Source organism: Streptomyces sp. NPDC008139, assembly GCF_042957025.1.
Lineage (GTDB): Bacteria > Actinomycetota > Actinomycetes > Streptomycetales > Streptomycetaceae > Actinacidiphila.
This window is the reverse complement of record NZ_JBIBHM010000006.1, coordinates 316,823-374,493: the sequence shown is the minus strand read 5'-3', so window position 1 is coordinate 374,493 and position 57,671 is coordinate 316,823. Positions and strand designations below refer to the sequence as shown.

Below are 57,671 nucleotides of genomic sequence, written 5' to 3'. Positions count from 1 at the left end.
GAGCTGCCCGCCGTGCCCATGGCCAGCGGCACCGACTCCTCGGGCGTCATGCCGTTGAGCAGGTTCGTACGGTGCCGGGACAGGATGAACAGGCCGTAGTCGATGCCGCAGGAGAGTCCGAGCATCAGCGCGACGGTGGTGGAGGCCGAGGCGATGGTGACCACGGACGCGACGGCCGTGATGGCCATCAGCGTGGTGACGACGCCGATGATCGCGCCCAGGATCGGCATGCCCGCGGCGGCGAACGCCCCGAAAGTGATCATCAGGATGAAGAAGGCGACGATCAGGCCGATGAGTTCGGGCAGCTCGGAGACCACCTGTCGCCAGCCCGGATAGACGCTGCCGTTGTACTCGACCTGGACGCCGTCCGCCCGTACGGGCTTCATCGCGTCGTTGAACAGGTCGAGGTTGGCGTCCTTGACGTCGGTGGCCGCCGCCGACCACTGCACCTGGCCGAGCGCGATCTTGTCGTCCTGCGAGACGAGCTTGCCCTGGAACGGGTCGACGACGTTGGAGACCTGAGGGATCGTCCGCAGCTTGGTCATGGCCGACTCGATCACCTTCATGGTGGCCGGGTCGGTGACCTTCCTGCTGCCCTGGGTCGTCGCGAAGACGATCGTGCTCTGGCCGCCGCTGAAGGCGGGCAGCTTGGCGGACAGGACGTCGGACGCGTTCTGCGCCTCGGTGCCGGGGATCGTGAAGTTGTCGTTGGTCTTCCCGCCGCTGATCTGGGCGGCGGCGATGGCGACCACGGCCGCCACCAGCCACAACGCCAGGACCAGCCGTCGGCGCCGGAAGGCGAGCCGGGCGAGTCGGTACAAATAGCTTGACATGGGTACATATCTCCACGGCCGGTTCGGGTAGCGCACGCCGAGCCTGACGTTAAGCATTCACTAGCCGCAGGTCAAGTAAATCGCTTGCCAACGTATGGTGAGTCGCTGGACATCGGCAGGTGAGTCACTAGTCTTTGGCAGGCGAGTGACCGGGCCTCGGCCGGTGATCCGGCACACCCGCGACCAGCCCCCGGTCCGGTGAGACGGGCCGCCCGCGACCAGCGCTCGGCCGACGAGACGGGCCGCCCGCGACCGGCCCGCGAGGGGGCCGTGACCCGCCGGACGACCGGCTTCCGGGCCCCCGACGGCTTGTATGCTGCGGTGCGGTCCTCGCGGCCCACGAAGGAGGAGAAGAACCATGCCGACGCCTGCCAAGGGCATGTCCACCCGTGCGGCGCAGGCCGAGCAGACCAGGCAGCAGATCCTGGACACCGCCCAGCGGCTCTTCCTCGAACTCGGCTACAACGCCACCTCGCTCCAGATGATCGCCGACGAGCTGGGCCTGACGAAGGCCGCCGTCTACTACCACTTCCGCGCGAAGGGCGACATCCTGCACGCGGCGATGCAGCCCGGCATGCGCCGGATGGAGACGCTGCTGGACGACGCCGACGCGATGCGCGGCCGGCGGGCGCGCATCGAGCACGTGGTCAACGGCTTCGCCGAATTCCTCGTCACCAACCGGCACTACGCCGTGATGGCCTCCACCGATCCGGACGCGCGGCACACCACCAAGAACCACGAAGAGGTGGCCGCACTGCACCGGCGCGGCCTCACCCTCTTCTACGGCGAGCAGCCGACGCCCGCCGAACGCATCGCCTACAGCACCGCCCTCCTCGCCCCGGAGACCCTGCCGCTCCTCGCCGACCTCTCCGACGAGGAGCTGGGGGAAGCGCTACGGACGACGATGCTGCGGATTCTGCGGGTGCCGAGGGCGTAGCGCCCGCACGTGGGTCCACGCACGAGCCCACACCGACGCATCCCGCGCACCGCCCCCGCCGATGCCCCCACCCGAATCCCCCAATGTTGACTGACTAGCCACTCTCTTACATACTGGGACCATGCCCCGCCCCAGAAGTGACGACAAGCGCGCCGCGATCATGTCCGCCGCCGCGCGGGTCATCGCGACTCAGGGGCTGGGCGCGCCGACGGCGACCATCGCGAAGGAGGCGGGCGTCTCCAACGGGTCGCTGTTCACCTACTTCGACACCAAGGCCGATCTGTTCAACCACCTCTATCTGGACCTGAAGGCCGACATGGGCGCCGCGGCGCTCGGCGGCCTGCCCGACGACGGCGACGAGCACGCGCAGTTGCTGCACATGTGGTCCGGCTGGCTGCGCTGGGCGACCGCGTATCCGGAGAAGCGGCGCGCGCTCGCGCAGCTCGGGGTCTCGGACGAGATCACGGAGCCCACGCACCTGACGGCGAGCCTGTCGATGGCGGGCGTCGCGGGAATCCTGGAGCGCGGCCGCGCGAAGGGTCCGCTGCGGGACGCGCCCCTGGCCTTCGTGGTCACGCTGACCAACGCCCTGGCCGAGGCGACCATCGACTTCATCCTCCGCGACCCGGACCACGCGGACGCGCACGGCAGGGCGGGCTTCGACGCGCTCTGGCGCATGCTCGCCTGACCCTTCCCGGCAGGGACATCGACGCCGTTCCCGGCGGGAGCGTCGGCGACCCTGCACGCCCATAAATGACTGACTGGTCAGACAATCAAGGAGCCCCTCATGGCACCCACCGACGACAGCCCCTCCGCCGAGCGAACGCACGAGACGGCGCACGGGACGGCGCACGAGACGGCATACGAAAAGGCGTACGCGACGGCGCACGAGGAGGCGTACATCGTCACAGGCCCCACCTCCGGCATCGGCCTGCGCGCCGCCCTCGAACTGGCCCGGCACGCCACCGTCGTCCTCGTCGGCCGCGACCCCGGCAAGCTGGACGGCGTCCGCGAGACCGTCGAGGCGCGCGGCGGTACGGCGGTGACCGTCGTGTGCGACCTGGCGGAACCGGCGAGCGTACGTGCCGCCGCCGCGCGGATCGTCGAACTCGGCCTGCCGCTGGCGGGCCTGCTCAACAACGCGGGCGTGTTCCCGAACCGGGCGGGCGCCAACTCCCTCGGCTGGGACCTGGCGTTCGCGACCAACCACCTCGGGCCGTTCGCGCTGACCGAGGCGCTCGTACCGCACCTGCCCGACGGCGCGCACGTCGTCTTCGTCTGCTCCGGCGTCGAGGACCCCGAGCGCAGGCCCGCCGTGGTGGCCGGTTTCCGGGGCGCCCGGTACGTCTCGGCCGAGGCGAGCGCGCGCGGCGAGTGGCTGCCCGGCGGCTCCAAACTCCCCGGCGGGGACGCGTACGCCACGTCCAAGCAGTGCAATCTCGCGACCGTGCTGGCCTTCGCGCGCGAGGCACCACGCCTGCGTTTCACCGCCGTCGAGCCCGGCTTCAGTCCGGCCACCGACCTCGGCCGCGACAGCGGCATCGCCCTGCGCGCGCTGGGGAAGTACGTGCTCTCGCCGCTGGCGCCGCTCGTCAAGTACTGGAGCAATCCGAAGACGGCGGGCCGGGTGATCGCGTGCGTGCTGACGGACGGCTCCGTCCGTACCGGCGGCTACTACGACGAGAAGGGGCGGCCGATGGAGGGTTCCGCGCAGGTGCGCGAGCCGGAGTTCCAGGACCGTGTGGTCGCCGAGACCCGCGTCTTCCTGACCACGGTGCCCGCCTGACGGTCCGTCATCACAGCGCCGGCTTCAGGACGCCGTGCGCGCCACGTAGATCGTGTTGGTCGCCTCGCCGTCCTGGAGCGGGTTGGGGAAGGTGACGACGTGGGCCTCGGTCGTGGCGAAGGTGTCGCGCAGGGTGGCGGTGAAGGGGTCGTCCGGCGGGTCGTTGGACCAGAGGGCGAAGACACCGCCGGGGTGGAGGTGGGCGGCCAGTCGCCGCAGGCCGTCCGGGCGGTAGAGGGCGGCGTGCCGGGGGTGGAGGACGTGGGCGGGCGAGTGGTCGACGTCCAGGAGCACGGCGTGGAAGCGGCGGCCGGGCGTCTCGGGGTCGAGCCCGTCGGCGTCGGCGGCCAGGGCGAAGAAGTCACCGTGCACGAAGCGGCAGCGCGGGTCGGCGGTCAACTCCGCGCCCAGCGGCACCAGATGCTCCCGGTGCCAGCCGATCACCTCGGCGAGCGCGTCGATGACGACCAGCGACCGTACGCGCGTGTCCTCCAGCGCCGCGCGCGCGGTGTAGCCGAGGCCGAGCCCGCCGACGGCGACATCCGCGTACGAGTCCCCTCCATCGTCCCCGTCCCTGTCCCTGTCCGGGAGTTCGGCCAGGCCGAGCCGGGACAGCGCGATCTCACCGGCGGTGAACAGGCTCGACATCAGGAACTCGTCACCGAGTTTGACCTCGTGCACGTCCTCGCCGGTCGCCACGTCCCGCCGTCGCCGCAGGCTGATCTCGCCCATCGGCGTCGGACGCCAGTCGATCTCCTCGAAGCGACGGCTCACGTGCTTTTCCTCCGGCCCGACGGCAGCGTTGTACGGGCCAAGGTAGCGGCCCGCGCGGCCTCCGCCTCACCAGCCGTCAACCGCGAGGCCGACGGGGCGCCGCCCGGCGTCACCTCACCCGTCGATCAAGCGTTCCGCCGTGAACCCGAACAGCCGCCGCGCCGCCGCCGTGTCGACCGGTGCCGTACGGCCGGGCAGCGGACGCAGTACGCGGGTCGTCGGGTGGAAGCGGCGCATCAACTCCTCGGTGGGGAAGGGCACCAGGATCTCGGGCGCGCACACGTGCACGACATGCGCGCCGGGTTCCGTCACCCGCAGGGCCAGCAGCGCGGCCCGCGCCGCGTCGCCGACCTCCAGATAGGTCCACAAGTCCCGTGCGCCGTACGCCGGTTGCTCGGTGACGAGCGCCGCGTGCGCCCGCAGCCGCTCCTCGAAGCCGCCGACGTACGGGTAGCGCAGGCAGACCACGCTCATGGCGTGCCGACGCGCCATCATGGCGGCGGTCACCTCGTCCACCTGCTTGGACAGCCCGTACGGGTCCTCGACCTGGCCGGGCATGGCGGCGTCCACGGGGACGTACGGCGGGTGCGGGGCGGGGTCGCCGGTCCAGGGCAGTCCCGTGACCCCCCACGAACTGGCCAGTGCCACGTGCCGCACCCCGGCCCGCCCGGCCTCCTCCAGGACGGAGAAGGTGGCGAGGGTGTTGCCGCTGAACACCTCCTGCGGCGTGTTGCGTTCGGGCGTCGGGATCGCCGCCAGGTGGACGACCGCGTCGGCGCCGTCCAGGGACCTGCGGACGGTCTCCGGGTCGGCCGCGTCGCCGGTCACGACCAGCCGCGCGCCGAGCCGGCCCAGGTCGCCGGGGTCGTCGAGGACCAGCGCGTTCGCCTCGACGCCGCGCTCGGCGAGCAGCGCGAGGACCGCCCGCCCGATCCGCCCGGCCGCCCCGGTGACCAGCACCCTTGTGACCACCGCCAACTCCCTTACCTGTAGGCCCGTACGGCGACGACGTGCGCGGACGCGGCGCCGTTGGTCGCCTCGACGACGATCCGTACCGCGCGGGCGGTGACCGGCTCCTCCAGGACGTGGACCCGGCGGCGGCGCCGGTTGGCCGTCACGCGGTCCACCACTCGCCAGTCGGCCCCGGCCGCGTCGCGCACCTCCACCCGATAGTCCCGTACCAGCGTCGGGAGCGTGTCGAAGGGGGTCCTGTGGTGGTGCAGATTGATCAGGTCCTCGTTGACGTCGTCGTCCGCGACGACCTCGATCCGGCGCAGCGCGACCGGCTCGGGCCACGCCAACTCCAGCCATTCCCGGGCGCCTTCGCGCACCGGCTCCGAGACCCACAGGTGCGGGCCCGCGTACGGCCGCGCGTATCCGTCGACCGCCTTGGCGGGCGCGAACGCGGCCGTCTCCCCCGCCCGCAGGCAGAAGGTCCGCCGCAGCAGGCCGGAGTCCGTCCACTCGCGCAGCGGCTGCGGCGACTCGTCCTGCGGTCGCAGCGGCACCCGCGTGAAGCACAGCACGCCGGGCGTCGGCCGGTCGGCGACGCGCAGCGCGAGCGCCGGGTCGGCGCGGACGACGACGAAGGCGTTGCGCGGGGTGTCCGGCGCCCACTCCAGGCCGGTCTTGACCCACTGCCCGCGCCCGGCGGCGACCGGGACCGACACCGAGCCGACCAGGCGGCGCGGCACATAGTTCTGCCCCAGCTCCGGGTCGTACAGCTCGACGTTCAGTACGGTGTCGCGCTCGGCGTCCAGCAGCAGTTCGAGGCCGGTGAGCGCGGGGTCGGCCGGGAGGACGAGGCCCGCGTCGGCGGTCAGCGGCCAGGTGGCGTCGGAGGTCTCGACGGTCAGGTCCGCCAGGGTGCTGGACGCCGTCGCCGTCGCCCGCAGCGCCAGGTCGTCCGGGTCGTCGGAGGCCAGCCCGATCACCGAGGCGTCCTCGCGGAGCAACGCCCGGTGCAGCGACGCCACTTCCAGCTCGCGCGGGGAGATCCCGGCGTCCGCGCACAGCGCCGCCGCCGTGCCCGCCGCCTGCCCGATCGTCGCGCAGGTGGCCATCACCCGCGTCGAGCCGAACGCCACGTGGCTCGCGGAGATGTTCCGTCCGGCGAAGAGCAGATTGGTGGTGTTCACCGAGTACAGGCTGCGGTACGGAATGTGGTAAATGCCGTCCGCGTAGCGCTGTTTGGCGCCCGCCTCGGTGGCGTACATGCCCTGCGGCGGGTGCAGGTCGATGGACCAGCCGCCGAAGGCGACGCGGTCGGCGAATTCGGTCTGGCCGAGGATGTCGCCCTGATGGAGGACGTAGTCGCCGAGGAAGCGCCGGTATTCGCGCTTGCCGGGCAGCGAGCCGACCCACTCCAGCGTCATGGTCTCGGCGTCGAACTCGCCGGAGTTCTTGATGTGGTCCCAGATGCCGTAGATGACCGACCACAGCTCGTCGCGGATGCGCTCGTTGTCGTGGACGGTGTCCAGTTCACCGCCGAACTCGATCCACCAGTACGCGCATCCGTTGTCACCGGCCTTGATGATGCGGCGCTGGGGGATGGACGTCGTGGTGATGTCCTTGGCGAAGTCCGGCGGCACGTATTTGACGGGGCGGCCCGCGTCCTTGGTGTAGAACAGCAGCGTCGAGCCGAGCGTGATGTCGTCGGCGGTCTCGGGCGCCCACGGCTCGCCGTACTCCGCGCGGGCCTCGCGGCCGATGCGGTGCCTGGCCCCGGCCAGGTAGCCGATCAGGCCGTCGCCCGTGCAGTCGAGGAACACCTCGCTCTCGAAGCGGACGCGCCGCTCGGAGCCCATGGTCCAGCCGGTCAGCGCGGTGATCCGGCGCGCGTCGTCGGGACCTTCGGCGTCGACCTCGCGCACATCGGTGTTGAGGTACAGCGTGATGTTGGGCTCGGCGCGCACGGCGTCGAGCACGACGGTGTCCCAGTAGTACGGGTTCCCGTCCGGGTTGCGGTACTGGTTCTCGACGAACAGCTCGCCCATGATGCCGCCCTCGCGGGCGTGGTGGTTCTTGCCGTGCCCGGTGGCACCGCAGACCCACACGCGGACCTCGCTGCTCGAATTGCCGCCGAGCACCGGCCTGTTGTTGACCAGCGCCACGGTCCGGCCCAGCCGGGCGGCGGCGACGGCCGCGCAGACCCCGGCCAGGCCGCCGCCGACGACGGTGATGTCGTGCCGTGCGGTGTCGTTCCTCATGACGTCCTCATGACTCTTCTCGGCCCCTCATGACGTGCTTACTTCCAGTCGGGGTTGGCGGCGAGGCCGTAGTAGACGCGCGGCGCTCCGTCCAGGGTGAGCGTGACCTTCCCGCCGGCCGCGTTCAACGTCCGCTCCTCGCCGACGCAGTTGAGTTCCCGCACCGTCCCGGCCACGGTCCCGGAGTGCGCGACGACCTGCGTCTTCGTCGGCCACGGGTCGGTCCACGGCTCGGGCGAGGCGTACCAGGAGTCGGCGCCGTGGTCGGCGTTGAGGACGTAGCCGTCCTTGCGGGTCCACAGGATCGACACCGGGCCCGAGGGCGTCGTGAACAGCAGCCCCTTCACGTCCGCGTCGGCGAAGACCAACGGCCGTACGTACGTGGCCTGGTCGAGGACGCGCGCGGCCGTCGCGTACGCCAGCAGCGACGGCTTGGCGCTGGTGTCGCGGTGCATCATGCCGCAGTGGAACTCGACGTTGTCCGGGTCGGCCTCCTGCGGGTGGTGGATCGTCGAGTCGTGCAACTGGTACCAGTTGACGCCGCGTACTCCCTCGGACTTGGCCAGCGCCAGGCTCAGCAGCACGTTCTCGGCGGCGTGCCGGTAGGTGTCCTGCCACCAGGAGTTGGGCTTGGTCGGGGCGTACGCCTCGGACATCCACAGCTCCTTCGGCCCGTACTCGGCGATGATCTCCTTCGCCTTGCGCAGCGCGCCGAGGAAGTTCCAGTAGGTGCCGGTGGTGCCCTCCACCCAGTCGTCGGGCGAAGGGGCGTAGTCGGGGGTGAAGTTGCCGCGCCCCGGGTGGAAGGCGAAGGCGTCGATGAGGTCCCAGCCGCCCGCCTGCTGGAACTTCTCGGTCCACACGTAGTCCATGCCGCCGAGGCCCGCGTTCATGACCTTCATCGTGGAACCGGCCGCCGCCAGCCGGTCGGTGACCTGCTTCAGCCCGTCGCTGATGTACGCCTCGACGCCCCGGCCCTCCATCCACGGGGCGTTCACCTCGTTGCCGACCTCGAAGTACTCCGCGGCGGCGGCGGTCGCCTTGGCGGTGTTGGTGTCGGCCCAGGCGGCGATCTGGTCCGCGCTGCCGCCGATCGGGATGCCGCTCAGCTCCACGTTGTGGTGGATGCCGTGGGCGTCGAGGGTCGCGGTGTCGATGCCGGGCGCGCCCGCGTAGGCGATCCTGATCCGCTTCACACCGATCAGCTTCAGCAGCGCCAGCACGTCGGCCTGGCTCGGCTTGAGCAGCCAGGGGTAGTTGGCGAGGCCGAACATCGACTCGCCGCCCGCCTGGTAGGCGAAGTCGGGCAGCACGGACAGGTTGGTCCTGGCGAGCGCGGAGTCGGCGCCGCTCACGGCGCTGACCTCGGTGAAGACGATGCCGTGCGCGGGTGCGGTGACCGGGAAGGAGGCGTCCCAGGCGGTGCCCGCGGCGACGGTCTGCGAGACGGTGCCCCCGGCGATCTGCGTGCCCGCGAAGTCCCGCGCCCACCAGGTCACGGTGACCGGCTTGGCCGCCGAACCGCCGTTGACGACCTGTGCCTTGAGCGTCATCGTCTGCCCGGCGCTCTTGTAGAGGTTGAACGGCTGGTCGGTCCACACCTCCACGCCCAGCGGCCTGCCCGCCGCCAGCACCCCGGCGCCGCGCGGGCGCAGCCCGCCGAGGACGAAGTCCACCGTCGTGGCGGCGGTGTCCGTGCCCGTCGCGGCGCCGGGAGTGTGCAGCCATGTGGCTGTCGTGTAGGTAAAGTTGCTGGCGGCCAGGCAGAAGGAGCCCTGGGTGTCGGGCCAGGTCTCGGTGTACGCGGCGCCCGCGTTGACCTCGTACGGGATGCCGCCGCGCGGGTCCTTCGTCCAGGTGGTCAGCGCCTCGTACGACTCGGCCGCGCTCGGCGTCTGGACGGTGCGGGCGACCATGAAGCCGGTGGGGGTCAAGGTGGTGGAGCCGCCGACCTCCCAGGACATGTGGGCCTTGTGCGCGGTGACGTCGAAGGTGCCGCGCACCGTGACGCCGGACGCGCCGCTGCCCATGGTGTACGTGATCCGCACGGCGGGGCGGCCGTCGGGCAGCGTGACCTGCGTCGGCGTGCCGCCGTAGGTGCGCTGCTGGCCGAGGACGCTGTCCTTGATCATGAAGTGGCTGATCAGGACGCGGGCGGTGCCCGAGCCGTCGCTGATCAGGACGCTGCCGTCGCTCTGGCCGACGAGCGTGATGCCGTCGGCGGAGACGGTGACCGCGCCCGCGGCGTGCGCGGTCTGGGCGGAGACGGCCGGGAGCAGCGCGGCCCCGGTGGCGACGGCCGTGCCCTGGAGGAATTTACGGCGTGCGACTGGCATGGAGGTGCCTCTCTCTTGTCCCGAAGAGAAGGTGCGTGGATGAAGCGGGGGGTGCGGGCGTACTCAGCCCTTGACGCCGGTGAAGCCGAGCCCGGCGACGATGTACTTCTGGCCGACGGCGAAGAACAGGATCGGCGGCGCGACGGCGAGCACCATGGCCGCGATGAGCTGGTCCTGCGGTGCCTGGGTGGCGAGTTGGGCGAGGGCGACGCTGATCGGCTGCTTCTCCGGATCGGTGAGCGCGACCAGCGGCCAGATGAAGTCCTTCCAACTGTGCATGACCGCCAGGAGGCTGATCACGGCGAGCACCGGCCTGCTCATCGGCAGCACGATCCTGGTGAGCAGTTGCCAGGTGTTCGCCCCGTCGACCCGTGCCGCGTCGAAGAGTTCCTTCGGCAGCGCGTCGAAGAACTGCTTGGCGAGCAGCACCGTGAAGCCGTTGGTCCCGGCGGGCAGCCAGATCGCCCAGTACGTGTCGCCGAGGTTGAGGTGCAGCAGCGGCAGGTCGATGACGGTCATGAAGAGGCTGACCATGTTCACCGTGTACGGCACGAACATCGTGGCCAGGATCGCGCCGTAGACGGCCTTGCCGAAGCGCGGCTTGAGGACCGACAGCGCGAAGCCCGCCGTGGCGGAGACGAAGAGCTGCACGAACCACGATCCGCCGACCACCAGGAAGGTGTTCATCAGATAGCGGCCGACGCTCAGGTCGGTGTACGCGGTGGCGAAGTTGCCCAGCCGCGGCCGGTCGGGCCACAACGCCAGCGGGTGGTTGGTGAGTTCGGTGGGCGCGGACACCGCGCCCTTGACCATCCAGTACAGCGGTCCGATGCCGATGAGCAGCAGCAGGACCAGCGTCAGCGCCTGGATGGAGCGGACGGCCGCCCGTACGCCGGGCCGCCGCCGGTCGTGGGCGGAGACGAAGGTGGTGAGGGATTCGCTCAGCAGGGTCATGACGTGCTCCAGCCGCGGGTGGCGCGCAGATACACCCCGGACAGCAGGCCCAGCGCGAGCACCATCAGGAAGGAGAGCGCGGCGGCCTGGCCGTACTCGCCGTCCTGGAAGGCGTAGCGGAAGATCAGCAGCAGTACGGTCAGCGTCGCGTTGTCAGGGCCGCCGCCGGTGAAGACGTACGGCTCGGTGAAGACCTGCACGGTGTTGATGAGCTGAACCAGCAGCAACAGGCCGATGACCGAGCGCAGTTGGGGCAGCATGATGTGCCAGATCCGGCGCCAGATGCCCGCGCCGTCCACCTCGGCGGCCTCGTACAGCTCGCCGGGGATGCCGACCATCGCGGCCAGGTAGATCAGCACGGCGCCGCCCATCCCGGCCCAGGTGGCCTCCAGGACCAGCGAGAGCATCGCGGTGTCGGAGGACTCCAGCCACGTGTACGGGCCGAGGCCGACCTTGCCGAGCGCGGTGTTGAACAGGCCGCTGCCCGGGTCGTAGAACCACTTCCACAGCAGGATCGCGACCACGGGCGGGATGACGACCGGCAGATAGACCAGGAAGCGGTACACCCCCGCGCCGCGCCGTACCGTCGACATCACCGCGGCCAGGATCAGCGGCGCGGGGAACCCGATCAGCAGACCGAGGCCGACGAAGAACAGGGTGTTGCCGACGGCGGTGCCGAGCAGCGGATCGTCGAAGACCGCGCGGAAGTTGTCGAAGCCGACCCAGACGGCGGGATCGACGAGATTGGTCCGCTGGAAGCTCAGCAGCAGGCTGCGGACGATCGGCCACCAGGCGAACAGCCCGAAGACCAGCACGGCCGGGAGCAGGAACAGCCAGGCCGTGATCTGCTTGCGCGCGGCGGTCCCGCCGCGGCGGCGGCCCGCGCTCCCCTTGGCGGGGACGACGGGTGCGGGCGCGGCGCGCCGGGAGTGGGTGAGCAGGCTCATGAACGGCTACTTCTGGGTGGACTGGTCGGTGGCGAGCTTGGCGTTGACGTCCTTCTCCGCCTTCGCGAGCAGCGCGTCGACGTCCGCGCCGCGGTCGGTGAGCACCGCCTGCACGACCGGGTCGAGCGCGGTGTACAGCGTCTGCGCCTCGTACGGCGGCTCGGGCTTGAGGTCGAGCGTGCCCAGCCCCTGGGTGTACGGCGCGAAGTTGTCGAGCTTGACGTTCACGTACGGCTTGATCGCCGCGTTGATCTCCGTCTGCCGCGCGGTGTCGAAGACCGGCAACGTCGGTACGCCGACTGCCGACTTGGGGTCGGCCGCCAGCGCCTTGGCCTGGCCCGCGGCGGCTTCGGTGCTGTACTGCGGCTCGGCGTAGGCGAAGGTCAGCCACTTCACGGCGGCCGCCGCGTGCTTGGTGTCGGCGGACTTCGGCACCATGTAGATGTCGCCGCCGGTCAGGGTCGCGTTGCCGCCGGACTGCGGCATCGAGGCGACACCGAAGTCGTCGGTGTTCTCCATGCCGAACTGCGTCTTGGCCAGCCGGTAGGTGCCGGGGCTGCCCATGAACATCCCGACCTGTCCGGCCGCGAACTGCTTGATGACGTCGTTCTGGTTGTTCAGCAGATTCCGGCCGAGCGAATTGTCGCTCCAGCGCATGTCCTTGAGCAGGCCGAGCGCCTTCTTCGTGGCCTCGCCGGTGAGGGTCGCGGTGTACGTGTCGCCTTGCCGCTGTTCGAGGTCGCCGCCGAACGCGTAGGAGAGCATGGTGAGTTGCCAGCCGCCCTGGTTGTCCTTGGACTCCTGGACGAAGCCCGCCCTGCCGGTCTTCGCGGTGATCGCCTTGGCGTCGGCACGGACCTCGTCCCAGGTCGTCGGCGGCTTGTCGGGGTCGAGCCCGGCGGCCTTGAACAGCGCGCGGTTGTAGACCAGGCCCTGGGCGTAAGGATTCTGCGGGACGCCGTAGACCTGGCCCGCGCTGTCGCTCAGCGGCTTGAGGACCTGCGGGTTGAACTCCTTGAAGTGGTCCCAGGACTGGAGCTGGCCGCTGATCGACTGCACCTGCTTCTGCTGGATCAGCCGCTGCGGCTCGGTGAGCGGGACCTTGATGACGTCCTCGACGTTGCCGCCGGCGAGCTTGGCGGAGAAGGTCAGCGGGTCGAAGACGGTGGTGGAGCCCTTGACCTTGATGCCGGGGTTGGCCTTCTCGAAGTCGGCGACCTGCTGCTTGAAGAGGGTCAGCGCGGCCTTGTCGGTGGCGGGCGGCATGCCCTGGACGCGGAGGGTGAGGTCGCCGCCGCCGTCGCCGCCGCCCGACTTGCTCGGGGTGACGGCGGAACAGGCCGTGAGGGCCACGGACACGGCTATGGCGGTGCAGCCGAGCAGGGCCGCGTTACGGGATTGTCTGGACATTTCGTCTCCACGGAGGGCAGGGTGAGGTCGGTGCGGGGTGCCTTGCTGTGAATGGGGGGACGCGGTTCCCGGGGCGGGCCGCGCCGATGTGAGCCGTGGCGGCCGGTGGGCCGCGGGTACGGCGGGTGACTCAGCGGCCCGGCGCGGGCCCGGTGGAGGCGCGGGGGACCAGCCGGGAGCCGATCTCCACGAAGGGGGTGGCCCGCGGATCGGCGGGCGCGTCGGCACGCGCCGCGCCGTGGCCCGCGATCGTCTCCAGGAGCAGGTCGGCCGCCCGGGTGGCGACCTCCTCCGGGTCGATCCTGATGGTGGTGAGGCTGGGGGTGGATACGGACGCGAGCAGGGTGTCGTCGATGCCGATGACGCTGACGTCGCCGGGCACGCTCACGCCGAGGCTCGCCATCTGGTGCAGGACGCCGAGGGCGACCAGGTCGTTGTGGGCGAGCACGGCCGTCGCACCGTGCGCGGCGACCAGCGTGGCGGCCAGCACACCGGTCTCGAACCGCGGCTCGTAGGGCCCGAGTTCGACGAAGGAGACGTCCTGCGCCTCGAAGGACTCGTGGATGGACTTGCCGCGGCTCAGCTCGTCCCGTGAGGCGTTGATGAACACGCACCGGCGGTGGCCGTACGCGCGCAGGTGCTCCACCGCCTGCGCGATCCCGGCCGACAGCGAGATCCGTACCTCGGGGATGCCGGGCACATGGCGGTTGACGACCACCAGCGGCATCTGGTCCGCCAGTTCGCCCAGCCGGTCCTCGGTGAGCGTGGACGCCCACAGCACCAGGCCGTCGACCCGCTTGGAGACCGCCGCGATCGTCTCCAGTTCGTCGGCCTCGCGCTCATCGCTGTCGGCGACCAGCACGGTGTAGCCGAGCCGCCGGGCGCGGGCCTGCATCGCCTTGACGATCGGCGGGAAGAACGGGTTGGCGATGTCGGGGATGATCAGCCCGAGCGTGCCCGTGCCGCCGCCGCGCAGGCTGCGCGCCGCCGGGTTCGGCGCGTAACCCAGCTTGGCCGCGGCCTCCAGGATGCGCTGCCGGGTCTTCGGCTGCACCTGGTCGGGCGCCGTGAAGGCGCGGGAGACCGTCGACACCGATACGCCCGCGGCGCTCGCCACCTCCCGGATCGTGATTGCCACGGACCGCCTCCTCGCGTCGCTGCTGCCGGATGCCGTGGATCCTTGCGAACGTTCCCGGAGGTGTCAAGAGTGTTACCGCAATGAAAATCTCCAGTGCAGCAGGGTCTTGCGGATCAGGGCGGTCCTTGCGGATGATGCGTTCTCAGCAAGCATGATGAAGTTGCGGGAACGTTTTCATAGCGGCTCACCGGCCGCGGACGGCGCCGCGCACAGAGCCTCACTCGCGGGGGCCTCACTCACGGAGGAGCGGGATGAAGATCACCGGCCTGGAAGTGCTGACCCTCCCCGACCACGGCGACAGCATGATGCTGGTGGTGGTCGACACCGACGAGGGCATCCACGGCCTGGGCGAGGTCGGCATCAGATCCCGGCAGCGGGCGGTCGCGGGCGGCCTCGAACACCTCGCGGAGCTGATCGTCGGCGAGGACCCTCGGCGCATAGAGCACCTGTGGCAGGTGATGTTCCGCCGCGGTTTCTTCCCCGCCGACCGCATCATCGGCGCCGCCATCGCCGCCGTGGACGTCGCCCTGTGGGACATCCGCGGCAAGGCGCTCGGCGTGCCGGTGCACGACCTGCTCGGCGGACGCGTACGGGACTGGGTCCCGGCGTACGTGCACGTCGGCGACGACTACCACGACCGCGAGCGGTTCCTGGACCGCTGCCGGGAGTTGGTCGCCGAGGGCTGGCGGCACGTGCGCTTCTCCGCGCCGCACGACGTGGACGACATCCTCGACGCCCGGCGCTGCCTGCGCGATTCGGTGAGCCTGTTCCACGCGGTGCGGGACGCGCTCGGCGACGAGATCGAGCTGATCCTGGACGTGCACACCCGGCTCGACCCGCCCGAGGCGGTCACCCTGTGCCGCGAGATCGAGGCGGCCCGCCCGTACTTCGTCGAGGACCCGTTGCGCAGCGAGAACCCCGAGAGCTACCGGATGCTGCGCGCGCGGACCGGCGTACCGCTGGCGGCGGGCGAACAGTACGGCTCCAAATGGGAGTTCAGGACCCTGATCGAGGAGGAGCTGATCGACTACGCCCGCGTCGACATCGGGGTGGCGGCCGGGCTGACCGAGGCGAAGAAGATCGCCGCGATGGCGGAGACCCACCACATCAAGCTCGCGACCCACAATCCGCTGGGCCCGGTCACCGCCGCGTCCTCGCTCCAACTCAACCTGGCCTGCCCGAATGTGGCGATCCAGGAGCACCAGACGGACCCCGAGCCCGCCATCGCCGCGCTCTTCCCCACCCGCCCGGCCATCTCCCCCGGCCGCGTCACCCCGACCGACGCCCCGGGCCTCGGCGTCACCCTCGACCGCGACGCCGCCCGCGCCTACCGCGCCACGACGACCGAGCGGCCCCATCTGCGCACGCGGGACGGCGCCTTCACCAACTGGTAGACGGATCAGGCCACTTCGGGCGCGGCCCCGGCGGGCGCTATGCGACCGGGGACGGGACGACCGGGACGGCCGCGTTGGGGTCGTGGCCCGCGAAGGCCGGGCGACAGCCCGCTACGACGCGTAGAAATTCCGCTGCCAGCGGTGCTTGGCGAGGATCGCGAGCTGCTCGTCGGTCAGCGACGTCCCGTCGCTGACCGCGGTGTTGCGCTCGACATTGCGCACCGACCGCATGCCGGGGATGACGGTGGAGACGGCCGGCGCGCTGAGGACGTAGCGCAGGGCGGTCTCGGCGATGGCGTCGGGGGCGATGCCCAGGTCGTCCACGATGGCCCGGACGCGCTGCTCGACCTGGGCCGGGCGGTCGCCGCGGAAGTAGCGGTTGCGGAAGTCACCCTCGGGGAAGGTCGTACCGGCCGTGACCGCGCCGGTCAGACCGCCCTCGTCGAGCGCGACGCGGACGATCACACCGACGCCGTGCTCCTGGCAGGCGGGCAGCAGCGACTCGGCGGGCGTCTGCTCGAAGATGTTGTAGATGACCTGGACGGTGTCCACGACACCGCTGCGGACCAGCGCCAGCGAATTGTCCGTCTCATGGTCGTTGATCGAGACGCCGAACAGCCGGATCTTGCCCTGCTGCTTGAGGTCGGCGACGGTCTCCAGCCAGTCGCCGCTGCCGACCCACTCGTCCCGCCAGACGTGGAACTGGAGCACGTCGAAGTGGTCGAGGCCGCTGGCGCGCAGGCTGGTCTCCAGGCTGGCGCGGATGTGCTCGCCGGAGAAAGCCTCCTCGGCGGTCACCCCGGCGGGCGCGGGCCATCTGCCGTTGCCCGGCGGGACCTTGGTGGCGACCAGGATCTCGTCACCGGCCGCCGCCCGCTCGCGGACGACCCGGCCGACGATGCGCTCGCTCTCGCCGTAGCCGCGGGCGGTGTCGATGAGGTTCACGCCGAGGTCGACGGCCCGGTGCAGGGCGCGCACCGACTCGTCCTCGGTCGCGCCCACCCACGCCCCCTCGCCGATGCCCCAGGCGCCGTAGCCGATCTCCGACACGGACAGGCCGCTGCGGCCCAGTTCGCGGTAACGCACAGACTTCCTCTTCTCGGGTTGCGGAATGCGAAGGCGCGGGCGGACCGTCAGCCGGCGGCGCTGAGCCGGGTGATCTCGTCGGCGTCCAGGGTGAGTTCGGCGGCGGCGACCGAGTCGCGGATGGTCTCGGGGCGGCTGGAGCCGGGGATCGGGACGACGACCGGGGACAGCGCGAGCAGCCAGGCCAGGCAGACCTGCTGCGGGCTGACGCCGTGCGCGGCGGCGACCTTGGCGAACTCCCCGTAGGAGGAGCCGAGTTCACCGGCGTGGGCGATACCGCCGAGCGGGCTCCACGGCAGGAAGGCGATGCCCAGCTCGTCGCAGAGCGTCAACTCCGGCTCGCTGGAGCGATACGCGGGCGAGAACTGGTTCTGCACCGACACCAGGCGTCCGCCCAGGATCTCCTGGGACAGCCGGATACGGTCCGGGCTCGCGTTGGAGATGCCCGCCATCCGGATCTTGCCCGCGTCCAGCAGCTCGGCGAGTGCGCCGACCGACTCCTCGTACGGCACGGCGGGGTCGGGCCGGTGGAACTGGTAGAGGCCGATCGCCTCGACCCCGAGCCGCCGCAGCGACGCCTCGCAGGCCGCCTTGATGTGCTCGGGCCTGCCGTCCAGCGTCCACGAACCGTCGCCCGGCCGCAGGTGGCCGCCCTTGGTCGCGACCAGCACGCCGTCGCTGTCGCCGCCGTACGAGGCCAGCGCCTTCGCGATCAGCGACTCGTTGTGCCCGACCTCGTCGGCGTGCCAGTGGTACGCGTCCGCGGTGTCGATCAGGGTCACCCCGGCGTCGAGCGCCGCGTGGATCGTCGCGACGGAACGTGCCTCCTCCGGGCGCCCCTCGATCGACATGGGCATCCCGCCCAGTCCGATCGCGCTGACCTCGACGGCACCGATACGACGGCTCTGCATGGTTTCGCGCCTCTCTCATTCCACCTACGACGACAACGGACCTCCAGCTTCACCCGTGGGGCGGGCAGTCGTCCAATAGAAGAAAGCGAACGAATTAAGAAGGGCGGCCGTTCAATGAGTGCCGTGGCTCATTCCGCGAAGGTGAACCCGGCCAGCAGCGCGTCTCCGGTCAGTGTCCAGGTCAGCGTGTGCGGGCCGGGGCCCGGCGGGGCGGACAGCGGCGCGGTCAGCTCCGTCCAGGTGTGCCGGTCGGCGGTCGGCGGCGGGGTGAAGGCGGCCAGCGGCGCGCCGTCGCAGCGCAGCTCGATCCGGGACGGTACGGCGCAGGACCCGCCCTCGGCCGCCGGACGGCTGACCTCGACCGCGACCGTACGCGCCCCGGTCAGGTCGACGGCCCGGAAGACGGCGGTGGCGGGTTCCGGCGGCGCGCTCGGGCCGACCGCGTCACCGGAGACGGGGCCTGCGTCCAGCAGCCGCAGCCCCGTACAGGCGTCGAAGTCCACGGCCGCCACGCGCACTCCAACCGCCTGACGGGGAACGGGAGTCGGGCCGGTGACCTCCAGCCGGGCGGTCGCGGCGACGTCCTGGACCCCGCGCGCCACGAGGACGTCGTACGCGCCCGGGTCCACGGTGAAGGCGCCGGTCGCGACATCCCAGTGCGCGAGCGCGTCGGCGGGCACCTCGACGCTCACCTCGCGCCGCTCGCCCGGCGCGAGCCGCACCTTGCGGAAGGCGGCGAGCCGCAGCAGCGGCGCGTCGTAACGGGCCGCCACCGCACGGGTGTAGAGCTGCACGGTCTCGGTGCCCGCGCGCTCCCCGGTGTTGACGACGGTCACCGTCGCCGTCACCGGCTCGCCCGGCGCGATCCGCGCCGCCGACAGCCGCAGGTCCTCGTAGCCGAACGTGGTGTACGACAGGCCGTGCCCGAACCCGTAGAGCGCGGGCGCCCGGTGGTACTGGTACGTCCAGCCCGCCGTGATGATGTCGTAGTCCAGCGGCGGCGGGAGCGGGTCGTCGCCGCGGTACCAGGTCTGCGGCAGCCGCCCGGTCGGCTCGCTCGCGCCGAGCAGCACCGACGCCAGCGCCCGGCCGCTCTCCTGCCCGCCGTGCGCGGTCCACAGCACCGCGGGCACCCGCGCCTGCGCCCAGTCGAGCGCGTAGGGATAACTGCTGGTCACAGCCAGTACGGTGCGCGGCTGCGCGGCGGCGACCGCCCGCAGCAGCGCGTCCTGCGCGGGCGGCAGGGCGGTGTCGGCGCGGTCCTGCGTCTCACGGCCGTTGATCAGCGGGTCGTTACCGAGGACGACGACGGCGGTGTCGGCCGCCGCGGCGGCGGCCCGCGCCTGCGCGATCCCGTCGCGTACGACCGTACGGCGCCAACGCTCGGCCGCCGCGGGCGTGTCGGCGCTCACCGTCACGCGCCCGGTCGCCCCGTCCACCGCCGCGTACCGGCCGCTGTGCACATGCCGCAGCAGCTCCGTACCGTCCGCCCGCTCCTCAAAGCGGAAGGTCTCCTGGACGTCCCAGCCGTTGGGCAGCGTCTGATCCGCCGTCAGCACTCCTTGTCCGGAAGCGTTTTCGTCACCGCCGCTGAGAACACCTCCGTCGCGCGCGGTCAGATAGCGGCCGGTGCGGGCGCTGCGCAGGGTCAGCACACCGCCGCCCCAGTCGAAGACGTCGAAGCAGAGGTCGTCGGCCGGACCTTCGGCCGTCGGGGCCGCGAGCAGCAGCGGTCCCGCCGGGTCGGCGGCGGGCACCGACAGCGCGCCGTCCGACGAGGTGGCGTGCAGGGCGATCCGGTCGACGCCTTCGACCACGGCGGTCACCTCGTCGCCGCGCGCGGCCAGCGCGGCCGTCAGCCCGTCGGCGGCCGTGATCCGGTACGGCATCGTGCCGCTGTACCAGTCCTCGAAGAGGGTGTCCGCGAGCGGCCCGATCACCGCGACCTTGTGCGATGCCCCGGCGACCGGCTCCAGCGGCAGCGTCCCGTCGTTCTTCAGCAGCACCACCGCCTCCGTGGCCGCGCGCAGGGCGAGTTCGCGGTGCGCGGGCGAGTCGACGGCGTCCCAGCCGATGGCCGCGTACGGATCGTGCTCCGGGTCGAATTCGCCGAGCCGGAAGCGGATCGCGAGCTGCCGCCGTACCGCGCGCGTCACGTCCTCCTCGTCGATCAGCCCGCGCCGCAGCGCGTCCTGGAGGCGGCCGACGGTGACGGCGGAGTCCTCGCCGTGGTCGGTGAAGCTGTCGACCCCGGCGCGCAGCGCCGCCGCGTGCGACTCGGCGTGGTCGGTGAAGTAGTGCTCGGGGTCGACCAGATTGCTCGGCGCCTCGGCGTCGCTGACCACGAACAGCTCGTGCCCGGTGGGCGCGGCCCAGCGCCGAAGCTCCGACTCGATCAGCGGACTGACGTGGCAGGGACGGCCGTTGACCAGGTTGTACGCGAGCATCGCGCCGGTCGCGGCGCCCGAGGCGACGGCCGGGCGGAAGGCGGCGAGGTCGTACTCGTGCAGCACGCGCGGGCGCAGCCCCGAGGAGGTGACGCAGCGGTCGTCCTCGTTGTTGTAGGCGAGGAAGTGCTTGAGGATCGGCGCCGTGCGCAGGTGCTCGGGATCGTCGCCCGCCATGCCCCGGCAGTAGGCGTCGCCCAGACGCGCGGTGAGCAGCGGGTCCTCCGCGTAGCCCTCCTCGTTCCGCCCCCAGCGCGGGTCGCGGAGCAGATTCACCACCGGCGCCCACGCCTGGAGGCTGATCGGCCCGGCGCCGATGGGCGCGGCCCTGTGGTGGTGGAAGGCGCGCTGCTCGACGGAGACGGCCGTCGCGACCGCGTGCGTCAGCTCCTCGTCCCAGGTGGCGCCCAGGCCCACGGCCTGCGGAAAGGTGGTGGCGGTGCCGAGCCACGCGACGCCGTGCAGCGCCTCGGTGCCGGTGCGGAAGGCGGCGATGCCCAGCCGGGGCACGGCCGGGGCGTACTGGTGCAGCAGCGCCACGCGTTCGTCGAGGGTGAGCCTGCCGAGCAGGTCCTCGACCCGTTCGCGCAGCGGCAGTTCCGCGTCGCGGAAGGGCGGCCGGTCGTGCACGGGCGTCGTACTCACTGAGGCAAACCCCTTGGGCCGGTGACGTGGTGAAGCGCTTCGCCGAAGCTGACACGCCGCCGACGAGGGTGTCAACGGGTCGCGCACAACCTCCGCCCGGCGCACCGCTGTCGAATTCATCGAACGCCCTGACCAGGGCGGCGATGATGCCCGCAGGACCGTACGGGGCCGGAATCCGCCCACCGGACAGTCGCGTCAGAACTCTTGTCGGAACCGAAACACGTGGTTACTGTCGCCGACACATCGAAGCGCTTCGACAATCCTCTTCGACACTCTCCTCGGCGCCTCGCCCCCTCCACGCGGCACCGGCACGGCAAAACGGCACACACGGCACGCACCCTCGGCGTCCCCCCGGATCGGACCACCCCACACGGCGAAGGACCCACCATGACCAGCCAGTTGAACCGCAGAACCTTTGTGAGCGCGGCGGCGGCGACAGCCGGAGCCGCGGCCCTGTCCCCGCTGCTGACCGCCTGCGGAAGCGGGTCGAGCAGCAAGGGTGGCACCAGCAGCAAGAGCGGGCTGAAGGCGGCGCTGCCGCAGTTCACCGCGAGCCGCTCGGTCACGGCGGACATCCCGGCGGTGCCGGGCGCCGCGGGCACCGCCACCGACCCCGGCTTCCTGACCTACCCGGCGAGCCCGGTGAAGACGGTCGACGGCGTGCCGGGCAAGGGCGGCAGCTACACCGCCGTCACCCCGCTGTGGGGCACCATCCCCGAGCCGGGCAACTCCTTCTACCAGGCCATGAGCAAGGCCCTCGGCGTGACGCTGACGATGAAGCCCGCCGACGGCAACCACTACGACACCGCCATCCCCACCATGACCGCGGCCAAGAAGCTGCCGGACTGGATCCAGCTCCCCACCTGGTGGAACGCCAACTTCAACGTCGGCAAGCTGGCCGGCACCCAACTGGCCGACCTCACGCCGTACCTGGCGGGCGACGCGGTCAAGGACTACCCGAACCTCGCCGCGATCCCGACCGGCGCCTGGCAGGCCGGGGTGTGGGAGGACAAGCTCTACGGCATCCCGTCCTTCTCCAGCGGCTTCGTCGTCGCGGGCACCACCTACCACCGGGCCGACATCCTCCAGGCCAAGGGCATCAACCCGGACGAGATCTCCTCGGCCGCCGATCTCCTCGCGCTCGGCAAGGAGTTGACGAACGCCAAGGGCGGCGTGTGGGCCTTCGACGACCTGTGGACGTATCTCTCCCCGTTCTGGGGCGTGCCCAACAAGTGGACGGTCAAGGACGGCAAGCTGGTCCACAAGTACGAGGGCCAGGAGCTGCTGGAGGCGCTGGACTGGCACTACAAGCTCGCCAAGTCCGGTTACATGCACCCGGACGCGCTCGCGGGCAACACCAACGACGGCAAGAACCGCTTCTACGCGGGCAAGGTCGTCGTCACCGGTGACGGCACCGGCGCGTGGAACCTCGCCGACGCGCAGGCGGGCACGGCCGCCGATCCGAAGTACCGGCGCGGCGCGTTCAAGGTCTTCGCCGCCGACGGGACGTCGAAGCCCGGAATCTTCCTCGGCAACTCCACCAGCCTGATGAGCTATCTGAACATCAAGCTGTCGAAGGACCGGATCAAGGAGCTGCTGGCGGTCGCCAACTACCTGGCCGCGCCCTTCGGTTCCGCCGAGTACACGATGGTCAACTACGGCGCCGAGGGCGTCCACTACACGATGGACAACGGCACGCCGACCTTCACCGACGAGGGCAAGAAGGACGTCCAGCAGCAGACGTACCCGTTCCTGGCCACCTGCTCCGCGGTGATCAGCAACCCGGGCGCCCCGCAGGTGACCAAGGACTACGCGGCCTGGCAGGCGGCAGCGGCGGCGACCGCGTACAAGCCGGTGTTCTGGAACATGAACATCACCGTGCCGCAGCGCTTCGCGACCGCCGACGCGGGCCAGGCCGTCGAGGACACCATCAAGGACTGCTACCACGGCAAGAAGAAGGTCTCCGACGTGCAGGCCGCGATCTCCTCGTGGAAGAGCAGCGGCGGCACGCAGTTGACGACGTGGATGCAGACGAACGTGCTCGACAAGTACGGCTCGGGGCAGTAGGCGGTGGCCGCGATCATCACCGGGAAGGCGGACGGGACACCGGGGAAGCCGGCCGCCGCGGACGGGGACCCTGACAAGGGCTCGCGCGACGGCAGGAACAAGGGCTCACGCAAAGCCAAGAGCACGGCGCACGGCGGCCTGACCTGGCGCGTGCGGCTGCGCCGCGACAAGTCGCTGCTGCTGATGACCCTCCCGGCCGTCGCGCTGCTGCTGGTCTTCAACTACGCGCCGCTGTTCGGCCTGGTCACCGCCTTCGAGTACTACGACCCGCTGGTCGGCGTCCGCAACAGCGACTTCGCGGGCCTGGAGCAGTTCCGGCAGCTCTTCCACGACCCGCTGTTCTGGGGCGCGTTGCGCAACACGCTCTTCCTCAGCTCCGTCCAGATCGTCCTCTTCTTCCCGGTGCCGATCGCGCTCGCCCTGATGCTCAACACCGTGATCAGCGAACGGCTGCGGAATTTCGTGCAGTCCATCGTCTATCTGCCGCACTTCTTCTCCTGGGTGCTGACGATCACCGTCTTCCAGCAGATGCTCGGCGGCGCGGGCGTGCTCAACCAGTTCCTGCGCCGACATTCGATCGGCACCTGGGACGTGATGACCGACCCGCACACCTTCGCGCTGCTCATCACCTCGCAGGCGGTGTGGAAGGAGGCGGGCTGGGGCATCATCGTCTTCCTCGCGGCGCTCGCGGCCATCGACCAGAACCAGTACGAGGCCGCGGCCGTCGACGGCGCGGGCCGGTGGCGCCGGATGTGGCACATCACGCTGCCCGGTATGCGCGGGGTGATCGTGCTGATGCTCGTGCTGCGGCTCGGCAACGCGCTGACCGTCGGCTTCGAGCAGTTCCTGATCCAGCGCGGCGCGGTCGGCCACGACGCGGCCGACGTCCTGGACACCTTCTCCTTCTATTACGGCATCGCCACCAACAACTACAGCTACGGCGCCGCCGCCGGTCTGTTCAAGAGCGTCATCTCGCTGCTGCTGATCTGGGGCGCGAACCGGCTGGCGCACTCCTTCGGCGAGGACGGGTTGTACCGCAAATGACCGACACACTGACCGTGGGCGGCGACCGCGCCGGCCGTACGCGGAACCCCCGTGCGCGCAAGGGCCCGCAGCGCCCGTCGTGGGAGGAGGCGCCGGGCGTCGCCGGGCAGACCTTCAAGGGCGCCACCTTGGCCCTGGTCGTGGCGGCCGTCCTGGTGCCGCTGTGGATCGTGGCGCTGACCAGCGTCTCCACGCCGGGCGCGATCGGCCGCGCGGGCGGCCTGGTGATCTGGCCGGACGGGGTGACGCTCAACGCCTACCGGCTGATGCTGGAGAACGGCGCGGTCACCCGCGCCCTGCTGGTCAGCCTCGGCATCACCGGCGTCGGCACCGCGATCTCGATGGTGGTCTCGGTGCTGTGCGCGTACGGCCTGTCGCGCTCCGGGTCGCTCGGCCACCGGGCGATCCTGATGGTGCTGATCGTCACCATGTTCGTCAGCGGCGGCCTGATCCCGACGTACCTCGTCGTCACCGGCCTCGGCGGCTACGGCCAGTACTGGGCGCTGATCCTGCCCAGCGCGATCTCCGTGTTCAACATCCTCGTGCTGCGCGCCTTCTACTCCGGCACCTCCGCGGAACTCATCGACGCGGCGCGGATGGACGGCGCGAACGACTGGCGCATCCTGTGGTCGGTCGTGCTGCCCACCTCGCGGGCCGTGACCGCCGTCGTCACGCTCTTCTACGCGGTCGGATACTGGAACTCCTTCTTCAATGTCATGCTCTACATGCCCACGGACAGCCCCAAGTGGCCGTTGCAGTACGTGCTGCTGGAGTACGTCAACTACGGGATGAACATGCCGGGTTCGGTGAACAGCGGCTTCGGCACCGCGCACGCGCAGACCGCGCCGCTGTCGCTCCAGATGGCCGTCGTGGTGCTCACCCTCGTACCGATCCTGATGGTCTACCCCTTCATGCAGAAGCACTTCAAGACCGGCGTGCTGACCGGAGCGGTCAAGGGATGAGCGGTCAGGGCACGGACGGTCACGGGACGGACGGTCACGGGATGAGCGGTCACGGGACGGACGGTCACGGGATGAGCGGTCAGGGCACGGGTGAACGTACGCAGTGGACCGCGGGGCCGCCACCACGACAGGAGCAGCACAGCATGATGGGAAGCACCTCCGCCGTGACCATCGCCGAAGTGGCCAAGCACGCCGGGGTGTCGTCGAGCACGGTCAGCTATGTCATCAGCGGCAAGCGCTCGATCTCCGAGGCGACCAGGCGCCGGGTCGAGGCGGCCATCAGGGAGTTGGGCTACCACCCCAACGCGGGCGCGCGGGCGCTGGCGGGCAAGCGGTCGCACATCATCGCGCTGATGGTGCCGCTGCACACCGACGTCTACGTGCCGATCATGATGGAGATCGCCATCGCGGTGACCATGGCCGCGCGCAGCTTCGGCTACGACGTGCTGCTGATCACCAACGACGAGGGCCCGGACGGGGTGCGGCGGGTCGCGGCCAGCGGCCTGGCCGACGGCGTGATCCTGATGGACGTCGAGTTGGACGACGACCGCATCCCCGTCCTGCGGGCGCAGAACACGCACGCGGCGCTGATCGGGCTGCCCGCCGACGCCACCGGACTGTCGTGCGTGGACCACGACTTCGCGGCGGCGGGCGCGCTGTGCGCGGACCACCTGGCCGACCTCGGCCACCGCGACGTGGCCTTCATCGGCTACAGCCCGGCGGTCTACCGGCGGCACGCGGGTTACGCGGAGCGGACGCTGACCGGCTTCCGTACGAGGTCGGCCGAGCGCGGGCTGCGGATCGTGCACCGGCCGTGCGACGGGACGTACGAGAGCACGGCGGGCGCCTTCACCCGCATCCTCGCCGACCGGCCGGAGACCACCGGCTTCGTCGTACAGAACGAGGGCGCGATCGGGCCGCTGCTGAGCCTGCTGCGGGCGGCCGGGCGGATCGTGCCCGAGGACGCCTCGGTGGTGGCGCTGTGCCCCGAGCCGCTGGCCGACCAGTACTCGCCGCGGCTGACCGCCGTCACCGGACCCGCGCAGGACCTGGGGCGGCGCGCGGTGGAACTGGTCATGCGGCGGATCGAGGGCGCGGGCGCCGATGAAGTCGCCCTGCTCACACCGCTGTTGACCACACGCGAGAGCACGGGCCCGGCACCGCACTGAGCCCGCTTCCCCCCAGAGCGCCACCTCCCTACCCCCGCGCGCCCGTTTCCGCCCTCGTACAGACACGTCAGGAGAGCCACCGCATGGCAGAGCACTTCCGCATCCGCGAGCACGCCCTCGAATGGCGGGCCAGGGGTGAGACGTTGCGGGTCGAGGCGTGGGGCCCGGACGCGGTCCGGGTGCGGTCCGCGCCCGCCGGGGAGATCGTGGAGGATCTACCCGGCGCGCTGGACGCGCCGCCGCCCGGCGCCACGACCGCGATCACCGTGCACGGCGACTCGGCGACCCTCGTCAACGGCTCCCTGACCGTACGGATCGACGCCTGCGCCGAGGGCCGGCTGACCCCGGAACTGCCCGCCGCGGCGGGCCGGTTGACCTTTCTGCGCACCGACGACGGCGGAGAGCTGCTGGCCGAGGAGCCGCCGCACTTCTGGTGGCCGGGCCCGCGCCTCTACACGGCCACCGGCAACGGCTACCACCGCCTGGAGCAGCGCTTCCGCGCGTACGCGGACGAGCGCTGCTACGGCCTGGGCCAGCACGGGCACGGACTCTTCGACCAGAAGGGCGCGGTCCTCGACCTCGTGCAGCGCAACGGCGAGGTGACCGTGCCGCTGCTGATCTCCAGCCGCGGCTACGGCCTGCTGTGGAACTCCCCGGCGGTCGGCCGGGTCGAGCTGGGCGTCACCGGCACCCGCTGGGTCGCCGACAGCGCCCGGCAGATCGACTACTGGTTCACCGCGGGCGACCCCGGCGCGATCCTGCGCCGGTACGCCGACGCCACCGGCCACAGCCCCGAACTCCCCGACTGGGCCACGGGTTTCTGGCAGTGCAAGCTGCGCTACCGCACGCAGGAGGAGCTGCTGGAGGTCGCCCGCGAGTACCGCCGCCGCGAGCTGCCGCTGTCCGTCATCGTCTGCGACTTCTTCCACTGGACGCACCTGGGCGACTGGCGCTTCGACCCGGCGGAGTGGCCGGACCCGGCCGCGATGGTCCGCGAACTCGACGCCATGGGGGTGAAGTTGATGGTCTCGGTGTGGCCGTCGGTCAGCCCGGCCAGCGAGAACCACGCGCCGATGTGGGACCGCGGGCTGCTGATCGGCACCGAGTACGGCCCGCTCGCGCACGCCGACTGGCCGGACAAGGGCCTCGGCGCGTACGCGGCGCAGGTCGCCTTCTACGACGCCACGCACCCCGAGGCCCGCGCGTACGTGTGGGAGAAGCTGGCCGCCAACTACCTGGCGCACGGCGTCTCGGTGTTCTGGCTGGACGCCGACGAACCGGAGCTGAAGCCCAACTACCCCGCCAATCTGCGCTTCCACGCGGGGCCCGGACTCGAAGTCGCCAACCTCTACCCGCGCGAGCACGCCCGCATGGTGCACGACGGGCTGCGCGCGGCCGGGCACAGCGAGGTGCTGACCCTCAACCGCTCGTCGTGGGCGGGCGCCCAGCGCTACGGCGCCGCTCTGTGGTCCGGCGACATCGGCACCGACTTCGCGTCGCTGCGCGCCCAGATCACCGCCGGGCTCAATGTGATGCTCTCCGGCATCCCCTGGTGGACCACCGACATCGGCGGCTTCCACGGCGGCGACCCCGACGACCCCGCCTACCGCGAGGTGCTGATCCGCTGGTTCCAGTACGGCGCCTTCTGCCCGCTGTTCCGCCTGCACGGCTTCCGCGGCCCGGAACAGGTCCTGGAGCCGGGCATGACCGGCCTGCCCAACGAGGTCTGGTCCTACGGGGCGCAGGCGTACGCGGTCCTGGCGTCGTATCTGCGGCTGCGCGAGCGGCTGCGGCCGTACATCGCCGAGCAGATGCGGGTGACGGCCCGGAGCGGGGTGCCGCCGATGCGGCCGCTGCTGCTGGAGTTCCCCGACGACCAGGACGCGTGGGGAATCCGCGACGCCTTCCTGCTCGGGCCCGACCTGCTGGTGGCGCCGGTCACCGAGGCGGGCGCGGTCGCGCGGGAGGTCTACCTCCCGGCGGGCGCGCGGTGGACGGACGCGTGGACGGGCGAGGAGCACGACGGCGGCCGTACGGTGACGGCCGCGGCGCCGCTCGACCGCATTCCGCTGTTCCTGCGGGACGGCGCGCGGCTGCCGATCGCGGAGCCGAGGTGAGCCCTTCCATGGACGCCGTCCCCGACTCCCGCGCCGATCCGGCCGGTTGGCTGACCGCCCGGCTCGGGGGCCCCGCCTTCGGCGGCGACTACAACCCCGAGCAGTTCGCCGACGACCCGGCCGTACGGCGCGAGGACGAGGAGTTGATGCGGCGGGCCGGGGTGAATCTGGTGACGCTGAACGTCTTCGGCTGGGCGGAGCTCGAACCGGAGCCCGGGCGCTACGACTTCGCGCCGCTGGACGCCCGGCTGGAGCGGCTGCACGCCCGGGGCGTGGCGGTGGACCTCGCCACGCCCACCGCGCAGCCGCCTCCGTGGTTCGGCCTCGCGCACCCCGACGCGCTGCCCGTCACCCCCGACGGCACCCGGCTGACCCACGGCAGCCGCGACACGTACTGCCTGGCCGCGCCCGCCTACCGGCAGGCCGCCCGCGCCGTCGCCGAGGCGCTGGCGGCCCGGTACGGCGAACACCCGGCGGTCGCGCTGTGGCACGTGCACAACGAGTACGCGACCGTCTGCCACTGCGAGCACGCCGCCGATGCCTTCCGGCGCTGGCTGCGCGAGCGGTACGGCACTCTGGAGGCCGTCAACCGGGCCTGGGGCACGGCCTTTTGGAGCCAGCGCTACGGCGCGTGGGAGCAGATCCAGCCGCCGCGCGCCACGCAGTGGCGCCCCAACCCCGGCCAGGTGCTGGACTTCCGGCGCTTCTGGTCGGACCTCGCGCTGACCGCCTACCGCGAGCAGCGCGACGCGATCCGGGCGCACAGCCGGGTGCCGGTCACCACCAACGTGATGCTGCCCGGCTACCAGGTGCTCGACCTGTGGGCGTTCGGCCGCGAGGTCGACCTGGTGGGCGTGGACCACTACCCGGACGCGCCGGGCCTGGACGCCGCCGCCGACACCGCCTTCGGCGCGGACCGGGCGCGCTCCTTCGGCGGCGGCAGGCCGTGGCTGCTGATCGAGCAGGCCACCAGCACCGTCTACGCGGGCGACCTCGTCCTGCCCAAGGAGCCGGGCGACATCCTGCGGCACTCGCTGAGCCACATCGCGCGCGGCTCGGAGGGCGTGCTGTTCTTCCAGTGGCGGCAGTCACCGGCCGGGGCCGAGATCTGGCACTCCGCGATGGTCCCGCACGCGGGGCCGGACACCCGGATCTTCCGCGAGACCGTCGAAACCGGCCACGCCGTGGCCGCGCTGGCCGAGGTGACCGGCTCGACCGTACGGGCAGGGGCGGCCGTCCTGCACGACCCGGACGTGTGGTGGGCGCTGGACACCCCCGTCCTGCCCACGCCGGAACTCCCGTACCTGCCCGCCCTCAAGCGCGCCCACCGCGCCCTGTGGGACGCCGGGATCACCACCGACTTCGCGCACCCGTCCGCCGACCTGTCCGCGTACCGGCTCGTTCTCGCCCCCAGCCTGCACCTGGTCTCCGAGGAGTCCGCCGCCGCGCTCACCGCCTACGTCGAGGGCGGCGGCACCCTGCTGGTCGAGTGCTTCAGCGGCGCCGTCGACCCCCACTACCGCGCGTGGCCCGGCGGGGCGCCGGGCCCCCTGCGGCCGCTGCTCGGCCTGCGCGCCGAGGAGTTCCGCCCCCTGCCGTCCGGCGCCGCCGTCCCCCTGACCGACGGCGGCGCCGGCACCACCTGGACCGAGGCGCTGCTGCTGGAGGGCGCGACGGCCGAAATCCGTTACGCGGAAGGGCCGTTGACCGGCCGGGCCGCCGTCACCCGGCACGCCCACGGCCGGGGCACCGCCTGGTACGCCTCCACCCGGCTGTCCCCCGCCTCGTACACCGCGCTGATCGGCGGCTTGATACGGGCCTGCGGCGCGGCGCCCGAACTCACCGGTCTTCCGGCGGGCGTCGAGGCGGTCCGCCGCCACAGCGCCGACGGCCGCGCGTACCTCTTCCTCCTCAACCACTCCCCGGCCGAGGTCCGCGTCCCCCTGCGGGGCCACGATCTCCTGGCGTCCCGCCCCCTTCCTTCCGAGGGCGCCGTCCTGCCGCCCGCGAGCGCCGTGGTCGTCCGCGAGGAGGGCTGAGGGAACCGCCCCGGCGACTCGGGGGACGGGCACGGAATGTGACCCCGACATCACCCGGACGAGTGAACGCTTCTCGGTCATCTTGGGGTGGTCACGCAACCGGCTCTTCCCGAAGGGCGTCCACTACTGCGCAACAGGTGTGACGCTTGGGGTGGGAAGGGGGTCGGGCGTGGACACGGTGATTGTGCAGTTGCCCGAGGAATCCGACGCACGGTGGGGAGAGAAACCGGCCGGGCGGCGCCCGAGACTGCTGCGGCTCGGCCCCGGCGAGACGGCCGAGTTCGGGCGAGGGTCGCCCGGAAGCCCGGTGCCGGTGCGGCTGCGGGACCCCGGAGTCTCGCGGTGCGCGGGGCAGATCACGGCGGCCGAGGACTACTGGCGGCTGTCCAACTTCAGCCGCAGCGCGACCTATGTGGTGGAGAATCTGGAGGGCGCGGGCGAGCACATCAAGGTGGCGCCCGGACGGCTGGGCGCTCCGGTGCCGTTCGAGTTCTCGCTGGTGGTGCTGCCCTCGCGGGGCGCCGGGGCCAGCTTCAAGGTGTTCGCGCCGCAGCACGCGTACCAGGACGACCCGGACAGCGGGGCGGACGGCGGCGAGCGGACGACGATGCCCTTCGCGCTCGATCCGACCTCGAAGTATTTCCTGGTGCTGCTCGCGCTGTGCGAACCGAGGCTGCGCAACGCCTCGACCGGCGCGGTACCCGGCGTCGGCGACGTGCTCAAGCGGCTGCGCCCGCTGGCATCCTGCCGCGACCTGACCAGGTCCGCCGTCAACTACCACGTGGACTACCTGGCCTCGGTGAAGCTGCGGCTGCGCGACGACGCCGCCGAGACCGACACCGACACCCTCGCGGGCGGCAAACGCGACGAACTGGTGGCCTTCGCGCTCCGCTTCGACCTGGTCAGGGAGGAACACCTGGCCCTGCTGCCGCCCAGGACACGGCACGGCGCCGCCCCGGCCGCCACCGTCTCCCACGGAACCGGAAAGGTCTGAGCGTGACGCGCGAGCAGGGCGGCGGCCAGGCCAGGGCCAAGGCGCCGCTCGACGTACCGACCGGCTACCGGGTCGGCGACTGGACGGTCACCGGCCTGATCGGCAGCGGCGGTTGGGGCAGCGTCTACACCGCCGAAGGCGCGCCCGACAGCCCGCGCGCGGGACAGCGCGCCGCCCTGAAATTCCTCGGCACCGGACTGCTCGCCCCCGGCCAGCGCGTCGAGGTGGACGAACTCGTCACCAAGGAAGTGCGGTTCAGCCTGGCGGCCCGCCACCCGCACCTGATCCGTACGTACGAGGCGCTGCCGGTGACCGACCCGGGCCGGCCCGCGCTCGACGGCTCCATCGCGCTGGCCATGGACCGCGCCGAGCGCAGCGTCCAGGACCTGCTCGCCGACGCACACGGCACCGGCTCCGCGAAGGAGGCGGCGGCCGACGCCGGTTCCGCCGCCGACGCGGCGCCCGCCGCCCGCTCTTCCGCGGACACCGCGTCCGCGCCCGTCCCCGACGCCGTCCGCATCCTGCGCGGCGCCGCCTCGGGCCTCGCCCATCTGCACGGCGAGGGCTGGCTGCACGGGGACCTGAAACCGGCCAACATCCTGCTGGGCGCGGGCGGCGAGGTCTGGCTCGCGGACTTCGGCCTCACCACCGAACTGGACGGCACGCACGCCTACGTACCGCCCATGGGCACCCTGGACCACCTGCCGCCCGAGTGGTGGTCCGAGCGCACCGGCAGCCTCGGCACGGCGGTCCGCCCCACCGCCGACATCTGGGCCTTCGGCGTCGTCGCCCACCAGGTCCTCAGCGGCGGCCAGCACCCCTTCCCCGGCGCCGGCGCCCGGGCCCGCGCCCTGGCCGCCCAGGCGTACGCGCGCGGCCGGGCGCCGCTGCGGCTCGACCCCGCGCTCCCCGAGGGCTGGCGGCAGCTCATCGCCGACTGCCTCGCACCCGACCACGCCGCCCGGTCCGCCCTGACCGCGGCCAAGCTCGCCGAGCGGGTCGAGCAGTGCGCGGCCTCCGGCGACACGCGTCCCTCCGGCGCGTCCCGGCGCGGGCCGCGACTCTCCTTCCTGGTCACGGCACTTGTCGTCGTGCTGGCCGCCGCGGGGACCACCACGGGGCTGCTGCTCTCGGGCGGTGACGGCGCCGGGAAGGCCGGGGCCGAGGCCCCGGCGACCACCCCCGCTGTGACGGTCAGCGCCGTGAACGACGCGCTGCCCGCCTCCTCCGACGTACCGAAGAACCTGCGGACGTACATCGGTTCGGCCGCCCGGCTGTGCGTGCAGCCCGAGGTCACCCCGGCGCTGATCGCCGCGATGCTCAAGGCGGAGACCGGCTTCAACGAGAAGGCGCGCCGCCCGAGCACCGACGAGTACGGCATCGCCATGTGGACGCCGCGGGTCTTCAAGGCGTGGGCGGTGGACGGCGACCGCAACGGCACCAAGGACTACATGTCGGCGCCCGACGCCATCGCCACCATGGGCGCATATCTGTGCTGGGTGGACGAACAGCTCAAGAAGCACGGCCTGCACGACGACCTGCCGGGGCTGACGGCCGCCGCGTACCGTACGAGCACCCGCACGATCGAGGAGGCCGGTGGCGTACCGACGCGCGTGCGGCCGTACGTCGACAAGGTGCATCGCTACCTGGCCGACTACACCGTGCGGTAGCCACCGGCCCTGTCCCGCCGTCCCGGTCTCCCCCGTGCGGACCGGTCCGGCCGGACACCCACCACCGTAGGCACGGCCCGGCGGGCCCGCTCCTGACAGATGACAGGGACGGCGGAACGCACCCGCGCCGCACCGGGATCCGCGGGGGCCGCGGGCCGGACGCGCGTACACCCCGGCCGTCCGACGGGATCGCGCCAGTCCTTATCCGACCCGAGAACCGGCATATGACCTAAGCCCGTCGAAATCCCCGTCCGGTGGTTAAAGGTCCAGCTAAGGACGGCTGTTCGGCATTCCCAGCGTCCGGAAGTGGCGTGCACACTACAGCCGTCGCCCGCCAAAAGCGTGCAACACGCAGCTATCGCACCACGATCCAGGTCTCGTCCTTGTCCTGTTCCTGACCTCACGTTGGAGTCGTCATCAACGACATACAAAAACCCCGTGTCACACGGGCCCGCGCAGCAGTGGTCGCGGCGGCCTCGCTGGCCATGGTGTCCGGGTCCCTGATCCTCGCCATGCCCTCGCAGGCCAGCGGCCCCGCGCCCGCGGCCAAGACCATCGCGGAGAGCCACCCGGACTGGGCCACCGCCTCCGCCGATCAGGGCTCGGTCGCGGCGAACACCGAGATCACCGGCACCGTGTACCTGGCGGGCCAGGACGCCGCGGGCCTGACGAAGTACGCGACCGCCGTGTCCGACCCGAGTAACGCGAGCTACGGCGAGTTCCTGAGCCCGGCCGCGTACAAGGCGCGCTTCGGCGCCACCAAGGCGCAGGTCTCCGCGGTCCGGAAGTGGGCGGCCGACTCCGGTCTGAAGGTCGTGGGCACCTCCGACCACGCGATCACCGTCAAGGGCACCAACGCGGCGGTCACGAAGGCGTTCGGCACCGGCATCCACCAGTACCGCGTCTCGGGCACGCTGCGGCACGCCCCGGCTCGTGACGTCGTGGTCCCCGCGTCCGTCTCCTCCGCGATCCTCGGCGTGACGGGCTTCACCACGCCCGGCGCCAACGTCGCGAAGCCGAACTCGCACCGCGTCGACGACACCGCGGCCCGCTCCGCCGCGACCCCGGCCAGGAGCGGCAAGCCCGACGCCGGTCTGCCGACCACCGCGACCTGCTCCGACTACTGGGGCCAGAAGATCGCCAAGGGCGCACCGGCCGGATACACCACGTCCGACGTGCCGTTCGACCAGTGCTCGTTCTACCCCTCGCAGCTCCGCAAGGCGTACGGCATCACCGCCTCGGGACTGACCGGCAAGGGCGCGACGATCGCGATCGTGGACGCGTACGGCAGCTCCACCATGCTGGCGGACGCCAACCAGTACGCGACCGCGCACGGTGACAAGGCCTTCAAGGCAGGCCAGTACAGCGAGGTCGTCGACCCGTCGCAGTGGACCAACCAGGACCTGTGCGGCGGCCCCGAGGGCTGGGCGCCGGAAGAGGCGCTCGACGTCGAGATGGCGCACGGCCTCGCGCCCGACGCCAAGGTCGTCTACGTGGGCGCCAACTCCTGCGACGACAACGACCTGCTGGGCGCCATCAGCACCATCGTCGACAACCACCTGGCCGATGTCGTCTCCAACTCGTGGGGCGAGATCATGCACACCACGGACGACGCCGACGTCACCTCGTCGCTGATCGCCGCCTACGAGCAGGTCTTCAAGCAGGCCGCCGTCGAGGGCATCACCATCGGCTTCTCCGCGGGCGACTGCGGCGACAGCAGCCCACTGGCCGCCGCGACCGGCGTCAACTGCCAGCCCGACACCTCGCGCGCCCAGGCCAACTGGCCCGACTCCGACCCGTGGGTGACCTCGGTCGGCGGCACCGCGCTCGGGCTGAAGGACAAGAGCGGCTCGTACGGCTTCGAGACCGACATGGGCACGCTGCGCTCCAACCTGTCGGCCGACGGCAAGAGCTGGACCCCCGCTCCCCCGGCCCCGTTCTACTTCGGCGGTGGCGGCGGCACCAGCGAGGACTTCGCACAGCCCGCGTACCAGCGCGGTGTCGTGCCCGGCTCGCTGTCGCACACGCTGATGACCGGCGCGAAGAGCCGTACGGCCCAGCGCGTCACGCCGGACGTCTCGATGAACGGTGACCTGTACACCTCGGTCCTCGTCGGCATCTCCGACGGCGCCCCGTACAGCGAGGGCGGCTACGGCGGCACCAGCGTCTCGGCGCCGGAATTCGCCGCGGTCCAGGCCGACGCCATCCAGGCCAGGCACCACGCCATCGGCTTCGCCAACCCGGCGATCTACGCACGCGCCGGACTGTTCAAGGACGTCGTGGACCAGAACGCCGCCCACCACAACAAGGCCCCGCTGAGCAACATCGCCGACTTCGGCCTGGTCAACGGCACCCTCGCCGTGCGCCTCGCCGCCTTCGGCGAGGACACCTCGCTCAACGCGGTCCGCGGCTTCGACAACGCGACCGGTGTCGGCTCCCCGACCCTGTCCTACCTCCGCTCCTTCGGCCACCGCTGACCGATCTCCCGAAGGGCCCGGCGGAGCGACCCTCCGCCGGGCCCTTCGGCATTCCCCGCCGCCGCCGATTCCGCCGTATCGGCTGTGACAGGACGCCCCGAACGCGCGTCTGCATACACAGCAAGGCGATCGATACTGGCGCCGGAGATGTGCGGTGCCGGTGGGGAGCAAGGGGCGACGGTGAGATTAGCGACGATGCGGTCGTGGGTCAGGCAGCGGCCGAAGGCGGCGGTGGCGGGGGCGTCGGCGGTGGGCGCCGCGGGAGTGGCGGTCGCGCTGGTGGCGACGCTGACCGGCGGCGGCGCAGGCGGGGACGGCGGCGGCAAGGAGGACGACGCGGCGGCGCGGTCGCGGGCGACGCCGACCAGCCGCGCGCCGAGCCCGAGGACGGCACGGCCACCCACGGGGACGGCGACACCGACGCCGACCGTCACCGAGACGAAGGGGCCGATCGGCGACGGGTCCACCGCGTACACCGGGCCGCAGCCGCACCAGCCGAAGCCGGAGAAGCTCAAGCCTGGCGAGAAACCGCCGCAGTTCGTGGTGTTCTCCTGGGACGGCGCGCTGGAGAACGACGACCATCTGTTCTCGCGCTTCCGGGAGTTGGCCAAGGAGAACAACGCGAACATGACGTTCTTCCTGTCCGGCATCTACCTGGTCCCGGACGCGAAGCGGTCGCTCTACCACCCGCCCCGGCACGCGGCCGGGACGTCCGCGATCGACTTCCCTACCGACGCGCACATCAAGGAGACGCTGGAGCAACTGCGGCTGGCCTGGCAGGACGGGGACGAGATCGGGACGCACTTCAACGGGCACTTCTGCGCGCCCGACGCGGGCGGCGGCGGCACGTGGAGCACGGCGGACTGGCGCAAGGAGATCGCCCAGGCGTACTCGTTCGTGGAGCACTGGAAGACGAACACCGGCTTCACCGACCTCCCGCCGCTGCCCTTCGACTACGGCCGTGAGCTGGTCGGCGGGCGCGCGCCGTGCCTGGAGGGGCAGAAGAATCTGCTGCCCGCGGCCAAGGCGCTGGGCTGGCGGTACGACGCCAGTTCGCCCGGCGACTTCCAGCTCTGGCCCGCCAAGGCGGGCGGGGTGTGGAACTTCCCGCTGGAGCTGATGCCCTACCCCGGCAAGGACTTCCAGGTCCTGTCGATGGACTTCAACTTCCTCTACAACCAGTCGGGCGGCGAGGAGACCCAGGGGGACCCGGCGAAGTTCCCGGCCTGGGAGCGCGAGACCCGGCAGGGCTATCTGAACGGCTTCGAGCGCGTCTACAACGGCAACCGGGCGCCACTGTTCATCGGCAACCACTTCGAGACGTGGAACGGCGGCATCTACATGCAGGCCATCGAGGACGTGGTGAAGGACGTCTGCCACCGGGACGGGGTGCGCTGCGTGTCGTTCAAGGAGCTGTCCGACTGGCTGGACGTCCAGGACCCGGCGGTGCTGGCCAAATTGCGCGACCTCGACCCGAGCGAGTCGCCGGACTGGACGACGTTTCCCGCCAAGTAGCCGGGCCTCGCGCAGAGACCTGGGAAGCGGCGGCCGGGCCCCTTTGGTCCGGGGCCCGGCCCCGCTCAGCCGGCCGCCGCCACGTACCGCGTCCAGATGTCGACGGGATACGTGCTGCCGAACTCCTTCGTGGACTTCGACGGCCCGCCGGTCCCGGTCAGTGGCAGCAACTCCTGTGTCTTCGGGTCGAGTCGGAAGACGGCGACCGACGTCGCCACCGCCGCGGCCCGCGCCCCCTTCGGCGTGTAGCCGACGTACCAGGCCGACAGGTCACCGGCCGCCGTGCCCGTCTTGCCCGCCAGGTCCGTCCTGCCCGCGAGCCCGCCGCCTGCCCTCACCGCGCGGCGCGCGGTCCCGCCGGTCACCGCGTCCTTGAGCGCGTCGTCCACCTCGCCCGCGACCTTCGGCGTGAACGGGTGCGTGACAGCGGGCTGTTCGATGTCCACGCGCTGCCCGTCGCGGGTGACCTTGAGCACGGAGTACGGATCGGTGTGCGCGCCGGCGGCGGCGAAGGTGCCGTACGCGCTCGCGACCCGGATCGGGCTCGGGGTGACGCCGGTGCCGGTGGCGAAGGCGGGCACCTGCTCGCCGAAACCGCGCGGCAGCAGCCCGGCGTCGACGGACGCCTCCCGCACCCGGTCCAGGCCGACGTCCATGCCGAGTTGGGTGATCGGGCCGTTGACGGAGTCCGCCACCGCCTGCCGCAGGCTGATCCGCCCCCAGGACTTCCCGCCGTCGTTGCGGCTCTTCACGATCGAGCCGTCCCGGCTCCAGTACGGCCCCTCCGGCGTCCGTATCGGCACCTTGTCGTCGCCGTCGTAGACCGAGTCGGGGGTGACGGGCGTACGCGGCTTGCCGCGGGTGAGCAGCGCGCCGTCACGCAGTCCGGCGGCGTAGACGAACGGCGCGTAGGCCGTACCGACCGGCACGATCGCGATGTTGGCGTCGTCGAAGCCCTGCTCGATGTAGTCGGGGCCGCCGTAGAGCGCGACGATCCGGCCGTCGGTGGCGACGGACGCGGCGCCGACGCGTACGTTCCGGTCGGCGGTCCTCGCCTTCGGTGCGAGGCCCGCGGTCTCGTGCCGCACGGCCTCGGCCAGGGCGTTGACGCGCGGGCGCTCGAAGGTCGTGTAGATCTGGTAGCCGCCCAGGTCGAAGCGCGCGTCGGAGATGTCGCTGTGCGCGGACACGTACGCCCGCGCGGTGTCGACGAGATAGCCGGTCTGCCCGCTCAACCCCACCGGTTTCGGCGGCGCCTTGGGCTCGGGGAAGACGGTGTACGCGGCGCGCTCGGCGCGCGAGAGCTGACCGGTCTTCACCATCCGGTCCAGCACCCACTTCCAACGGGCCACCGCCCTGCGGTGGTTGGCCGGGCTGATCGCGGGGTCGTAGAGCGCGGCGCCCTTGAGCAGCGTGGCGAGGAAGGCCCCTTCGCCGGCGTTGAGCTGGGAGACGTCCTTGCCGTAGTACGCCTTCGCGGCGCGCTGCACGCCGTACGTACCGCGCCCGAACCAGGCGGTGTTGAGGTAGCCGTCGAGGATCTGCCTCTTGCTCATCTTCTGGTCCAGCTTCACCGAGATGAACATCTCGGTGATCTTGCGGGAGAGCGTCTGGTTCTGGTTGAGGTAGACGTTCTTCACGTACTGCTGGGTGATGGTGGAGCCGCCCTGGGTGTCGCCGCCGGTCACCATGGTGGTGACGGCCCGGCCGATGCCCTTCGGCGAGACGCCGTGGTCGGAGTAGAAGGAGGCGTTCTCGGCGGCCAGCACCGCCCACTGCACGCTCGTGGGTATCCGGTCCAGCGGCATCGCCTGCCGGTCCACCGGGCCCACCCGCGCCATCTCGGTGCCGTCGGCCCAGTAATAGACGTTGTCCTGCTGCGTGGCGAATTCATTGAGGTCGGCGGGTATCCGGGTCCGCGCGTACGCCACTCCCACCACGGTGGTCAGCGTCACCAGCACCCACAGCGCCAGCAGCGACGCCTGGCGCAGCGACGGAACCCAGCGCCGTATCCCGCGCCGCCCCGGCCGTGGATAGCGCGGACGCAGTACGCGGGCCACGCGTTTCGCACGGGGCACGCGTATCGCGCGTACCGCGCCTTGGCCCAACCGCCTTAACTTCAGCCACTTTTTCCCCAACACCCCCGGAAACTAAGGCCGGTTGTGGACCGCCCGAGGGCGGGACCGCCACAGTTCTGTAACAGCCGCAGGGCCCGGGGCCACCGGGTCAGGAGAGGAGGGCCGACGGCGCGCGCGGGGGTGGAGGCGCGCGGCGAGCACGGCGACGTCGTCCTCGGCGCGGGTGGCGTCCAGCCGGGTGAGGACTTCGTCCAGCACGGCCTGGATCGCGGCGCCCGGCGGGAGCCGCAGATCGGCCGCGCCCGCCCGCGCACGGTGAACGGACCGGGCCCGGGGCCCTACAGGGGCGAGCCGTCCTGGGCGGGGGCGGGGCCGTCGAGGAATTCGGCGAGCCGAAAGAGGGCGGGAAGGGCCGCGCGAACCGCCCGAAGGTCAGCATCGGGCAAAGCTTCAAGCGCGGCGTCCATCCGCCGCTCGTGCGCCAGCGTCCACGCGGCGAGCCGCTCCCGCCCGGCAGCGGTGAGCGTGACGACCGAGGCGCGCCGGTCGGCGGGATCGGTCTGCCGGGCGACGAGTCCGGCGGCGATCATGGGCCCGATGAGCCCGCTGACGGTACTGGCGGCGAGCCGTCGCCGGACGGCGAGATCACCGATGCGGGCGGGCGAGTACTCGCCGAGGACCTGCAACAATTCGACCTGGGCCATGGGCAGCGCCTCCCACGGGTCGTCGCCGCCGACGGACACCCGAAGGGCGCGGCGGAGCCGGGTGACGGCCTCGGTGAGCAGCCGGGCGTCGGCGGACTTGCTGAGCGGTCGCGGCGGGGAGACCGCGGGGTGGTGCGGGGACATGCCCTTGAGCGTAGGCCCTGGCATGTCACGGACCGCCTGTCCGCGGCCTCTCAGGAACGGGACGGGACCCCGTCGCGGCGGGCGGTGACTCGTCACTTCGGCGCCACCCGGACGACGGAAACTTCGGTGTCCGATGTAATCTCGTCCGAGTCCGCCGGCCACGGCCGGACCGTACGGCGAGAGCGAAAACCTTCATGCTGCTGGCGTATCCCCCGAGTCCCGCACAAGGTGCCCGGCACCCGGGACGGGTCCTGCCCGCAGCCGCGCCGGAGGGCGGCCGATGACGTCCCCGACGCGCAACGCGCCGCGTACGGACGGACCCCGTGCGGACGGACCCCGTGGCGACGAGCCGCGCACCGACATTCTCCGCAAGGACGCGGCCCCGGAGCCCGAGACCGCACCCGAGTCCGAGTCCGCACCCGAGTCCGGGCCCGCCGCGGCCCCCAAGAGCGGATTCCGCCGCCTCGGCCCGCTCCTGCCCGCCCGGCTGCGCCGCCTCGGCCGCCCGCACCTGCTGGTCGAGCTGGTCTTCAGCGTGGTGCTGTACAAGACGTACTCGCTGACCCGCCGCGCCGCGCCCGAGCACCACGAGGCCGCGCTGCACCGCGCCACGGACATCCTCAACGCCGAGCGCAAGCTGCACGTGAACATCGAGCTGACGATCAACCACGCGATCGACAAGATCGACTGGCTGATCGTCGGCATGAACTACTACTACGCGACGCTGCACTTCATCGTGACCCTCGGCGTCCTGATCTGGCTCTACGCCCGCCACCCCGCCAGCTACCGCAGCGCGCGCACCGCGCTGTACGCGGCGACCTTCGTGGCCCTGATCGGTTTCACCTTCTTCGCGCTGGCGCCGCCGCGACTGATGGAGGGCCAGGGCTTCATCGACACGGTGGTCACGCACCACACCTGGGGCTCGTGGGACAACGACGACGTGTCGTCGCTGTCGAACCAGTACGCGGCGATGCCGTCCGTCCACATCGTGTGGTCGGCCTGGAGCGGTCTGACGGTCGCGGCGCTGGCCCGCAGAACGTGGGTCAGGGTCCTGGGCTTCCTGTACCCCTTCTTCACCTTCACCGTCATCCTCGCCACCGGCAACCACTTCCTCGCCGACGCCGTGGCGGGCGCCCTCACCCTGGCAGTGGGCTTCCTCATCCAGCGCCTGCTGCTCGGCCGCCCCGCCTACCTCTACCCGGCCCCCGACCCGCTCCCGCCGGGCCCCTTGGGTCCGGTGGGCGCCCGCACGGGCACCAGGCAGTAGTCCGGGCGCCGACGACGAACGCACGCACCGGAGCCGCGAGGACCAACGCGGCCAGGACGCACGAGGGCCCGAGCCGTGTCGAACGGCTCGGGCCCTCGTCGTGCGTGTGGTGCCGGTCGTGCCGGTAGCGCGGCCCTGAGGGGTTACGCGGCGCCGCGCATCGGGGACGAGCGGCGGCGGGACTGCGACGTCGGACGGCCGCGGCGGGCGCGGGAGGACGGCGCGCCGGAGCGCTGCGGGCGGTCGGCGACCGGGTTGGTGATGGTGACCGGGATGCCGGACGGCGCCTGGGCACCGGTGATCCGGGTCAGCTCGGCCTCGCCCGACCGCACCTGGGCCACCTGCGGCGCGATCCCCGCGCTGGCCATCAGACGGGTCATCTCACGGCGCTGGCTGGGCACCACGAGCGTGACGACCCGGCCGGACTCGCCCGCCCGCGCGGTACGCCCGCCGCGGTGCAGGTAGTCCTTGTGGTCGCTCGGCGGGTCGACGTTCACGACGAGGTCCAGGTTGTCGACGTGGATACCGCGGGCCGCCACGTTCGTGGCGACCAGCACCGTCACGTGCCCGGTCTTGAACTGCGCGAGGGTACGGGTGCGCTGCGGCTGCGACTTGCCGCCGTGCAGCGCCGCCGCCCGTACACCGCTCTTGAGCAGGTGCTGGGTGAGCTTGTCGACGGCGTGCTTGGTGTCGAGGAACATCAGCACCCGGCCGTCGCGCGCCGCGATCTCGGTGACGGTCGCGTACTTGTCGGCGTCGTGGACGTGCAGCACGTGGTGCTCCATCGCGGTGACCGTGCCCGCCGACGGGTCGACGGAGTGGACCACCGGGTCGGAGAGGTAGCGCCGCACGAGCTGGTCGATGTTGCGGTCGAGCGTGGCGGAGAACAGCATCCGCTGGCCGCCGGGCCGCACCTGGTCGAGCAGCTCGGTGACCTGCGGCATGAAGCCCATGTCGGCCATCTGGTCGGCCTCGTCCAGCACGGTGATCGCGACCCGGTCCAGCCGGCACTCGCCGCGGTCGATGAGGTCCTTGAGCCGTCCGGGCGTCGCGACGACGATCTCCGCGCCGCCGCGCAGCGCGCTGGCCTGGCGGCCGATGGACATGCCGCCCACGACGGTGGCCAGCCGCAGCCGCAGCGTGCGGGCGTACGGGGTGAGGGCGTCGGTGACCTGCTGGGCGAGTTCCCTGGTCGGGACCAGGACCAGCGCGAGCGGCTGCCGGGACTCGGCGCGCTGCCCCGCGGTACGGGCCAGCATCGCCAGGCCGAAGGCCAGCGTCTTGCCGGAGCCGGTGCGCCCGCGACCCAACACGTCACGTCCCGCGAGGGTGTTGGGCAAGGTGGCGGCCTGGATCGGGAACGGTACGGTGACGCCCTGTACGGTCAGCGCGTTCAACACGGCGTCGGGCAGGTCGAGTTCGGCGAAGGACTCGACGGCGGGCAGCGGCGGGGTGACCGTCACCGGCAGGGCGAACTCGCCCTGCGGCGCGGAGGGCCGCCGTCCGTAGCCGCCGGAGCGGGAGCCGCCGCCGCTACGGGACTGGCCGCCGGAGCGGCCGGAGCCCGAGCCGGAGCCGCCCGTACGGGAGGAACCACCCGTTCGGGTGCGGCTGAAACGGTCGTTCGTGCGAGATGTGCGGTTCAAAGGAACCCTTCCTCGATGCGACACGTATCGAGGATTTCCCGGCGGCCGTGAGGCGGCGGGGACAATCGCAAGAACGAGCCGGATAAAAAGCGAAACGAAGCCGGTCGGGACATTTCCTCCCGTGGCTTCGACATTTCCGCGCCATGAAAAAGCCGTGGAAAACGGCGGAACGCGGTGGAAATCCGTACAACGCAACAAGCCGGGACCCGCACCCCAAGGCGCGGGCCCCAGCTATATCGCTGAACGTGTCAGGCGTATCAGACGCGTCAGGCGGGAACGATGTTCTCGGCCTGCGGGCCCTTCTGGCCCTGGGTGACGTCGAAGGTCACCTTCTGGCCTTCCTGGAGCTCACGGAAGCCCTGGGCGGCGATGTTCGAGTAGTGGGCGAAGACGTCGGCGCCGCCGCCGTCCTGCTCGATGAAGCCGAAGCCCTTTTCAGCGTTGAACCACTTCACGGTACCGGAAGCCATATTAATCTCCTTCAGGGGCAGTACATCGAAGTCCGCGGATTACGGACCCCGTGTCGCCGCAATGATTGCCCCGTTCAGGAAAGAACAGCGGAAATACAAAAGTGCACCTATCGGCACGTATGCCGATGAAGGAGCACTTGTAAGTCTTTGGGAACCACAACTGCAACTGAAAACAACGGTACCACGGAACCAGATTCTCGCCGGGTAAAACGCGTCACACCCCGTCCGGCGCGCCCCACGGGGCGTCGTCGGGGTGTCGTCGGGGTGTCGCCGGGGCGCGGGGGCGGCCGGCTGCTCGGTACGTCGTAGACCGTGGCGGTGGTGCGCCCCGCCCGGGCGCGGGGGCGGCCGGTCGCGCGCGCATCACGATCGCGCCCGTATCCCGGCCCCAGGGGCCGTTACGGCTGTCGCGGGCACAGGTTCATCGGCCATACTTCGCGCCGTGGAGCAGAAAACAGGTCCGAACACCCCGCCGATACCGCCCGCCGGAGTCGACCCGGCGTACATACCCGGCCTGACGCCCCCCGCGCGGTCCGCCGCCGAGGTGCCCGCGCCCGTGGTGGACGACGACGCCCCGCAGGACGCGCCCCTGGCCGCGCCCGAGGCCGAGCCGAAACCGGCGCCGGAGGCCGTGCCCGAAGCCGCCGTCGAGGCCGTGGCCGAGGACACGGACGCGGCGGACGACGAGGACGCGACGGAGGAGGACACCGGCCCGGTGTTCTCGGTCTCCGACCGCCGCGGCTCGATCACCGCCGACCGCACCGGCATCACCTTCAAACTGGACGGCGAGACCGCCGACTTCGGCTGGGACGAGATCGGCGCCGTCGAGATCGACACCCCGCGCTTCGGCCGCCGCTTCTCCGTCACCGTCTACACCTCGACCCGCCGCTGGTTCGACACCGACGTCGAGGCGCCCTCCAAGCCGCTGCTCAAGACCTGGGCGGCCGAGCTGGACGCGGTGCTGGACACGTACTTCGAGGACGACAAGCCGGACGCGGCCGACGCCACGGACGACGTCGAAGAGGTCGAGGAAGCCGACACGACAGACGCCACGGAGAAGGCCGACGAGAAGAAGGCCAAGGCCACCGAGGACGCCGAGGCGTAGCCGTACCGTCGTGGACGGCGCCGGTTCTCACCCTCCGGCGCCGGGCACCGGAAAGGTGAGGATCTCACCGGCGTCGTTGCCGGCGTGGACGAGCCCGTTCCGCACCACCGGGACCGTCTGCACGGGGCCGTCGGTGGGCACGCCCCCGAGCCGCTCTCCGGTGGCGGCGTCGAACACGTGCACAGTGGCGTCCATACCGCCGACGTACACGGCCCCGTACGCCACCGCGGGGGACGCGTTGAGCGGGGTGCCGACGGAGACGCGCCACCGTACGGTGCCGGTGGCCGTCTCGACCGCGTACAGATTGCCGACGGCGTCGCCCGCGTACACCAGCGGGCCCGCGACGACCGGGGAGCACCGCACCGGGCTGAGCGTGACGAAGTGCCAGCGCTCCTGTCCCGTGACGGCGTCGACGCAGTAGAGGTCGCCGTCCTTGCCGCCGGCGATGTGGAGGAAGAGCCCGTCCTCCGCCACGGCCCGTGCGGAGGACGAGGAGTCGCGCAGCGCGAGACGGAATCCCTTCTTGCCGGTGGCCGCGTCGGTCACGTACACATGACGGCCGCTGTTGCCGCACCACAGCTTGTCGCCGACCACCACCGCCCACCGCAGGTCCGAGACGCCGAAGGTGCGGCGCCACTTCTCGTGCCCGTCTGCGGCGTAGAAACAGCGCAGATTGATCCCGTTGACGGCGAACACCCACGGGGCGAGCGCGGCGACCGCCCCGACCGGTCTGGCCTGTCCCTCGTGCCGCCACGCGACCTCACCCGTCACGGCGTCGAGCGCGATCGTGGTGCCCCTGGCGGCGACGTACACCAGCCCGTTCAGCACGACCGGCGGATTCTGTACGGGGTGACCGGTGGTGTACCGCCACCGCCGCGCGCCCGAGGCGGCGTCGTACGCGCTCAGGTGACCGTCGGAGCCCGCGACGTACAGCGTGCCGTTCTCCACGACGAGCGGCGCGCACACGGCGCCGCCGATGGTGTCCTTCCAGGCGCCTTCGATGCTTTCGACACCTGCGCTGTCGGGCGCGACCGGAGCCGCGACCGCGTCCGGGACCGGAGCCGCGACCGCGTCCGGGACCGCGTCCGCCACGGTCTCCTCCGGCACCAAGGGCTCGTCCGGCGCCAACTCCTGTGCCACCGAGGGCTCGTCCGCCACCGCCACCGGCGGCTCCTCCGGCACCCGCGCCACTGGCAGGGCCCTGGTCGCGGCGGCCGAGACCATGCGGCTGTCGTCCGCGGCCAGCCGCTCCAACTCCTGGACGGCGCGGGCGCGGACGACGGGGTTGCCGATGCGGAGCAGGTGGGCGAGGGCGTCCACGGCGCCCAACCGGGCGCTGGTGATGGGGCTTTCGAGGGCGTCGCGGACGTGGGCGGGCAGCGTCCAGCGGACGTTGCGGGCGATGACGATCCGGCCCTCGACGTTGTCCTGCCGCTTCGGCCGCTGCTGCGGCATCTCGTCGACGACCTTGTCGTGGACGTACTCGTACAGCTCGTCGAGGGTGATGTCGCCGTCGCCGTCGAGGTCGGCGGTGCCCTCGCGCAGGCCGTTGACGAGGTGGTGCGTGAAGACCGAGCGCGCGGTGCCGCCGCGCAGGGCGCCGTCGCTCTCGAAGGAGAACTGGGTGGCGTCGGCGGCCGTGAGGACGGTGCGGCCCCGGCCGCGGAACCGCTCCAGGGCGTGCGTCTCGTCCTCGTCGGCCTTGGTGAGGCCGCCCGCGGGGAAGGCGCCGCCGTAGCAGCAGTCGAGGATCAGCACCTGCTGGCGGGAGACGCAGTCGGACAGGGCGCGGTCGACCAGGTCGGCGGGCAGTGAGGTGAAGGCGAGGTTGTCGCGGCGGGTGTCGACCGTCGCCAGGTGCAGCCGTCCGGCGTCGTCCTTGAGGCCGTGGCCGGTGAAGTACAGCAGGACGAGGTCTTCGCGGCGGCGGTCGCGGCAGAGTTCGCCGATGGCCCGGCCGACCACGTAATGCGGCTCGTTGACGAGTGTGGTGACCTCGAACCCCGCGATCTCCGCGTCGCGCAACGTGTCGCCGAGGGCTTCCGCGTCGTGCCCCGGCGCGGTCAACTGCCGCAGCCCCGCGTCCTCGTGCTCGTACGTAGCGATCAGCAGAGCAAGTCGCCGCCCCACGCCTCATCGCCTCCCCCGGGTACCGCTTTTCGTGCCTGCGCGCCTCCGCGTCCGCGCGGCGCCGAAGTCCCCCCGATTCTGCCCCTGTTCACGCCCCCGCCGGGACCGCTTCCCGGCAATCGCTCCGGCGCGGAGGTGGGGACGCCTGCAACAGGTGTTGCAGGTGATTGCAAGAAGTCAACCAACGGACGTAGTTCGACAGCAGGGTTACGAAATCATTTCGCATGAGCCTTGTGGAACCGGACGCGCGCGCCCTAATGTCACCTCACCCTCTCGGCAGGTCTCGACAGAAACGAGCTTTCGATGTCACGGAGCAGCACAGGCGCTGTGGTGGAGTGGTCGGGCAGACCGCGGCGAAGAGCCGCGGTCGTGGTCGCGACGGCGACCGCGGTAGCCGTCGGGTTCAGCATCATGGCCGGTGGTACGACCGCCCTGGCGGGTACGGGATCGGGCGGAACAGGCGGCGGTACGGCCCCGGTGGTGACGCGGGCCGCGCTCGACCCCTCGCTCGTCGCCGGCCGCGGCGCGAACGTCGGCTTCGCGGAGCAGGAGGCGGAGAACGCCGCGACGAACGGCACGGTCATCGGCCCCGGCCGGGACGCGTACACGCTGCCCGCCGAGGCGTCGGGCCGTAAGGCGGTGTCGCTGAAGCCGGGCCAGTACGTCGAGTTCACCCTTCCGAGTGCCGCCAACGCGATCAACGTGCGGTACAGCGTCCCGGACGCGCCGACCGGCGGCGGCATCACCTCGCCGCTCGACGTGACGGTGAACGGCAAGGACCGCAAGGCCCTGACGCTCACCTCGCAGTACGCGTGGCTCTACAACCTGTACCCGTTCTCGAACGACCCGGGCGCCGACGTCCTGCACCCCGACTACTGGGTGACCGAGTGCGCCTGTGTGCCCCAGGACACCACGCCCGCACCGGTGTTCGCCAAGCCGTTCCGCCCCAACCACTTCTACGACGAGCAGCGGCTGTCGCTGGGGAAGACGTACCGCGCGGGCGACAAGGTGCGGCTCCAGGTCCCGGCGGGCGCCACCGCCGCGACCACCACGATCGACCTGCTGGACTCGCAGCTCGTCGCGCCGCCGAAGATCGACCTGATCGCGGCCAACGTCCTCGCCTTCGGCGCCGATCCGACCGGCCGCCGCGACTCGGCGAACGCCATCGACAAGGCCATCGCCTTCGCGAAGCTCACGCACCTGAAGGTGTACATCCCGCCGGGCACGTACCAGGTGAGCCGGCACATCGTCGTCGACAACGTGACGATCGAGGGCGCGGGTAGCTGGTACACGATCATCAAGGGCCACCAGGTCGACCTCGCCACCCCGGCGCCCGACGGAAGCGTCCACACCGGTGTCGGCTTCTACGGCAAGGACGCGTCGAAGGGCGGGAGTTCGAACGTCCACCTGTCCGGCTTCGCGATCCAGGGCGACGTCCGGGAGCGCATCGACACCGACCAGGTCAACGGCATCGGCGGCTCGCTGAGCAACTCGACCATCGACGGCCTGTACATCCAGCACACCAAGGTCGGCATGTGGTTCGACGGGCCGATGAGCAATCTGAGGATCACCGACAACGTGATCGTCGACCAGGTCGCCGACGGCATCAACTTCCACACCGGCGTGACGAATTCGACCGTCTCCAACAACTTCCTGCGCAACACCGGTGACGACGCGCTCGCGCTGTGGTCGGAGAAGACCGAGGACGCGCGCAACACCATCGACCACAACACCGTGCAGACGCCGGTGCTCGCCAACGGCATCGCGCTCTACGGCGGCACGGACAACACCGTCTCCAACAACCTGATCGCCGACCCGATCCGCGAGGGCAGCGCCATCCAGGTCGGCTCCCGCTTCGGCTCCGAGGCGTTCACCGGCCACCTGTGGATCACGGACAACACCACGGTCAGGGCGGGCACGTACGAACTGAACTGGAACATCGGGCTCGGTGCGATCTGGTTCTACGCGCTGGAGAAGAACATCGACGCGGACATCCGGGTGACCGGGGACAACTTCCTCGACAACACGTACAACGCGATCATGCTCGTCGCCGACTGGCCGGTGAAGGACCTGTACTCGGTCACCAACGTCCACTTCAAGGACATCAAGGTCGACGGCACCGGTACCTCGGTGGTCAGCGGCCGGGTGGCGGGCTCCGCGTCCTTCGAGAACGTGGTCGCGCGCAATGTCGGCGCCGTCGGCGTCAACAACTGCGGTTCCTTCAACTTCCCGGCCGCGGGCTCGGAGTTCTCCCTGACCGACCTCGGCGGCAACACCGGTGGCGGTACGACCGGGCCGTGGCTCGCGTCGTGGGAGCTGCCGAACACGATCACCTGCGACGACCGCCCGCCGGTCGTGGCACCGCCGGCTCCGTCGGCGTGGTGACGGCTCCCCTTCGAGGAGCGCGCCGTGAGGAGCGCGCCGTGAGGAGCGCGCCGTGAGCGACACCCCGTGACAAGCGCCCGCGCGAAGTCCATACGGAGATCCGTACAGGTTTCGCGCGGGGCCGCTAAGAAAGCGTTAAGACTCGCCGGAGGCGGTGGCCGACGCGCCGGGACAGACCCCGGCAAAGCCACCACCGCCCCGATGAAATGCCTGGTCGGCCGCCCGGAACACCCCGGGCGGCCGATCACGTGTCAGCGGGGCGGGGTTGCGTACGCTGGCCGGGCCGTCATCCGCGATGGCCCGACCGATCCGCCGCACCCCAGGAGCCCTCCGGATGACCACGACCGTCCCGCCCGAGCGGTCCTCGACGCCCCCGCGCAGCCGCTTCAGGGCCTGGCTGCTCGAAGGTCTCTCCGACATGGGCAAGCACCAGTCGGGCGGCGGCGGGGCGGCGGAGCGGGAAGCCGCGCCCGCCCACAAGGGCCAGCGCTGGTGGCGCGTGATGTGCCTGACCGGCGTGGACTACTTCTCCACCCTCGGCTACCAGCCCGGCATCGCGGCGCTCGCGGCCGGGCTGCTGTCGCCGATCGCGACGGTCGTGCTGGTCCTGGTCACCCTGGCGGGCGCGCTGCCCGTCTACCGGCGGGTCGCCGAGGAGAGCCCGCACGGCGCGGGCTCCATCGCGATGCTGGAGCGGCTGCTGTCGTTCTGGAAGGGCAAGCTCTTCGTCCTGACGCTGCTGGGCTTCGCCGCCACCGACTTCCTGATCACCATCACCCTTTCGGCCGCCGACGCCTCCACCCACCTGGTGGAGAATCCGCACTTCGCCACGGCACTGCACAACCACCAGATGGTGATCACCCTCGTCCTGGTCGCGCTGCTGGGCGCGGTGTTCCTCAAGGGCTTCCTGGAGGCCATCGGGATCGCCGTCGTGCTGGTCGGCCTCTATCTGGCGCTCAACGTGGTCGTCGTCGTCTCCGGCTTCTGGCACGTCGCGACCGCCGGGCACGTCGTCACCGACTGGTCGCACGCGCTGACCGCCGAGCGCGGCAACGTCTTCGTCATGATCGGCGTGTCCCTGCTGATCTTCCCCAAGCTCGCGCTCGGCATGTCCGGCTTCGAGACCGGCGTCGCCGTCATGCCGAACGTCGCGGGCGACCCCGGCGACACCGAGGAGCGGCCGGTCGGCCGGATCCGTGACACGAAGAAGCTGCTCACGACGGCCGCGCTGATCATGAGCGTCTTCCTGATCTGCACCAGCTTCATCACCACCGTGCTGATCCCGAAGAAGGAGTTCGAGACCGGCGGCAAGGCCAACGGCCGCGCGCTGGCGTATCTCGCCCACGAGTACCTGGGGTCGGCCTTCGGCACGGTGTACGACTTCTCCACCATCGCCATCCTCTGGTTCGCGGGCGCCTCCGCGATGGCGGGCCTGCTCAACCTGATGCCGCGCTACCTTCCGCGGTACGGCATGGCCCCGCACTGGGCGCGCGCGGTGCGGCCGATGGTGCTGGTCTTCACGCTCGTCGCGTTCCTCGTCACCTGGATCTTCGACGCCAGCGTCGACAAGCAGGGCGGCGCGTACGCGACCGGCGTCCTCGTCCTGATGAGCTCGGCCGCGCTGGCCGTCACGATCGCCGCCCGCAAGGCCGGGCAGCGGCGCTGGACGGTCGTCTTCGCCGTGATCTCGGTGGTCTTCCTCTACACGACGGTCGTCAACGTCGTGGAGCGGCCCGACGGCGTCAAGATCGGCGCCTGCTTCATCGCCGGGATCATCCTCGTCTCGCTGCTGTCCCGGCTCGCCCGCGCCTTCGAACTGCGCGTCACCAGCGTGGAGTTGGACGACATGGCCACGCGGTTCGTCCGCGACATCGCCAGCCGCCGCATTCGCTTCATCGCCAATGAGCCGGGGCTGCGCGACGCGGCCGAGTACCGCGACAAGGTGCACCAGATCCGCGCCGACAACGACATCCCGCCCGAGGACGACCTCGTCTTCGTCGAGGTGACCGTCCTCGACGCCTCCGAGTTCGAGTCCGCCCTGCGCGTGACCGGCCATGTCCTGCACGGCCGTTACCGCGTGCTGTCCCTGGAGAGCTCGTCCGTCCCCAACGCGCTGGCCGCCCTTCTCCTCCACGTCCGCGACACCACCGGCACCAAGCCGCACATCTACTTCGAGTGGACCGAGGGCAGCCCCTTCACCAACTTCCTCCGCTTCTTCCTCTTCGGCCACGGCGAGGTCGCCCCGGTCACCCGTGAGGTCCTGCGCGAAGCCGAGCCCGACCGCTCCCGCCGACCCCGCGTCCACGTGGGCTGACCCGCCTCACCGGCCCCCGCCCCTTACCACCCCCGGTTCCCGGCGCTCAGCGCTCCTCGCGGAACTCCATGTGCCGGCCCGCCGCCGGGTCGTACTTGCGCAGCACCATCCGGTCGGGGTCGTTGCGCCGGTTCTTGCGGGTGACATAGGTGAATCCGGTACCGGCGGTGGACCGGAGCTTGATCACTGGACGTACTTCGTTGCGTGCCATGACGTCCACTATACGAAAACGGTTGTCGTTGTCAATAGGTGCGGCTCGGGGCCGCCCCGCCGACGCCACTCCGATGCCCTCCGTCGGGCTGCGGGCTCCCCGGCCCGCGCCCACGCTTGGCGAGTGGCACGGATGTGCCGACGAACGGCGACGAGAGGCGGAACGACCATGCGGGTCCTGCTGACGGTCCAGATGGAGACCGAGAAGACGAACAAGGCGATCACGGAGCGCACGCTGCCCGACACCCTCAAGGCGGTGTTCGACCGGATCACGCCGGAGGCCGCGTACTTCGGGACCAGTGAGGGGATGCGCACCGGCTTCGTCGTCTTCGACCTCAAGGACGCGTCCGAGATTCCGAGCGTCGCCGAGCCGTTCTTCCAGGACCTCGGTGCCAAGGTCACCCTCATTCCGGTGATGAATTTCGATGACGTCCAGGCCGGTCTTCAGAAGGCCGGCTCGAACTGACCGACCGCGCTCACGCGGTGAGGTGGCGGAGGACGGCGGAGACGGCGGCGCGAAGGGGCGGGGTGGAGACGGGGGCGGGGTCGCGGGATTCGAAGGCGTGGTGGGCCTCGGGGGCTTCGACGACTTCCAGGGGGGCGCCGGAAGAGGCGGCCGAGGCGATGAACCGGTCGACCGTGGCGGCGATTTCGGGGACTTCGAGGGCCACGCGGGTGAGGACGGTGGGGAGGGCGGCGGGGGCGGGGTGGAAGCGGCTGGCGGACAGGCCCCAGTTGGGGAGGGGGGCGAGGACGGGGTAGGTCAGGGCGACGCAGCGCAGCCACGGCGGCGGGGCCGCGAGCCAGTCGGCGCAGAGCAGGCCGCCCGCCGAGAAGAACCAGAGGGCGACGCGGTCGGCATCGACACGGGGGTCGGCCCGGACGAGGGCGACGGCCTCGGCCACGTCGTGAGCCGCGCGGTCGAAGTCGGTGAGGTCGTGGAAGCGGTGGTCGACGGTGGCGGCCACCACGCCCTGTGACGCCAGGAGTTGGGCGTAGCCGAGGAAGGTGGGCCAGTCGCGCGGTGTCGGGCGGACGTCGGGCGATACGGGGCCGCCGTGGACGAACACGGCGGCGGGGGACGGGTGTTCGGCACGCGGCAGGTGAAGGTCGACGCGGCCGTGCCGCTCGCGCGGGAATTCGGCGACGGGGAGGGGGAACGGCCGCTGTTGGGGCGCCTGTTCAGCCCTGGGCGCGAGCCGCCGCCCCTCCCCCGCGACCGCCCGCAGCAGGACGTCCGCCAGCCCGCGCGGAGCGGACAGCATCGGCCAGTGCCCGGTGTCGAGGTCGAAGAAGGTCACACGGGGCTCGGTGAGCACGGCGAGCCGGGGGTCGCCGAGCCCGACCAGCGTCTCGACCAGCGCGATGCTCGAACCGTTCGCCGTACAGAAGACGCCCGTCACCGGCAGCGTCGCGACCGCGCCCGTCAGGCGGAGCGGCCGGGTGAGGGTGGCGCGCGGCTGCGGTACGGCGCGGTCGGTCAGCCGGGCCAGCGCGTCCGCCGGGGCCCCGGCCGTACTGCCGTGCCGTGCCCACTCCTCCGGGCCGGACGGCGGCGGGACCGGCCCGTCACCGTCCTGCGCGCGGTCCCGCAGCTCCTGGTCGCGGTAGAGCGCGAGCGGCGGATCGCCGTCCTGCGGGATACCGGTGTCCAGATGGACGACGCGGGCGGTACGCGCCGGGCGGCGGTCGGCGGCGCCGGCCACCGGGTGGATGCCGTAGTCGTGCCCGACGAGCACCACCGGCCCCTCGGCGGCGGCCACCCCGTCGATCACCTCCAGCACGTCCCGGATATGCGTCTCCAGATCGGTGTCGGGCCCGGCCGGACGGCCGCCGTCGCCCATGCCGGTGAGCGTCACCGGATACGCCCGCGCGCCCGCCTCCCGCAGCGCCCGCGCGGTCTCCCGCCAGACCCAGCCGCCGGTGTGAGCGCCTGCCACCAGTACGTACGCCGTCATGAGATCTCCTCGGTCACCCTGCGGACCGGCCGCTTTCCCGGCCGCGGGTACCGTAGGAACTCCCCCTGAGGGAGGTTCAAGCCGTGCCGCCTGACCGTTTGTGGACCATCGGGGAACTCGCCGAGCGCGCGGGCGTCACCGTGAAGACCGTCCGCTACTACTCCGACCGCGGCCTGCTCCCTGAGGCGCGCCGCAGCAGCGGGGGCCACCGCAGGTACGGTCCCGCCGCGCTCGACCGGCTCCGCACGATCCGCTCCCTGCGCGGCCTCGGCCTCGCGGTCCCCGACGTCCACCGGGTCCTCGACGAGGACGACCGCGCGAGTACGGCCGGGGCCGACGCGGCGGCCGACGTGCTCGACGGCCTGATCGCCGGGCAACTGCGCGAGGTCGGCGCGGGCCTGGCCGCCCTGCGCTGGCGCGAGGCCGCGCTCCAGGCGCTCCAGGACTGCGGCCCCCGGGAGCGCGCCGAGCGGCTGCTGCTGGTCGGCGCGCTGCCGAGCCCGCCGAGCACCGCCGCCATGGCCCGCTTCTGGCGGCGCTGGCTGCCGCCGCGGATGCCCGCCCGGCTGGTGGCGGCCATCCTCGACGGGACGATTCCGCAGCTCCCCGAGGCGCCGACCCCGGCGCAGGCCCTGGCCTTCGCGCGCCTGCACGCGCTGGTGTCGGGGAGCTGCGACGGTGCGGGAAGAATCTCCGGAGAAGCCTCCGCCGCGAGCCCCGGCGACGGCCGCGACCCCACCCAGCCCGCCGCGCACCGGCCCGAGGAGGGCTACCGCCCGGCCGTCCTGTACGACGGCCTCATCGAGGCGTACGGGCTCGCGGCCCCGCACCTGCGGGCCGGGCGGCGACCGCACGAGGGCGAGGCGCTGGACTGCTTCGTCGCCGCGTACGCCCGCGCGCGCGGCGCCCGCGACACCCCGGCCTTCCGCCGCCGCCTCGGCGGGGTGCTCGGCGCGGACCCCCGGATCGACCGGTACTGGCAGCTCGCCGGGGAACTGTTCGGCCCGGCGGAGCCGACCCCGGGCAGCACGCACGACTGGCTGCTGGCCGCGCTTGACGGCGCGACCGCCGAGACCGCCTGAGCCGTACGCCGGTACGCCGGTACGCCGGTACGCCGATACGTTCACCGGACCGTACGCCGCAGAACATTCCGGAAGGCGTCCCCGGAGAACGTACGAACTCGTCCGGACCTGTCCGGAATGCGAAAACCTTCGGGGGCCCCGATGCTGGGAGGGCAACGGGGAGAGCAAGGCGTTCCCCCAAGGAGGGCAGCCATGTCCATGCTCGACAAGCTCAAGGGCCTGCTGAAGGGTCACGAGGACCAGGCGCGCCAAGGCGTCGATAAGGCCGGCGACATGGTCGACAAGAAGACCGGCGACAAGTACAGCGGCCAGGTCGACCAGGCCCAGGAGAAGCTGAACGACCAGCTCGGCGGCGCCCGTCCGTCGAACGAGCAGCCGTAACCGTACGACGCGGCCGGCATTCGTACGGCGTACGCGTAGACGTACGGGCAGCCGCGTCCACCGCCGCGGAGGTGGACGCGGCTGCCCGACGCGTCATACGCGACCGGGGGCTCACACCCAGCCGTACAGCTCCTTGAGCCGGTTCACGACGAGGTTGAACCTGCCCCGGTCCAGGGCGCACGCCTCGCGCCGCATGCCCTGGTCGTGCAGGCGCAGGACGCGGTCGACGGCGACCCAGGACTCGCGGCCCTCACGGTCCCAGGGCCCGGTGCCGATCGGCACCCACTCGTGGTCGTTGTCGTGGCGCTTGCTGGAGAGCTGGACGGCGAGCACCGTGCCGCCCGCCTCGCGCGCCACGACCAGCACCGGCCGGTCCTTGCCGCGACCGTCGTTCTCCTCGAACGGCACCCAGGTCCAGACGATTTCCCCGGGGTCGGGGTCACCGTCGTGATCCGGTGCGTACGACGTCCGCACCCGGCCCACCTCGCGCGGCTCCGCCTCGGTGGTGGCGTACGGCCCGCCGGCGCCGGGGAATTCAGCATTGGCAGCATTGGCAGCATTGGCAGTCATCCGCAAGACGGTAGGCCCTGCGGGCGGCGGCCCGGCGAGCGGGTCGGAACACATCGGTCACGTACCGCCCGGCGGCGCACCGGCGGCTCAGCCGTGCCTCACCCGTGCCTCACCAACGGCCGTGCACCTGCGCCCTGATGCGGCGGTCGTACAGCTCGCGCACCGCGTCCAGCGTGGCCTCGGTCAGCGGCGGCAGCGCGGCAGCGGCGGCGTTGGCCCGCGCCTGGGCGACATCGCGCGCGCCGGGGATGACGCTGCTGACGCCCGACTGCTGGATGATCCAGCGCAGTGCCGTCTGCGCGGGCGTGGCACCCTCGGGCGCGAGCGCGGCGAATTCGGCGGCGGCGTCGAGGCCGGTCTCGAAGTCCACGCCGGAGAAGGTCTCGCCCTGGTCGAACGCCTCGCCGTGCCGGTTGTACGTACGGTGGTCGTCGGCGGCGAAGACGGTGTCGCGGGTGTACTTGCCGGTGAGCAGCCCCGAGGCCAGCGGCACCCGCGCGACGATGCCGACGCCCGCCTCGGCCGCGGCGGGCAGCACCGCCTCAAGTGGCTTGAGGCGGAAGGGGTTCAGGATGATCTGCACGCTCGCGACGCCGGGCCGCGCGATGGCGGTCAGCGCCTGCTCGCACGTCTCGACGCTCACCGCGTACGCGGCGACGCGCCCCCGCGCCACCAGCGTGTCCAGGGCGTCGTACATCTCGTCCGAGGAGTAGACGGCCGTGGGCGGGCAGTGGAGCTGCACCAGGTCGAGGGTGTCGACGCCGAGGTTCGCGCGCGAACGGTCGTTCCAGGCGAGGAAGTTGGCCAGTACGTAGTTCTCGGGCACCTGCTCGGCCCTGCGGCCCATCTTGGTGGCCACGAACACCCCGGCGTCCGGGCGCTCCTTGAGGTACCGCCCGATGAACTGCTCGCTGCGGCCGTCCCCGTACACGTCGGCCGTGTCGAAGAAGGTCACGCCCGAGGCGACGGCCGCGTCCAGTACGGCGAAGGCGTCCGCCTCGCGCACCTCGCCCCAGTCGGCACCCAACTGCCATGTCCCGAGCCCGACGACGGACACCTTCCGGCCCGTCCTGCCAAGAATCCGCTGCTCCATGCGGCGATGCTACGTCGCCGGTGTCCGGTCCGCGCTCGTGGCGTCCGCCGGTCGCCCGGCCGGTGGCCCGGTCCGGCGCTCCGCGCTCCTGCGGCGGCACGCGAGGAAGAACCCGAGCCCCGCCAGGAGCGCGGGAGCGATCATCTCGGCCGTCAGCGAGACCAGCCAGTCGGGGTTGATCCGATCGGTCATGCCGCTGGTGCACCGGCAGGTGGCCTGCGGCGGAAAGAAGCTGTACGTCACGGTGCGCGGCGGGTTGGTGCCCCAGTCGGCGCCCGCCGCGCACGCGGAGGACGGCCCGGCCAGGAGTTTCCAGCCCGCCAGCGCGTAGATCATCAGGAAGAAGGAGCCGGTGACGAAGAACGCCGCGCCCGTACGGCGGACCTTCTCCTTCCGCGACATCGGCACGACCAGTTCACTGGCGAAGGCTCCGCTGAGCGGTGGCTCGAAGCACTCGGCGAGCAGCGCGAGGAACACGCACGCGGTCATGGACAGCAAGGCGGCCCAGAGCAGTCCGGTGAGCAGCGCGCCGCCGCCGACGGAGGTCACGTCGCCGTCGCGGAACTCGCAGACGGTGGCGGGCGGAAACGCCTGGTTCCGGGTGCGCACCAGCGGGCCGGGGCCCTTCGTCATCCCCTGCGCGCACCGCTCGTCGAACTCCATCATGCCGAACAGCGCGACCGCGAGGCCCAGTACGAGCACCGCGAAGGCCGTGCCCGCGCCCAGCCACAGCAGGCCCGTGCGATAACCGCCGTACGCGCCGTACCCGCCCTGCCCGGCGGGGCCGCCCCGCGCGCTCCGCCCGCCGTCCGTACGCGCGTGAGACATTCGCGCACAGTAACCGACGGCCGCCGCCGGTGACCTGGCCTTGGGAAAACCCACGGAGGGGCCCGGCGCGGTCACGGGGAGTGAGACGTTTGCGGGGCGGGACGACGGGCGTACCCTCGTCCGGGGAGAGGGATAAAAGGGACTAAAGGAGCGAGGTGGTGGCCATGACGATCATGGGATCGCGTCACCATGGGGCCACGGACCCTGAGGATTGGGAGGTCAGTCACCGCAGGGCCCTGGTGCTGAGCGAGGTGGCGGCGGAGGGGATGGTGGGGCTGGCGCGGGTGCTGCGCAGGGCGGCGGCGCGCGACGAGGACGCGGCGGGCATCCGGGTGGAGGCGCTGCTGCGGGCGCTGCCGGGCATGGGGATGTTCGACAGCCACTACCTGCTGGTGCGGGCACAGATCCGCGAGTCGGGGCTCGCGGGCGAGCTGAGCCCGGGGCA

44 protein-coding genes (2 of these 44 running past the window's edge) are annotated in these 57,671 nt (G+C 71.6%); 22 read left to right on the top strand and 22 right to left on the bottom strand.

What is annotated here, in order from left to right; genetic code table 11:
* On the bottom strand, nucleotides 1-833 hold the start of the coding sequence (locus ACFZBB_RS15215) for an MMPL family transporter (protein ID WP_391121898.1). It extends 1,354 nt beyond the left edge of the window; only the first 833 of its 2,187 coding nucleotides appear in the window; it begins with the start codon at nucleotides 831-833; its stop codon lies off the left edge, out of view.
* A gap of 358 nt (nucleotides 834-1,191) precedes the next feature.
* On the opposite strand from ACFZBB_RS15215, the gene ACFZBB_RS15210 reads away from it, so the two are divergent.
* The 3 genes from ACFZBB_RS15210 (at nucleotide 1,192) to ACFZBB_RS15200 (ending at nucleotide 3,556) form a co-directional block, all read left to right on the top strand.
* A complete protein-coding gene (locus tag ACFZBB_RS15210) occupies nucleotides 1,192-1,770 on the top strand; it encodes a TetR family transcriptional regulator (protein WP_355339816.1) in 579 nt (192 codons plus the stop codon).
* A 121-nt stretch (nucleotides 1,771-1,891) separates the two neighbouring features.
* The gene (locus ACFZBB_RS15205) at nucleotides 1,892-2,458 is read left to right on the top strand and encodes a TetR family transcriptional regulator (RefSeq protein WP_391121895.1); all 567 of its coding nucleotides are present in this window, start codon (nucleotides 1,892-1,894) and stop codon (nucleotides 2,456-2,458) included.
* 99 nt (nucleotides 2,459-2,557) lie between these two features.
* Nucleotides 2,558-3,556, top strand: a complete 999-nt coding sequence (locus tag ACFZBB_RS15200) for an SDR family NAD(P)-dependent oxidoreductase (protein WP_391121892.1) — start codon at nucleotides 2,558-2,560, stop codon at nucleotides 3,554-3,556.
* 24 nt (nucleotides 3,557-3,580) lie between these two features.
* On the opposite strand, the gene ACFZBB_RS15195 is transcribed toward ACFZBB_RS15200, so the two are convergent.
* From ACFZBB_RS15195 to ACFZBB_RS15160, 8 genes are all read right to left on the bottom strand, one after another.
* The gene (locus ACFZBB_RS15195) at nucleotides 3,581-4,330 is read right to left on the bottom strand and encodes a spermidine synthase (RefSeq protein WP_391121889.1); all 750 of its coding nucleotides are present in this window, start codon (nucleotides 4,328-4,330) and stop codon (nucleotides 3,581-3,583) included.
* A 114-nt stretch (nucleotides 4,331-4,444) separates the two neighbouring features.
* Complete coding sequence (locus ACFZBB_RS15190; protein WP_391121886.1) at nucleotides 4,445-5,302, bottom strand: NAD-dependent epimerase/dehydratase family protein; 858 nt, start codon at nucleotides 5,300-5,302, stop codon at nucleotides 4,445-4,447.
* An 11-nt stretch (nucleotides 5,303-5,313) separates the two neighbouring features.
* Nucleotides 5,314-7,539, bottom strand: a complete 2,226-nt coding sequence (locus ACFZBB_RS15185; protein WP_391121883.1) for an FAD-dependent oxidoreductase — start codon at nucleotides 7,537-7,539, stop codon at nucleotides 5,314-5,316.
* Between the two features lie 38 nt (nucleotides 7,540-7,577).
* Nucleotides 7,578-9,875: a hypothetical protein gene (locus ACFZBB_RS15180; protein ID WP_391121881.1), complete on the bottom strand. Its 2,298-nt coding sequence runs from the start codon at nucleotides 9,873-9,875 to the stop codon at nucleotides 7,578-7,580.
* 63 nt (nucleotides 9,876-9,938) lie between these two features.
* A complete protein-coding gene (locus ACFZBB_RS15175) occupies nucleotides 9,939-10,829 on the bottom strand; it encodes an ABC transporter permease subunit (protein WP_391121878.1) in 891 nt (296 codons plus the stop codon).
* On the bottom strand, nucleotides 10,826-11,776 hold the full coding sequence (locus ACFZBB_RS15170; protein ID WP_391121874.1) for an ABC transporter permease subunit: 951 nt from the start codon (nucleotides 11,774-11,776) through the stop codon (nucleotides 10,826-10,828). The genes ACFZBB_RS15175 and ACFZBB_RS15170 overlap by 4 nt, the downstream gene beginning before the upstream one ends.
* 6 nt (nucleotides 11,777-11,782) lie before the next feature.
* Entirely contained in the window at nucleotides 11,783-13,186 is a 1,404-nt protein-coding gene (locus tag ACFZBB_RS15165) for an extracellular solute-binding protein (protein ID WP_391121871.1), read from the bottom strand.
* Nucleotides 13,187-13,316: 130 nt separating this feature from the next.
* Nucleotides 13,317-14,324: a LacI family DNA-binding transcriptional regulator gene (locus ACFZBB_RS15160; RefSeq protein ID WP_355339792.1), complete on the bottom strand. Its 1,008-nt coding sequence runs from the start codon at nucleotides 14,322-14,324 to the stop codon at nucleotides 13,317-13,319.
* 251 nt (nucleotides 14,325-14,575) lie between these two features.
* On the opposite strand from ACFZBB_RS15160, the gene ACFZBB_RS15155 reads away from it, so the two are divergent.
* Nucleotides 14,576-15,718, top strand: coding sequence for an enolase C-terminal domain-like protein (locus ACFZBB_RS15155; protein WP_391121866.1), 1,143 nt, complete (start codon nucleotides 14,576-14,578; stop codon nucleotides 15,716-15,718).
* 111 nt (nucleotides 15,719-15,829) lie between these two features.
* Here the strand turns inward: ACFZBB_RS15155 and ACFZBB_RS15150 are convergent, their stop codons facing one another.
* The 3 genes from ACFZBB_RS15150 to ACFZBB_RS15140 form a co-directional block, all read right to left on the bottom strand.
* On the bottom strand, nucleotides 15,830-16,804 hold the full coding sequence (locus tag ACFZBB_RS15150) for an aldo/keto reductase (protein WP_391121863.1): 975 nt from the start codon (nucleotides 16,802-16,804) through the stop codon (nucleotides 15,830-15,832).
* A gap of 47 nt (nucleotides 16,805-16,851) precedes the next feature.
* Nucleotides 16,852-17,715 carry an aldo/keto reductase gene (locus tag ACFZBB_RS15145; RefSeq protein ID WP_391121860.1) on the bottom strand — a complete coding sequence of 288 codons (864 nt, stop codon included), beginning with the start codon at nucleotides 17,713-17,715 and terminating at the stop codon, nucleotides 16,852-16,854.
* 128 nt (nucleotides 17,716-17,843) lie between these two features.
* Nucleotides 17,844-20,807 carry a glycoside hydrolase family 3 C-terminal domain-containing protein gene (locus tag ACFZBB_RS15140; protein ID WP_391121857.1) on the bottom strand — a complete coding sequence of 988 codons (2,964 nt, stop codon included), beginning with the start codon at nucleotides 20,805-20,807 and terminating at the stop codon, nucleotides 17,844-17,846.
* A 387-nt stretch (nucleotides 20,808-21,194) separates the two neighbouring features.
* On the opposite strand from ACFZBB_RS15140, the gene ACFZBB_RS15135 reads away from it, so the two are divergent.
* The 10 genes from ACFZBB_RS15135 to ACFZBB_RS15090 all read left to right on the top strand — a co-directional run bounded on the left by ACFZBB_RS15135 (nucleotide 21,195) and on the right by ACFZBB_RS15090 (nucleotide 36,861).
* A complete protein-coding gene (locus ACFZBB_RS15135; RefSeq protein WP_391121854.1) occupies nucleotides 21,195-22,874 on the top strand; it encodes an ABC transporter substrate-binding protein in 1,680 nt (559 codons plus the stop codon).
* A gap of 3 nt (nucleotides 22,875-22,877) precedes the next feature.
* Nucleotides 22,878-23,918, top strand: a complete 1,041-nt coding sequence (locus tag ACFZBB_RS15130; protein WP_391121851.1) for an ABC transporter permease subunit — start codon at nucleotides 22,878-22,880, stop codon at nucleotides 23,916-23,918.
* Complete coding sequence (locus ACFZBB_RS15125; RefSeq protein WP_391121848.1) at nucleotides 23,915-24,880, top strand: carbohydrate ABC transporter permease; 966 nt, start codon at nucleotides 23,915-23,917, stop codon at nucleotides 24,878-24,880. The genes ACFZBB_RS15130 and ACFZBB_RS15125 overlap by 4 nt, the downstream gene beginning before the upstream one ends.
* 143 nt (nucleotides 24,881-25,023) lie before the next feature.
* Nucleotides 25,024-26,049, top strand: coding sequence for a substrate-binding domain-containing protein (locus ACFZBB_RS15120; RefSeq protein WP_391121845.1), 1,026 nt, complete (start codon nucleotides 25,024-25,026; stop codon nucleotides 26,047-26,049).
* A gap of 83 nt (nucleotides 26,050-26,132) precedes the next feature.
* Complete coding sequence (locus ACFZBB_RS15115) at nucleotides 26,133-28,166, top strand: TIM-barrel domain-containing protein (protein ID WP_391121842.1); 2,034 nt, start codon at nucleotides 26,133-26,135, stop codon at nucleotides 28,164-28,166.
* A gap of 8 nt (nucleotides 28,167-28,174) precedes the next feature.
* Nucleotides 28,175-30,205, top strand: a complete 2,031-nt coding sequence (locus tag ACFZBB_RS15110) for a beta-galactosidase (RefSeq protein ID WP_391121839.1) — start codon at nucleotides 28,175-28,177, stop codon at nucleotides 30,203-30,205.
* Between the two features lie 169 nt (nucleotides 30,206-30,374).
* Complete coding sequence (locus tag ACFZBB_RS15105; RefSeq protein WP_391121837.1) at nucleotides 30,375-31,199, top strand: serine/threonine protein kinase; 825 nt, start codon at nucleotides 30,375-30,377, stop codon at nucleotides 31,197-31,199.
* A 2-nt stretch (nucleotides 31,200-31,201) separates the two neighbouring features.
* A complete protein-coding gene (locus ACFZBB_RS15100) occupies nucleotides 31,202-32,869 on the top strand; it encodes a protein kinase (RefSeq protein ID WP_391121834.1) in 1,668 nt (555 codons plus the stop codon).
* Between the two features lie 461 nt (nucleotides 32,870-33,330).
* Nucleotides 33,331-35,346 carry a protease pro-enzyme activation domain-containing protein gene (locus ACFZBB_RS15095; protein ID WP_391121831.1) on the top strand — a complete coding sequence of 672 codons (2,016 nt, stop codon included), beginning with the start codon at nucleotides 33,331-33,333 and terminating at the stop codon, nucleotides 35,344-35,346.
* Nucleotides 35,347-35,541: 195 nt separating this feature from the next.
* On the top strand, nucleotides 35,542-36,861 hold the full coding sequence (locus ACFZBB_RS15090) for a hypothetical protein (RefSeq protein WP_391121827.1): 1,320 nt from the start codon (nucleotides 35,542-35,544) through the stop codon (nucleotides 36,859-36,861).
* Nucleotides 36,862-36,926: 65 nt separating this feature from the next.
* On the opposite strand, the gene ACFZBB_RS15085 is transcribed toward ACFZBB_RS15090, so the two are convergent.
* Nucleotides 36,927-38,939, bottom strand: coding sequence for a transglycosylase domain-containing protein (locus tag ACFZBB_RS15085; RefSeq protein ID WP_391121824.1), 2,013 nt, complete (start codon nucleotides 38,937-38,939; stop codon nucleotides 36,927-36,929).
* A gap of 338 nt (nucleotides 38,940-39,277) precedes the next feature.
* On the bottom strand, nucleotides 39,278-39,787 hold the full coding sequence (locus tag ACFZBB_RS15080; protein WP_391121821.1) for a MarR family transcriptional regulator: 510 nt from the start codon (nucleotides 39,785-39,787) through the stop codon (nucleotides 39,278-39,280).
* A gap of 280 nt (nucleotides 39,788-40,067) precedes the next feature.
* On the opposite strand from ACFZBB_RS15080, the gene ACFZBB_RS15075 reads away from it, so the two are divergent.
* Nucleotides 40,068-41,054, top strand: a complete 987-nt coding sequence (locus tag ACFZBB_RS15075) for a phosphatase PAP2 family protein (RefSeq protein ID WP_391121818.1) — start codon at nucleotides 40,068-40,070, stop codon at nucleotides 41,052-41,054.
* Between the two features lie 143 nt (nucleotides 41,055-41,197).
* Here the strand turns inward: ACFZBB_RS15075 and ACFZBB_RS15070 are convergent, their stop codons facing one another.
* Both ACFZBB_RS15070 and ACFZBB_RS15065 read right to left on the bottom strand, forming a co-directional pair.
* Nucleotides 41,198-42,700: a DEAD/DEAH box helicase gene (locus tag ACFZBB_RS15070; protein WP_391121816.1), complete on the bottom strand. Its 1,503-nt coding sequence runs from the start codon at nucleotides 42,698-42,700 to the stop codon at nucleotides 41,198-41,200.
* A 266-nt stretch (nucleotides 42,701-42,966) separates the two neighbouring features.
* A complete protein-coding gene (locus ACFZBB_RS15065) occupies nucleotides 42,967-43,170 on the bottom strand; it encodes a cold-shock protein (protein ID WP_161307368.1) in 204 nt (67 codons plus the stop codon).
* Between the two features lie 442 nt (nucleotides 43,171-43,612).
* Here ACFZBB_RS15065 and ACFZBB_RS15060 point away from each other — a divergent pair, with 442 nt between their 5' ends.
* Nucleotides 43,613-44,275, top strand: a complete 663-nt coding sequence (locus ACFZBB_RS15060; protein WP_391121813.1) for a hypothetical protein — start codon at nucleotides 43,613-43,615, stop codon at nucleotides 44,273-44,275.
* Nucleotides 44,276-44,302: 27 nt separating this feature from the next.
* On the opposite strand, the gene ACFZBB_RS15055 is transcribed toward ACFZBB_RS15060, so the two are convergent.
* Nucleotides 44,303-46,405, bottom strand: coding sequence for a PQQ-binding-like beta-propeller repeat protein (locus tag ACFZBB_RS15055; RefSeq protein ID WP_391121809.1), 2,103 nt, complete (start codon nucleotides 46,403-46,405; stop codon nucleotides 44,303-44,305).
* 303 nt (nucleotides 46,406-46,708) lie between these two features.
* On the opposite strand from ACFZBB_RS15055, the gene ACFZBB_RS15050 reads away from it, so the two are divergent.
* Both ACFZBB_RS15050 and ACFZBB_RS15045 read left to right on the top strand, forming a co-directional pair.
* A complete protein-coding gene (locus ACFZBB_RS15050) occupies nucleotides 46,709-48,790 on the top strand; it encodes a glycosyl hydrolase family 28-related protein (RefSeq protein ID WP_391121806.1) in 2,082 nt (693 codons plus the stop codon).
* A gap of 334 nt (nucleotides 48,791-49,124) precedes the next feature.
* The gene (locus ACFZBB_RS15045) at nucleotides 49,125-51,104 is read left to right on the top strand and encodes an amino acid transporter (protein WP_391121803.1); all 1,980 of its coding nucleotides are present in this window, start codon (nucleotides 49,125-49,127) and stop codon (nucleotides 51,102-51,104) included.
* A 46-nt stretch (nucleotides 51,105-51,150) separates the two neighbouring features.
* Here the strand turns inward: ACFZBB_RS15045 and rpmG are convergent, their stop codons facing one another.
* Nucleotides 51,151-51,315: a 50S ribosomal protein L33 gene (gene rpmG / locus ACFZBB_RS15040; RefSeq protein WP_391121800.1), complete on the bottom strand. Its 165-nt coding sequence runs from the start codon at nucleotides 51,313-51,315 to the stop codon at nucleotides 51,151-51,153.
* A 168-nt stretch (nucleotides 51,316-51,483) separates the two neighbouring features.
* Here rpmG and ACFZBB_RS15035 point away from each other — a divergent pair, with 168 nt between their 5' ends.
* Nucleotides 51,484-51,780: a DUF3303 family protein gene (locus ACFZBB_RS15035; protein WP_391121797.1), complete on the top strand. Its 297-nt coding sequence runs from the start codon at nucleotides 51,484-51,486 to the stop codon at nucleotides 51,778-51,780.
* A 10-nt stretch (nucleotides 51,781-51,790) separates the two neighbouring features.
* Here ACFZBB_RS15035 and ACFZBB_RS15030 read toward each other — a convergent pair whose 3' ends face one another.
* On the bottom strand, nucleotides 51,791-53,272 hold the full coding sequence (locus ACFZBB_RS15030) for an alpha/beta fold hydrolase (protein WP_391121794.1): 1,482 nt from the start codon (nucleotides 53,270-53,272) through the stop codon (nucleotides 51,791-51,793).
* Nucleotides 53,273-53,355: 83 nt separating this feature from the next.
* Here ACFZBB_RS15030 and ACFZBB_RS15025 point away from each other — a divergent pair, with 83 nt between their 5' ends.
* Together ACFZBB_RS15025 and ACFZBB_RS15020 are read left to right on the top strand one after the other, a co-directional pair.
* Nucleotides 53,356-54,354, top strand: coding sequence for a MerR family transcriptional regulator (locus ACFZBB_RS15025; RefSeq protein WP_391121792.1), 999 nt, complete (start codon nucleotides 53,356-53,358; stop codon nucleotides 54,352-54,354).
* A gap of 192 nt (nucleotides 54,355-54,546) precedes the next feature.
* Entirely contained in the window at nucleotides 54,547-54,735 is a 189-nt protein-coding gene (locus ACFZBB_RS15020) for an Rv0909 family putative TA system antitoxin (protein WP_391121789.1), read from the top strand.
* Between the two features lie 111 nt (nucleotides 54,736-54,846).
* On the opposite strand, the gene ACFZBB_RS15015 is transcribed toward ACFZBB_RS15020, so the two are convergent.
* The 3 genes from ACFZBB_RS15015 to ACFZBB_RS15005 all read right to left on the bottom strand — a co-directional run bounded on the left by ACFZBB_RS15015 (nucleotide 54,847) and on the right by ACFZBB_RS15005 (nucleotide 57,226).
* The gene (locus ACFZBB_RS15015; RefSeq protein WP_391121786.1) at nucleotides 54,847-55,305 is read right to left on the bottom strand and encodes a type II toxin-antitoxin system PemK/MazF family toxin; all 459 of its coding nucleotides are present in this window, start codon (nucleotides 55,303-55,305) and stop codon (nucleotides 54,847-54,849) included.
* Nucleotides 55,306-55,414: 109 nt separating this feature from the next.
* Entirely contained in the window at nucleotides 55,415-56,398 is a 984-nt protein-coding gene (locus ACFZBB_RS15010; protein WP_391121783.1) for an aldo/keto reductase, read from the bottom strand.
* A gap of 9 nt (nucleotides 56,399-56,407) precedes the next feature.
* Nucleotides 56,408-57,226, bottom strand: a complete 819-nt coding sequence (locus ACFZBB_RS15005) for a hypothetical protein (RefSeq protein WP_391121780.1) — start codon at nucleotides 57,224-57,226, stop codon at nucleotides 56,408-56,410.
* 164 nt (nucleotides 57,227-57,390) lie between these two features.
* Between ACFZBB_RS15005 and ACFZBB_RS15000 the strand changes: the two genes are divergently transcribed.
* Nucleotides 57,391-57,671: the 5' portion of a hypothetical protein gene (locus tag ACFZBB_RS15000; RefSeq protein WP_391121777.1), read on the top strand. It continues 73 nt past the right edge of the window; the window shows 281 of its 354 coding nt (coding positions 1-281); it begins with the start codon at nucleotides 57,391-57,393; its stop codon lies off the right edge, out of view.

Coding starts and splice junctions, on each gene's coding strand:
- ACFZBB_RS15005 (WP_391121780.1), bottom strand. CDS start 57,226: ATGTCTCACGCGCGTACGGACGGCGGGCGGAGCGCGCGGGGCGGCCCC.
- ACFZBB_RS15030 (WP_391121794.1), bottom strand. CDS start 53,272: ATGACGGCGTACGTACTGGTGGCAGGCGCTCACACCGGCGGCTGGGTC.
- ACFZBB_RS15180 (WP_391121881.1), bottom strand. CDS start 9,875: ATGCCAGTCGCACGCCGTAAATTCCTCCAGGGCACGGCCGTCGCCACC.
- ACFZBB_RS15165 (WP_391121871.1), bottom strand. CDS start 13,186: ATGTCCAGACAATCCCGTAACGCGGCCCTGCTCGGCTGCACCGCCATA.
- ACFZBB_RS15125 (WP_391121848.1), top strand. CDS start 23,915: ATGACCGACACACTGACCGTGGGCGGCGACCGCGCCGGCCGTACGCGG.
- ACFZBB_RS15080 (WP_391121821.1), bottom strand. CDS start 39,787: ATGTCCCCGCACCACCCCGCGGTCTCCCCGCCGCGACCGCTCAGCAAG.
- ACFZBB_RS15010 (WP_391121783.1), bottom strand. CDS start 56,398: ATGGAGCAGCGGATTCTTGGCAGGACGGGCCGGAAGGTGTCCGTCGTC.
- ACFZBB_RS15155 (WP_391121866.1), top strand. CDS start 14,576: ATGAAGATCACCGGCCTGGAAGTGCTGACCCTCCCCGACCACGGCGAC.
- ACFZBB_RS15035 (WP_391121797.1), top strand. CDS start 51,484: ATGCGGGTCCTGCTGACGGTCCAGATGGAGACCGAGAAGACGAACAAG.
- ACFZBB_RS15120 (WP_391121845.1), top strand. CDS start 25,024: ATGATGGGAAGCACCTCCGCCGTGACCATCGCCGAAGTGGCCAAGCAC.
- ACFZBB_RS15185 (WP_391121883.1), bottom strand. CDS start 7,539: ATGAGGAACGACACCGCACGGCACGACATCACCGTCGTCGGCGGCGGC.
- ACFZBB_RS15200 (WP_391121892.1), top strand. CDS start 2,558: ATGGCACCCACCGACGACAGCCCCTCCGCCGAGCGAACGCACGAGACG.
- ACFZBB_RS15020 (WP_391121789.1), top strand. CDS start 54,547: ATGTCCATGCTCGACAAGCTCAAGGGCCTGCTGAAGGGTCACGAGGAC.
- ACFZBB_RS15045 (WP_391121803.1), top strand. CDS start 49,125: ATGACCACGACCGTCCCGCCCGAGCGGTCCTCGACGCCCCCGCGCAGC.
- ACFZBB_RS15075 (WP_391121818.1), top strand. CDS start 40,068: ATGACGTCCCCGACGCGCAACGCGCCGCGTACGGACGGACCCCGTGCG.
- ACFZBB_RS15205 (WP_391121895.1), top strand. CDS start 1,892: ATGCCCCGCCCCAGAAGTGACGACAAGCGCGCCGCGATCATGTCCGCC.
- ACFZBB_RS15090 (WP_391121827.1), top strand. CDS start 35,542: ATGCGGTCGTGGGTCAGGCAGCGGCCGAAGGCGGCGGTGGCGGGGGCG.
- ACFZBB_RS15110 (WP_391121839.1), top strand. CDS start 28,175: ATGGACGCCGTCCCCGACTCCCGCGCCGATCCGGCCGGTTGGCTGACC.
- ACFZBB_RS15170 (WP_391121874.1), bottom strand. CDS start 11,776: ATGAGCCTGCTCACCCACTCCCGGCGCGCCGCGCCCGCACCCGTCGTC.
- rpmG (WP_391121800.1), bottom strand. CDS start 51,315: ATGGCACGCAACGAAGTACGTCCAGTGATCAAGCTCCGGTCCACCGCC.
- ACFZBB_RS15135 (WP_391121854.1), top strand. CDS start 21,195: ATGACCAGCCAGTTGAACCGCAGAACCTTTGTGAGCGCGGCGGCGGCG.
- ACFZBB_RS15065 (WP_161307368.1), bottom strand. CDS start 43,170: ATGGCTTCCGGTACCGTGAAGTGGTTCAACGCTGAAAAGGGCTTCGGC.
- ACFZBB_RS15175 (WP_391121878.1), bottom strand. CDS start 10,829: ATGACCCTGCTGAGCGAATCCCTCACCACCTTCGTCTCCGCCCACGAC.
- ACFZBB_RS15050 (WP_391121806.1), top strand. CDS start 46,709: ATGTCACGGAGCAGCACAGGCGCTGTGGTGGAGTGGTCGGGCAGACCG.
- ACFZBB_RS15115 (WP_391121842.1), top strand. CDS start 26,133: ATGGCAGAGCACTTCCGCATCCGCGAGCACGCCCTCGAATGGCGGGCC.
- ACFZBB_RS15210 (WP_355339816.1), top strand. CDS start 1,192: ATGCCGACGCCTGCCAAGGGCATGTCCACCCGTGCGGCGCAGGCCGAG.
- ACFZBB_RS15015 (WP_391121786.1), bottom strand. CDS start 55,305: ATGACTGCCAATGCTGCCAATGCTGCCAATGCTGAATTCCCCGGCGCC.
- ACFZBB_RS15145 (WP_391121860.1), bottom strand. CDS start 17,715: ATGCAGAGCCGTCGTATCGGTGCCGTCGAGGTCAGCGCGATCGGACTG.